Source organism: Streptomyces sp. F63, assembly GCF_018070345.1.
Taxonomy (GTDB): domain Bacteria; phylum Actinomycetota; class Actinomycetes; order Streptomycetales; family Streptomycetaceae; genus Streptomyces.
This window is the reverse complement of sequence record NZ_JAGPXX010000041.1, coordinates 1-52,944: the sequence shown is the minus strand read 5'-3', so window position 1 is coordinate 52,944 and position 52,944 is coordinate 1. Positions and strand designations below refer to the sequence as shown.

45 protein-coding genes and 1 pseudogene are annotated in these 52,944 nt (G+C 74.4%); 14 read left to right on the top strand and 32 right to left on the bottom strand.

Going from position 1 to position 52,944, the window contains the following annotated elements:
- Together KBZ10_RS26895 and KBZ10_RS26890 are read right to left on the bottom strand one after the other, a co-directional pair.
- Positions 1–1,259, bottom strand: a 1,259-nt coding sequence (locus KBZ10_RS26895) for a protein kinase (RefSeq protein WP_307847619.1), incomplete at its 3' end; no start/stop codon positions are given.
- A gap of 295 nt (positions 1,260–1,554) precedes the next feature.
- Positions 1,555–3,723, bottom strand: a complete 2,169-nt coding sequence (locus KBZ10_RS26890) for a serine/threonine-protein kinase (RefSeq protein WP_210990332.1) — start codon at positions 3,721–3,723, stop codon at positions 1,555–1,557.
- Between the two features lie 227 nt (positions 3,724–3,950).
- Here KBZ10_RS26890 and KBZ10_RS26885 point away from each other — a divergent pair, with 227 nt between their 5' ends.
- Positions 3,951–5,141, top strand: coding sequence for a serine hydrolase domain-containing protein (locus tag KBZ10_RS26885; RefSeq protein WP_307847618.1), 1,191 nt, complete (start codon positions 3,951–3,953; stop codon positions 5,139–5,141).
- 216 nt (positions 5,142–5,357) lie between these two features.
- Here KBZ10_RS26885 and KBZ10_RS26880 read toward each other — a convergent pair whose 3' ends face one another.
- Both KBZ10_RS26880 and KBZ10_RS26875 read right to left on the bottom strand, forming a co-directional pair.
- Entirely contained in the window at positions 5,358–6,809 is a 1,452-nt protein-coding gene (locus KBZ10_RS26880) for a DUF1996 domain-containing protein (RefSeq protein WP_210990331.1), read from the bottom strand.
- Positions 6,810–7,526: 717 nt separating this feature from the next.
- On the bottom strand, positions 7,527–9,236 hold the full coding sequence (locus tag KBZ10_RS26875) for a glycerol-3-phosphate dehydrogenase/oxidase (RefSeq protein WP_210990330.1): 1,710 nt from the start codon (positions 9,234–9,236) through the stop codon (positions 7,527–7,529).
- 206 nt (positions 9,237–9,442) lie between these two features.
- Here KBZ10_RS26875 and KBZ10_RS26870 point away from each other — a divergent pair, with 206 nt between their 5' ends.
- Together KBZ10_RS26870 and KBZ10_RS26865 are read left to right on the top strand one after the other, a co-directional pair.
- Positions 9,443–10,705, top strand: coding sequence for a nucleotide sugar dehydrogenase (locus KBZ10_RS26870; protein WP_210990329.1), 1,263 nt, complete (start codon positions 9,443–9,445; stop codon positions 10,703–10,705).
- 167 nt (positions 10,706–10,872) lie between these two features.
- Positions 10,873–11,490, top strand: coding sequence for a hypothetical protein (locus tag KBZ10_RS26865; protein WP_210990328.1), 618 nt, complete (start codon positions 10,873–10,875; stop codon positions 11,488–11,490).
- A gap of 128 nt (positions 11,491–11,618) precedes the next feature.
- Here KBZ10_RS26865 and KBZ10_RS26860 read toward each other — a convergent pair whose 3' ends face one another.
- From KBZ10_RS26860 to KBZ10_RS26845, 4 genes are all read right to left on the bottom strand, one after another.
- On the bottom strand, positions 11,619–12,743 hold the full coding sequence (locus KBZ10_RS26860) for a GuaB3 family IMP dehydrogenase-related protein (protein WP_210990327.1): 1,125 nt from the start codon (positions 12,741–12,743) through the stop codon (positions 11,619–11,621).
- Between the two features lie 73 nt (positions 12,744–12,816).
- Positions 12,817–14,319: an IMP dehydrogenase gene (gene guaB, locus KBZ10_RS26855; protein WP_210990326.1), complete on the bottom strand. Its 1,503-nt coding sequence runs from the start codon at positions 14,317–14,319 to the stop codon at positions 12,817–12,819.
- A gap of 168 nt (positions 14,320–14,487) precedes the next feature.
- Entirely contained in the window at positions 14,488–15,093 is a 606-nt protein-coding gene (locus KBZ10_RS26850) for a sigma-70 family RNA polymerase sigma factor (RefSeq protein ID WP_019710499.1), read from the bottom strand.
- 261 nt (positions 15,094–15,354) lie between these two features.
- Entirely contained in the window at positions 15,355–15,966 is a 612-nt protein-coding gene (locus KBZ10_RS26845; protein WP_003948568.1) for a response regulator transcription factor, read from the bottom strand.
- A 382-nt stretch (positions 15,967–16,348) separates the two neighbouring features.
- Here KBZ10_RS26845 and KBZ10_RS26840 point away from each other — a divergent pair, with 382 nt between their 5' ends.
- From KBZ10_RS26840 to KBZ10_RS26830, 3 genes are all read left to right on the top strand, one after another.
- A complete protein-coding gene (locus KBZ10_RS26840; RefSeq protein WP_210990325.1) occupies positions 16,349–16,678 on the top strand; it encodes a WhiB family transcriptional regulator in 330 nt (109 codons plus the stop codon).
- A 186-nt stretch (positions 16,679–16,864) separates the two neighbouring features.
- Positions 16,865–17,554, top strand: coding sequence for an MOSC domain-containing protein (locus KBZ10_RS26835; RefSeq protein WP_210990324.1), 690 nt, complete (start codon positions 16,865–16,867; stop codon positions 17,552–17,554).
- Positions 17,555–17,811: 257 nt separating this feature from the next.
- Positions 17,812–18,585, top strand: coding sequence for an SDR family oxidoreductase (locus KBZ10_RS26830; protein WP_210990323.1), 774 nt, complete (start codon positions 17,812–17,814; stop codon positions 18,583–18,585).
- 207 nt (positions 18,586–18,792) lie between these two features.
- Here KBZ10_RS26830 and groL read toward each other — a convergent pair whose 3' ends face one another.
- From groL to KBZ10_RS30175, 4 genes are all read right to left on the bottom strand, one after another.
- Positions 18,793–20,418: a chaperonin GroEL gene (groL, locus tag KBZ10_RS26825; protein ID WP_210990322.1), complete on the bottom strand. Its 1,626-nt coding sequence runs from the start codon at positions 20,416–20,418 to the stop codon at positions 18,793–18,795.
- A 94-nt stretch (positions 20,419–20,512) separates the two neighbouring features.
- Positions 20,513–20,821 (bottom strand): co-chaperone GroES, encoded by a 309-nt coding sequence (gene groES, locus KBZ10_RS26820; RefSeq protein WP_210990321.1) that lies wholly within the window; start codon positions 20,819–20,821, stop codon positions 20,513–20,515.
- A gap of 388 nt (positions 20,822–21,209) precedes the next feature.
- Positions 21,210–21,617 (bottom strand): VOC family protein, encoded by a 408-nt coding sequence (locus KBZ10_RS26815; protein ID WP_210990320.1) that lies wholly within the window; start codon positions 21,615–21,617, stop codon positions 21,210–21,212.
- A gap of 117 nt (positions 21,618–21,734) precedes the next feature.
- Positions 21,735–23,063: a polysaccharide deacetylase family protein gene (locus KBZ10_RS30175; protein WP_282107892.1), complete on the bottom strand. Its 1,329-nt coding sequence runs from the start codon at positions 23,061–23,063 to the stop codon at positions 21,735–21,737.
- Between the two features lie 112 nt (positions 23,064–23,175).
- On the opposite strand from KBZ10_RS30175, the gene KBZ10_RS29875 reads away from it, so the two are divergent.
- The 3 genes from KBZ10_RS29875 (at position 23,176) to KBZ10_RS26790 (ending at position 27,368) form a co-directional block, all read left to right on the top strand.
- A complete protein-coding gene (locus KBZ10_RS29875; protein ID WP_247703042.1) occupies positions 23,176–24,630 on the top strand; it encodes a class I SAM-dependent methyltransferase in 1,455 nt (484 codons plus the stop codon).
- 147 nt (positions 24,631–24,777) lie between these two features.
- Entirely contained in the window at positions 24,778–25,014 is a 237-nt protein-coding gene (locus KBZ10_RS26795; protein WP_210990319.1) for a hypothetical protein, read from the top strand.
- 713 nt (positions 25,015–25,727) lie between these two features.
- On the top strand, positions 25,728–27,368 hold the full coding sequence (locus KBZ10_RS26790) for an alpha/beta hydrolase (RefSeq protein ID WP_210990318.1): 1,641 nt from the start codon (positions 25,728–25,730) through the stop codon (positions 27,366–27,368).
- A 115-nt stretch (positions 27,369–27,483) separates the two neighbouring features.
- Here the strand turns inward: KBZ10_RS26790 and KBZ10_RS26785 are convergent, their stop codons facing one another.
- Positions 27,484–27,930: an ATP-binding protein gene (locus tag KBZ10_RS26785; RefSeq protein WP_210990317.1), complete on the bottom strand. Its 447-nt coding sequence runs from the start codon at positions 27,928–27,930 to the stop codon at positions 27,484–27,486.
- A 161-nt stretch (positions 27,931–28,091) separates the two neighbouring features.
- Here KBZ10_RS26785 and KBZ10_RS26780 point away from each other — a divergent pair, with 161 nt between their 5' ends.
- Positions 28,092–28,979 carry a helix-turn-helix transcriptional regulator gene (locus tag KBZ10_RS26780; protein WP_210990316.1) on the top strand — a complete coding sequence of 296 codons (888 nt, stop codon included), beginning with the start codon at positions 28,092–28,094 and terminating at the stop codon, positions 28,977–28,979.
- The gene (locus KBZ10_RS26775; RefSeq protein WP_210990315.1) at positions 28,976–29,221 is read left to right on the top strand and encodes a DUF397 domain-containing protein; all 246 of its coding nucleotides are present in this window, start codon (positions 28,976–28,978) and stop codon (positions 29,219–29,221) included. Before KBZ10_RS26780 ends, KBZ10_RS26775 begins: the two co-directional genes overlap by 4 nt.
- Positions 29,222–29,471: 250 nt before the next feature.
- On the opposite strand, the gene KBZ10_RS26770 is transcribed toward KBZ10_RS26775, so the two are convergent.
- From KBZ10_RS26770 to KBZ10_RS26755, 4 genes are read right to left on the bottom strand one after another with little or no spacing between them, the layout of a single operon-like run.
- The gene (locus tag KBZ10_RS26770) at positions 29,472–30,296 is read right to left on the bottom strand and encodes an LUD domain-containing protein (protein ID WP_210990314.1); all 825 of its coding nucleotides are present in this window, start codon (positions 30,294–30,296) and stop codon (positions 29,472–29,474) included.
- Positions 30,293–31,831: a lactate utilization protein B gene (locus KBZ10_RS26765; protein ID WP_210990334.1), complete on the bottom strand. Its 1,539-nt coding sequence runs from the start codon at positions 31,829–31,831 to the stop codon at positions 30,293–30,295. Before KBZ10_RS26765 ends, KBZ10_RS26770 begins: the two co-directional genes overlap by 4 nt.
- Before the next feature lie 20 nt (positions 31,832–31,851).
- Positions 31,852–32,643: a (Fe-S)-binding protein gene (locus KBZ10_RS26760; RefSeq protein ID WP_210990313.1), complete on the bottom strand. Its 792-nt coding sequence runs from the start codon at positions 32,641–32,643 to the stop codon at positions 31,852–31,854.
- Between the two features lie 21 nt (positions 32,644–32,664).
- Positions 32,665–34,326 (bottom strand): L-lactate permease, encoded by a 1,662-nt coding sequence (locus KBZ10_RS26755; protein ID WP_210990312.1) that lies wholly within the window; start codon positions 34,324–34,326, stop codon positions 32,665–32,667.
- A 201-nt stretch (positions 34,327–34,527) separates the two neighbouring features.
- On the opposite strand from KBZ10_RS26755, the gene KBZ10_RS26750 reads away from it, so the two are divergent.
- On the top strand, positions 34,528–35,310 hold the full coding sequence (locus tag KBZ10_RS26750) for a FadR/GntR family transcriptional regulator (protein WP_210990311.1): 783 nt from the start codon (positions 34,528–34,530) through the stop codon (positions 35,308–35,310).
- A 159-nt stretch (positions 35,311–35,469) separates the two neighbouring features.
- Here the strand turns inward: KBZ10_RS26750 and KBZ10_RS26745 are convergent, their stop codons facing one another.
- From KBZ10_RS26745 to tsaB, 4 genes and pseudogenes are all read right to left on the bottom strand, one after another.
- Positions 35,470–35,733, bottom strand: a complete 264-nt coding sequence (locus KBZ10_RS26745) for a hypothetical protein (protein WP_210990310.1) — start codon at positions 35,731–35,733, stop codon at positions 35,470–35,472.
- A complete protein-coding gene (tsaD, locus tag KBZ10_RS26740) occupies positions 35,730–36,902 on the bottom strand; it encodes a tRNA (adenosine(37)-N6)-threonylcarbamoyltransferase complex transferase subunit TsaD (RefSeq protein WP_210990309.1) in 1,173 nt (390 codons plus the stop codon). The genes KBZ10_RS26745 and tsaD overlap by 4 nt, the downstream gene beginning before the upstream one ends.
- Positions 36,903–37,062: 160 nt before the next feature.
- A pseudogene (gene rimI / locus KBZ10_RS26735) lies at positions 37,063–37,605 on the bottom strand (ribosomal protein S18-alanine N-acetyltransferase); the annotation flags it as partial.
- A gap of 149 nt (positions 37,606–37,754) precedes the next feature.
- Positions 37,755–38,441, bottom strand: a complete 687-nt coding sequence (gene tsaB / locus KBZ10_RS26730) for a tRNA (adenosine(37)-N6)-threonylcarbamoyltransferase complex dimerization subunit type 1 TsaB (RefSeq protein WP_210990308.1) — start codon at positions 38,439–38,441, stop codon at positions 37,755–37,757.
- Positions 38,442–39,297: 856 nt separating this feature from the next.
- Between tsaB and KBZ10_RS26725 the strand changes: the two genes are divergently transcribed.
- The gene (locus KBZ10_RS26725) at positions 39,298–39,882 is read left to right on the top strand and encodes a L,D-transpeptidase (protein ID WP_307847617.1); all 585 of its coding nucleotides are present in this window, start codon (positions 39,298–39,300) and stop codon (positions 39,880–39,882) included.
- 355 nt (positions 39,883–40,237) lie between these two features.
- On the opposite strand, the gene KBZ10_RS26720 is transcribed toward KBZ10_RS26725, so the two are convergent.
- The 10 genes from KBZ10_RS26720 to KBZ10_RS26675 all read right to left on the bottom strand — a co-directional run bounded on the left by KBZ10_RS26720 (position 40,238) and on the right by KBZ10_RS26675 (position 50,915).
- The gene (locus tag KBZ10_RS26720; RefSeq protein ID WP_210990307.1) at positions 40,238–40,453 is read right to left on the bottom strand and encodes a hypothetical protein; all 216 of its coding nucleotides are present in this window, start codon (positions 40,451–40,453) and stop codon (positions 40,238–40,240) included.
- Between the two features lie 586 nt (positions 40,454–41,039).
- Positions 41,040–41,639: a tRNA (adenosine(37)-N6)-threonylcarbamoyltransferase complex ATPase subunit type 1 TsaE gene (gene tsaE, locus KBZ10_RS26715; protein WP_210990306.1), complete on the bottom strand. Its 600-nt coding sequence runs from the start codon at positions 41,637–41,639 to the stop codon at positions 41,040–41,042.
- Positions 41,640–41,884: 245 nt separating this feature from the next.
- Entirely contained in the window at positions 41,885–43,153 is a 1,269-nt protein-coding gene (locus KBZ10_RS26710) for an alpha/beta fold hydrolase (protein WP_210990305.1), read from the bottom strand.
- 484 nt (positions 43,154–43,637) lie between these two features.
- On the bottom strand, positions 43,638–44,780 hold the full coding sequence (alr, locus tag KBZ10_RS26705; protein WP_210990304.1) for an alanine racemase: 1,143 nt from the start codon (positions 44,778–44,780) through the stop codon (positions 43,638–43,640).
- Positions 44,781–45,035: 255 nt separating this feature from the next.
- Positions 45,036–45,884, bottom strand: a complete 849-nt coding sequence (locus tag KBZ10_RS26700) for a L,D-transpeptidase (protein WP_210990303.1) — start codon at positions 45,882–45,884, stop codon at positions 45,036–45,038.
- Between the two features lie 199 nt (positions 45,885–46,083).
- Positions 46,084–47,640, bottom strand: a complete 1,557-nt coding sequence (locus KBZ10_RS26695; protein WP_210990302.1) for an NAD(P)H-hydrate dehydratase — start codon at positions 47,638–47,640, stop codon at positions 46,084–46,086.
- Positions 47,641–47,729: 89 nt separating this feature from the next.
- Positions 47,730–48,014 carry a DUF1540 domain-containing protein gene (locus KBZ10_RS26690; RefSeq protein ID WP_210990301.1) on the bottom strand — a complete coding sequence of 95 codons (285 nt, stop codon included), beginning with the start codon at positions 48,012–48,014 and terminating at the stop codon, positions 47,730–47,732.
- 275 nt (positions 48,015–48,289) lie between these two features.
- Complete coding sequence (locus KBZ10_RS26685) at positions 48,290–48,658, bottom strand: holo-ACP synthase (RefSeq protein WP_210990300.1); 369 nt, start codon at positions 48,656–48,658, stop codon at positions 48,290–48,292.
- Entirely contained in the window at positions 48,655–50,502 is a 1,848-nt protein-coding gene (gene glmS, locus KBZ10_RS26680) for a glutamine--fructose-6-phosphate transaminase (isomerizing) (protein ID WP_210990299.1), read from the bottom strand. Before glmS ends, KBZ10_RS26685 begins: the two co-directional genes overlap by 4 nt.
- Positions 50,503–50,627: 125 nt before the next feature.
- Complete coding sequence (locus KBZ10_RS26675; protein ID WP_210990337.1) at positions 50,628–50,915, bottom strand: hypothetical protein; 288 nt, start codon at positions 50,913–50,915, stop codon at positions 50,628–50,630.
- Positions 50,916–51,141: 226 nt separating this feature from the next.
- Here KBZ10_RS26675 and coaA point away from each other — a divergent pair, with 226 nt between their 5' ends.
- Positions 51,142–52,137, top strand: a complete 996-nt coding sequence (coaA, locus tag KBZ10_RS26670; protein ID WP_210990298.1) for a type I pantothenate kinase — start codon at positions 51,142–51,144, stop codon at positions 52,135–52,137.
- A 78-nt stretch (positions 52,138–52,215) separates the two neighbouring features.
- On the opposite strand, the gene KBZ10_RS26665 is transcribed toward coaA, so the two are convergent.
- The coding region (locus KBZ10_RS26665) for an IPT/TIG domain-containing protein (protein WP_210990297.1) at positions 52,216–52,944 on the bottom strand (729 nt) is incomplete at its 5' end.

Genomic DNA, 52,944 nt, shown 5'->3' with positions numbered 1-52,944 from the left:
GGGCGGGGCGGGGGGGGGGGGGCGGTCGGGGGGTGGGGGGGGGCCCCGGCCGGGGAGGGGAGACCGTCGCCGTCAGCGCCCGCCGCGCGCCCGGGGCCGGCGGGCCGGCCCGGACCGGCGCCCGGCACACCGGTGCCGGTGCCGGTGCCGCCGAGCGCGAGGGCACCGCCGGAGCCGTATGCCGGGGCCGCACCGTCCCGGACCTGCCCCGGGGCATCTCCGGTACGGCCGTCCGGGCCCCGGCCCGGGGCGAGTTCGGCGCGCCCCGCGGCCGGACCGCCGCCCGGGGGCCGGGGGCCGTACGCGGTGCGGGCGCCGTCCGGGCCCGTGCCGTCCGCTCCGGGGGCGAACGCGTTCCCCCCGGAAGGGGGCGGGCGCCGGAAGGCGCGGTGCGGATCGGGGTCCGGCCCGGGGACGGAACCGGTGTGCGGGGCACCGCCCGGGGCTCCGGCCCCCGGGCCGGCCGGGCCCGCCGTGCTCCCGGGGCCCTGCGGCCGTCCGGAGGCATCGCCGGGGTACCGGCCGGAACCGCCGTCGTCACGCGGGCCGTTGGCCTGTGTCCGTGCGGGGTCCGGCCCACCGCCGTTGGGGCCCGGACCGCCCGGACCGCCGAAACCGCCCGGACCGCCTCCGGCGTCACCGGGCCCGTCCGGCCCGCCCGGTCCGTCCGCCGGGGGCGGGGTCGGGTCGTAGCCGCAGAGCGCCTCCTCCGCGGCGCCGGAGGCGAGCCCCGTGAGCACGGCCCGGCCGTCCTCGCAGACGAGTACCGTGCGGGCGGTGATGTTGCGGTGGATCCAGCCCTGGGCGTGCAGCGCCGACAGGGCGGTCAGGACGTCGGCCGCGACCTCCGCGGCGCGGTGCGGGGAGAGCGTGTGTTCGGCGAGCAGCGCGGCCAGCGGCCGGCCCACCACCAGTTCGCTGACGATCCACAGCCCGCCGCCCTCCGCGAACACGTCGAACACCTGGTCGTACCGCGGGTGGTCGGGGACGGCCGCCGCGGCCCTCGCGGCCGCGAGGGCGCGCCGCACCGCCGGATCGCCGGCACCGTGCGCCGTGCCACCGGGCGCTCCGGGCCCGTACCGGCCGTCGGTGCCGGCGATCTCGGCCTCGACGGTCTCCGGCAGGGGTATGTGCCGGATCAGGACTTCCTGGCCGCTGTAGGTGTCAAAGGCCCGGGTCTCGATGGCGTCGAACACGTCGCCGGCGGTTCGGGGCAGGCGGTAGCGGTCGGCCAGTACCCGGCCCGCGTAGTCCTCCACGACGCCTCCCCAAGCGCGCTTTCCGCGTCCACCCGGAACAGTCAACCCTGTTCGCCCACCGACCCGTTGCGGCTGCGTAGCGTCCGCACCGTTTCACGATACGTGCCCCGGCGCGGCGGTGCGGAGCGGACGGCGCAACCGGTCTCCGCATCCGGCGCGGAACGGGCCCGGGGCTCGGCCCGGGCGGGTACGCGCGCCGCCCTCGCGCACCCCCCCGCCGCCCCTGCCGCCTCTGGCGCCCCTGCTGCCCCTGGCGTCCCTGCTGCCCCTGGCGTCCCTGGCGTCCCCGGAGCGCTCAGTCGGTGGGCTTGAACGTCCGGAAGGCCGTCTCGCGGAGCGTGCTGCACTCCTTGCCGTCCCACTCGTCCGCCGGACACGTGATCATGATCGAGTAGGCGTGGCTGCCGTCCACCTTGAAGCCGCGGCTGAGCACCCGCATCCGCTCACCGCTCCGGTCGTACTCGAACTCCCAGTCGGCGACCGTCGGATAGTCGCGGTACTCCGCGCTCTTGATGCCCCGTGACGCGTATCCGGGGAACGATCCGCGCGAGGCCCGCTCCTGGGCACGCCAGGCCGCGACCGCGTCGTCCCGCGGCTGGGAGCTGAAGTCGACCTGGATCCGCGGCACTCCGCCGGACTCGCTGTACTCGCCGCCGGAGTTCTGGCCCGCTATCCGCGTGAGCTTCCAGTCCGCGGGCATCGCCATGGAGAAGTGGAAGCGGTCGTCGGTCCTGGTCTTGTAGCCCTCGGGGATCCTGTCCGCGTCTCCGGCATCCTTGCCGCCGTCCTTGCCGCCGTCCTTGCCGCCGTCCTTGCCGCTCTCGCCGTCCTCCCCGCCGTCCTTGCCGGCGGAGCCTTCGCCGTCCGGCTTCCCCTCGCTCGCGCCGTCCTGCGCGTCTTCCGAGGGCTCGGCCGACGCCCCGGCGTTCTTGCCGGCGTCCGCGGAGTCGTCCTTGCCGCCGTCGGCGCCGCTGGTGGCCGCCCTGTCGTCCTTGGTCCCGCCGGCCGGTTCGCCGTTGTCACGGTCGAGGGTGAAGGCCAGCACCACGCCGAGCACGGCGAGGGTCACCACCCCCGCGATGAGGGCCAGCACCCGTCTCGGCACCACGTCCGTGAGCGCGGCGGTGACGGGCCGCCGGGTGCCGGTGCCCGTGGCCGCCGACGGGGAGGCGTGGCCGGCGGTGGCCGGTGAGGACGAGCCGGACGTCCCGGCCCGGGCGGCGGCGGACGGCTCCGCGGGCGTGGCCGCCCGGGAAGCGGCTCCGGCAGCGGCGGCGGCCCGGGCCGAGCGCAGCGCGGCGCGCACCCGCCCGTCCTTGGCACCGCGCCCGTTCCGGGGCCGCGCGGAGTCCGCCGGGGAGGCCGCCCCGGACTCCGCGGAGGAGTCCGCGCCGGCTCCGGGCTCGCCGCCCCGCGACGGTTCCGGCGTCCCTCCGCTCCCGTTGCCGCCTGCGCTGCCGTTGCCCTTGGTCTTGCCCTTGCCCTTGCCCGCGGCGGCGGCGCCCGCGGCCGCCGCCGCGGTACCCGCCGCGCCCGCGCCGGCGGCCTTCGCCGTCCGCGCGCCGGGGGTCTCCCCGGGCGCCGCCATCGTCCGGGTCCTCGCGACCCGCTGGGGCTCCTCCGTCTCCGCGAGCACCTTGGTGAGCAGGGCCCGGGCGCCCGCGTCGTCGAGACGCCGGTCCGGGTCCTTCTCCAGCAGCCCGTGGATGACGTCCGCCAGCGGCCCCGCGTGCTCCGGCGGGGGAACCGGCTCCGTCATCACGGCCGTCAGCGTGGCGAGTCCGTTGCCCTTGTCGTACGGCGGCACGCCCTCCACGCAGGCGTACAGCAGGCCGCCGAGCGACCAGAGGTCGGCGGGCGGGCCGGGCTTGTGGCCGCGGGCCCGCTCGGGCGAGATGTACGAGGGCGCGCCGACGAGCATGCCGGTCGACGTGACCGACGGGTCGCCCTCCACCTGGGCGATGCCGAAGTCGGTCAGCACCACCCGGCTGTCGTCGCCGGAGATGAGCACATTGGACGGCTTCACGTCGCGGTGCAGAATGCCCTCGCGGTGCGCGGCGCGCAGCACGTCGAGGACGGCGAGCCCCACCTCGGCGGCCCGGCGCGGGGAGAGCCGGCCCTTGTCGCGGATGACCTCGGCGAGGGAGGAGCCCTCGATGAGTTCCATGACGATCCAGGGCCGGTCGTCCTCGTCGACGACGTCGTAGACGGTGATGCCGCCCTGGGCGCGGATCCGCGCGATGGCCTTCGCCTCGCGCAGGGTGCGGGTGATCAGCCGGCGCTTCTCGTCCTCGTCGACGGACGACGGGAAACGCAGCTCCTTGACGGCGACCTGACGCCCCAGCGTCTCGTCGACGGCGCGCCAGACCGTGCCCATGCCGCCCCGCCCCAGCACCTCGCCCAGCCGGTAGCGGCCGGCCAGGATCCGTCCCGTGGCGCCCTGTGTCTGCTCCGGCTCCGACATGTGTCCCCTCAGCGCTGCGATGGCCAGGCGTTGGCGCCGAGTTGGCAGTGGTGCACCGCGCCGTCGTCGCAACTGCGGTGGTCCGCCCCGGCAGAGTCTCCATTCTCCCCCATGCCGCGCCATGCCCATGTCCCGGGTCCGCCCCGTCGTGCCCCGCGCTCGGGCCGCGCACCACCGCAGGCCATCATGGGCGCGTACACGCAAGGGGATCCGGAGGGAGGCCGGGGGTGCCGGTCGGCGGAATGCGCCCGCGCCTGCTGGCGGGGATGGCGGGGGCCCTGTGCGCGGCCCTCGCGGCGGGGTGCGTGGTGGTGCCCGGGCCGTACGGCGGCGCCGACGCGGTGGCGAAGCGTCAGATGGCGCGTACCGACCGGCTGACGGCGGCCGTCGAGCGGCTGGCCGACGCGGCCCGCGCCCCGGGCGCCGCCGCGTACACCCGGGAGGGCGGCCGGGCCCGGTTCGCCACGGCGGGGGTCGCCGACCGGCGCAGCGCGCGGCCGATCGGACGGGCCGACCGCTTCCGCGCGGGCAGCGTCACCAAGGTGTTCGTGGCCACCGTGGTGCTCCAGCTGCGCGCCGAGGGTGTCCTGCGCCTCTCCGACCCGGTGGAGAAGCATCTGCCCGGCCTGGTGCGCGGCCGGGGGTACGACGGCACGCGGGTCACTCTCCGTCAACTCCTCACCCACACCAGCGGGCTCTTCGACTACGTACGCGATCCGCGGCTGGCGGAGGAGTCCTTCGGCCGGGGTTTCCGGAAGCACCGCTTCGACACCCGCTCGCCCCGGGAGCTGGTGCGCGCGGCGCTGCGGCACCGGCCGTACTTCGCGCCCGGCAGCGGCTACCGCTACTCCAATACGGACTACATCCTGCTGGGGCTTGTCGTGGAGCGGGTCACCGGCCGCCCGTACGCCCGTGCGGTCGAGGACCGGATCATCCGGCCGCTGGGCCTCAGCGGCACCTCCTTCCCCGGCACCCGGCACGGGCTGCCGCGCCCGCACGGCCGGGCCTATTCGGCGGCGGCCGCGCCCGGCGGCTCCGGCTCCGGCGCGCTGGTGGACGTGACGGAGCTCAATCCGTCGACCGCCGGGGCCGCGGGCGAGATGGTCTCCACCCTCGGCGATCTGGACCGCTTCCTGCGCGCGCTGCTGCGGGGCGAACTCCTGCCCGGCCCGGAGCTGCGGCGGATGACGGACACCTCCGTGACCCACGGCCGGTACGGCTACGGGCTCTTCCCGGAGCGGCTGCCGTGCGGGGTGACGGTGTGGGGGCACAACGGCAGCATCAGCGGCTCCTACGTCCGGATCACCGCCACGGCCGGCGGACGGCGGGTGCTCGGCTACCGGGTCAACACCGACGAGGTGGGCGACCCCGGAGCCGAACGGCGGCTGCTGAGCGCGGCGTTCTGCCGCCGGGGATGACGGGAGGGGCGCGGGCGGGGCCGTCTCACATCGCCGGTCGGCAGGCCGGTGCCGTCCCGGTCCGGGGGCCCGGCCGGACGGGGGCCCCCGGACCGGGCCGTGTCGTCGGCGCGGGTCCGGCCTCGCGCGGTGGGGCGGGGACCGGCCCCGCCCGGGTGTGTGGCGCTCCGGGCAGGGCCGGTCCGCTGCGGGTGGTGGGCGTTCAACGCCCGCGGGTCACCGGCAGCCGCGGCCGGTGTTGATGCACCGGACCATCGTGTCCATCAGGCCTTCCTCGAAGACGTTGACGAAGTCTCCGTGGTCGGTGACCGGCTTGTGGAGTTGTTCCGGGAAGCCGTCCACGGCGAAGAAGGGGGTGGACCGCCCGTTGTCGTTCAGGCTGGGGGCGTCGACGTCGTAGACCAGGCGCTGCACCAGTTGCGGTATGGCCTGGAAACCGCTGGGGCAGGCACCGGTCCGGGGATCGGTGAACGCCACGTGCGAACGGTGGTTGGCGCTGTCGGTGTTCCGGCCGTCCCAGCAGCTCTGGAAGGTGGAGGTGCGGACGACGTCACTGCCTTCGGGGCAGAGCGGGTACTTGTCCGTCAGCTGCCGGTCCTCGAAGCCGGTGCAGCTCCAGGAGGCGTTGGCGTTGGCTGTTCCGTTGGTGAACGCTTTGGCGTCGCCGGTGATGATCCGCAGGAACTTCGGCATCGCCACGACCTTGCTGCGCGGGTTTCCCACGAACTCCAGGGTCGCCTCCTTCGCGGTGAGGATCCTGCCGACGTTGCCCTCGGCGCCGCCGCCCGGCTGGTCCGCGTCGAACTCGTCGGTGCCGTCCTGCAGGCGCAGGACCGGCCAGTAGTAGGAGGACTTGTCGCCCGGGTTCTCACACGTCGTCTCACCGTTGGCGAAGTCCCGGTCGTCGGCGAAGGCGTCGTTGGCCTGGTTGCCGATGTAGTCGTGGGTGTGATGGGCGCCGTTGGACACGCCGGGCGCGACGATGATGTTGTCGGTGTTGTACAGCTTGTTCTCGTTCACTCCGCACGAGCTGGTGAACGTGCCGCGGGATCCGCCCCGCACCGTGCGGGGCTTGTCCGGGGCGGGCTGGACGGTGGTGATGTCCACGAAGTCCGCCGCGACCGGGCCGTTTCCGGCCTGACCGCCGGCGCCGCCCTGTTCTCCACCGCCGTCCTGACCGCCGCCGTCCTGGTTGCCGGAGGCACGCAGGGTGCAGGCGGCGAGCGATTCGAGGCCCTGGGGGCGGTCGGCCACCCTGCCGATGGCGATCGCTATCCGGTCGATGGCCGCCGTCCGCTTCGCCGTGAGCGGGCCCACGATCGCGTTGTCGGCGAAGTCGCGCTGCTGCCGGACGGCCCGGGACTCGCTCCGCAGCCGCTGGTACGCCTCAGCGACCTGCTGGTCCAGGAGCGCGAGGTTCTTGTCGACCTCCTTCCTGACCCGGTCCGGTACGTTGCGCAGTTCAACGCCGACGTCCGGGCAGGCGATGGTGACGTCGCCGGAGGCCAGGACCTGACGGGTCCCCTCCGGCTCCGCCCCGGAGCCGCTCTCACCGGCCGAGGCGTACACGTTGGCCGCCACCAGCCCGCCTGCCCCCATGGCCAGGGCCGCCGCGGCGGCGGTCGCCCGGCGTACGGTCTTCGATCGTTTGCGGGTGTTGCGTCGCATGGGACTCCTCCGAGATCTCCGTGTGCAGCGCGTCGCGGGCCGGCACCCGATGGCAGGGGCGCCGGGGTACGGCAGGGGCACGGGGGCCGGGAACGCGGTCCCGGCGCGGCGGGCCGCTCGGGCCGTTCCCGTGACGGGCCGGCCGCATGAGGCGCCGGCCGGTCAGCCGCCGCTCAGGACACGGCGACGGCACGGGGCCCGTGGCCCCGGTCACTGCCGGAGCCCGGGCCGGTGCCCGGGCCGGCGGCGGAAGACATCACCCGGGTCCGGGGAGGCCGGCGGCCCGGCTGCCGCCCGGAGCACCGGCCGGCGGCTTCTCGCCGAGCCGGTCCCGCGCGGAGACGCCACGGTGCCCGAGATGATCGTCGTCATGTACCGCTCCTCTGGCGCTGCATCAGGGCTGATGCGTAACCGGAGTTACGGACGGGGCCGGGCGAATCGGCGGGTCGCCGGCGGCTCGTCATTCTCTCGTAAGGACTGGCCGCCCTGTCCGCTCGGGGGTGTGCGCGGCGGGGCGGACGGCGGCCGTTCCCGCGCACTGAGGGGCCCCTGTCCGGCGGCGTGGGGAGGCCCCGTCCACCGCTGGGGGAGACCGTGGACCGGCGGAGCGGGTGACCCGCGGTGCCGGGCGCCGAACTCTGCTCGGCTCGGCTCCGCTCTGCTCCGCTCTGCTCAGCTCAGCTCGGCTCGGCTCTGCTCAGCTCAGCTCAGCTCAGCTCAGCTCAGCGGCACGATGTCCGGTGCGCCCAGCCGGGCCGCGTCCGCCGTCTGGTCGTCGGGCTGCCGCTGCGACTCCCGCTCGGCCTCCACCCGCTTCTCGTAGTGCTCGACCTCCTTGGCGATCTGGCCCTCGTCCCAGCCGAGCACCGGGGCCATCAGCTCGGCGCACTCCCGGGCGCTGCGCGTGCCGCGGTCGAAGGTCTCGATGGAGATGCGGGTCCGGCGGGTCAGCACGTCGTCCAGGTGCCGGGCGCCCTCGTGGGAGGCGGCGTAGACGATCTCGGCGCGCAGGTAGTCGTCGGCGCGGGCCAGTGGTTCGCCCAGCGACGGCTGCTCCTCGACGAGCCGGAAGACCTCCTCGGCCAGAGAGCCGTAGCGGCCCAGCAGGTGTTCGACGCGGACGACGTGCAGGCCGGTGCGCGCCGCGAGCCGGTTGCGCGCGTTCCACATCGCCCGGTAGCCCTCGGCGCCCACCAGCCGGACGTCCTCGGTGACGCAGTCCGCGACGCGCTGATCCAGCCCGTGCACCGCCTCGTCCACGGCGTCCTTGGCCATCACCCGGTACGTCGTGTACTTGCCGCCGGCGACGACGACCAGCCCCGGCACCGGATGCGCGACGGTGTGCTCCCGGGACAGCTTGCTCGTCGCGTCCGACTCACCGGCCAGCAGCGGTCGCAGCCCGGCGTAGACGCCCTCCACGTCGTCCCGTGTGAGCGGCACGGCCAGCACGGAGTTGACCCGCTCCAGCAGGTAGTCGATGTCGGCGCTGGAGGCGGCCGGATGGGCTTTGTCCAGGTCCCAGTCGGTGTCGGTGGTGCCGACGATCCAGTGCCGGCCCCAGGGGATGACGAAGAGGACGCTCTTCTCGGTGCGCAGGATCAGGCCGGTGGTGGAGTGGATGCGGTCCTTCGGCACCACCAGGTGGATGCCCTTGGAGGCGCGGACCTTGAACTGGCCGCGCTCCGCGATCAGTCCCTGGGTGTCGTCCGTCCAGACGCCGGTCGCGTTGACCACCTGGCGGGCCCGGATCTCGTACTCGCCGCCGGCCTCCACGTCCCGGACCCGGGCGCCCACCACCCGTTCGCCCTCGCGCAGGAAGCCGATGACGCGGGCCCGGTTGGCCACGTCGGCGCCGTAGGCGGCGGCGGTGCGGACCAGGGTGGCCACGAAGCGGGCGTCGTCGACTTGCGCGTCGTAGTACTGCAACGCCCCGACCAGGGACTCCTTCCGGAGGGCGGGGGCCACGCGGAGCGCCCGGCCCCGGCTGAGGTGACGGTGCACCGGCAGACCGCGGCCGTGTCCGGAGGAGACGGACATGGCGTCGTACATCGCCACGCCCATCCCGGCGTACCAGCGTTCGAAGCCCTTGCGCCGCAGCGGGTAGAGGAACGGCACCGGCCTGACGAGGTGCGGGGCGAGCCGTTCCAGCAGCAGACCGCGTTCCTTCAGCGCCTCCCGGACGAGCGCGAAGTCGAGCATCTCCAGATAGCGCAGTCCGCCGTGGATGAGTTTGCTGGACCGGCTGGAGGTGCCGGAGGCCCAGTCCCGGCCCTCGACGAGGCCGGTCGACAGACCGCGGGTGGCGGCGTCCAGGGCGGTGCCCGCGCCGACCACTCCCCCGCCCACCACCAGAATGTCGAGTTCGTGTTCGGCCATCCGGGCGAGTGCCTCGGCGCGCTCGGCCGGTCCCAGTGTCGCTGTCCTCACCGCTGTCTCCCGTCGTGGTCGGGTCGCGCGTTCCCCACCCAGCGATTCTCACCGCCCGGCGGGCGCGCAACCCTGAGCGTTCTCCCACGGCAACACCGGGCCGTCACCCCACGGGCAATACTCACTATCAGCAATATGTCTGTTTAGCCTTACTTAGCCTTGCATGGATCGACTACGGATGTGCCCGGGAAGGACGGCCCGCAGCCATGCCCGCAGACCTCGCCGTCATCGGTCTCGGCCCGCTGGGGCTCCCCCTCGCCCGGGCCGCCGCGGCGGCCGGCATCGCCACCGTCGGATACGACACCGACAGCCGCCGCACCGACGGCCTCATGGCCGGCCGGCCACCCGCGGACGGCTCGCTCACCGCCGCCGGCCTGCGGCGGATGCTCTCCGCCGGCTTCCGTGCCACCACCGATCCGGCCGAACTCGACCGGGTCCGCACCGCCGTCATCTGCGCCCCCACACCGCTCGGCGAGGACTCCGCACTCGATCTGCGCGCCGTCGGCCGGGCCGCCCGCACCCTCGCCCCCCACCTCAGGCCCCGCAGCACCGTGTTGCTGGAATCGACCGTCTACCCGGGCACCACCGAGGAATACCTCCGCCCCCTGCTGGAGGAGGGGTCCGGGCTGCGCGCCGGCCGCGACTTCCACCTCGCGTACGCGCCCAGCCGCCTCGACCCGGGCAACCGGGACTTCGGCTGCGCCAACACCCCCAAGGTCATCGGCGGTCTGACCCCCGCCTGCACCGAGGCGGGCGCCGCCTTCTACGGGCGCGTCACCGACCGCGTGGTGCGCGCCCGCGGCCCGCGCGAGGCCGAGGCCGTCAAGGTCCTGGAGACCAACTACCGGCACGTCAACATCGCGCTGGCCAACGAGATGGCGGTCTTCTGCCACGACATCGGCGTCGACCTGTGGGACGTCATCCGCTGCGCCGAGACCAAGCCCTTCGGCTTCCAGCCCTTCCGGCCGGGCCCCGGGGCCGGCGGCCACGGCGTCCCGGTCGACCCCACCTACCTGACCCACCGGCGGCGCAGCCTCGGCTATCCGCTGCGGATGGTGGAGCTCGCCAAGGAGGTCAACGACCGGATGCCGCGCTATGTGGTGCAGCGCTGCGCGATGCTCCTCAACGAAAACGGCAAGTCCGCCCGCGGCGCCCGGGTGCTGCTGCTCGGCGTCACGTACAAGCCGGACCTGGGCGACCGGACCGGCTCACCCGCCGATGAGATCGCCTCCCGGCTCATGGCGCTGGGCGCCCGGCTGAGCTACCACGATCCGCATGTGCCGCAGTGGAGCGTCCTCGGCCGCCCGGTGCCCCGCGCCGACTTCCCCTACGAGGCCGCGGCCGACGCCGACCTGACGGTCCTGCTCCAGCCCCACCGCTTCTACGACCTCCAAGGGCTCGCGGTGAAGGCCCGGTTGCTGCTGGACACCCGCGGCGCGAGCCCGGCGGGCACGGCGCACCGCCTCTGACCGCACGGCCTCCCGTCCGCGTCCGGGGCGTCCCGGACAGGTCCCAGCCTTGTCACGGACATGGAAAAGGCCTGCCGGACCGTCCGCGGCGGCTGTTAGCCTCGGGGCGCTTTCCGGCCATCGGACAAGCTTTCCCATCTTTCCCAGAACGTCATCACGGGGGACCCATGAGCAGCCAGCCCTGGCAGCACCAGCAGCCCGGCCAGAACCCCTACGCCCAGCAGCCCCCGGCGGGAGCCCCGCAGCAGGGTGTGCCGCCGCAGGTGCCCCCGCAGGGCGGCTACGGCTACCCGCCCCAGCAGCCGCAGCCGGGCGGAATGCCCGGCGGGATGCCGGGCGGGATGCCCGGTGGATTCCCGCCGCCCCCGCCGCCCCCCGGACGCGGCGGCAGCGCGGCCCTCGCGATCGTCGCCGCGATCGTCCTCATGCTCGTCGGCTCCGTGATCTACGGCCTCATCCTCAAGGAGGCCGAGGTCCAGATCGGTTACCTCGCCGTCGGCGTCGGCGCGCTGATCGGCCTGGCGCTCGGCAAGCTGGGCGGCCGCAACCCGGTCCTGCCGTTCGTGGGCATCGCCCTCGGCCTGCTGGGGGTCTACCTCGGCCAGGTCTTCGGTGTCGCCATGGCCTTCGCCGACTTCCCGGGCGCCCCGGGCTTCTTCGAGATCCTCACCCAGCACTTCGGCGACATCAACCAGGGCCTGAAGGAGAACCTGGAGGCCGTCGACTACCTCTTCTACGCCCTCTCCGGCGCGGCGGGCTTCTCGCTCACCAAGAAGTTCGGCTGACCCTCCGGGGGACGGCGCGGCAGCGCGCCCGGACCCCCGCGGCACCATCCCGAAGGCCCGGACCAGCGGCTGGTCCGGGCCTTCGGGGTGTCAGCGGCGGCCGGCCCGGTGGCCCGGCCCGGCCGGTCTCAGCGGTCGTGGCGCGACGGCGCGACCGTCACCTCGACCCGCTGGAACTCCTTGAGGTCCGAGTAGCCCGTGGTGGCCATCGCCCGGCGCAGCGCGCCGAAGAAGTTCATCGAGCCGTCCGGCGTGTGCGAGGGGCCCAGCAGGATCTCCTCGGTGGAACCGACCGTGCCCAGGTTCATCACCTTGCCGCGCGGCACGTCCTCGTGGACGGCCTCCATGCCCCAGTGGTGGCCGCGGCCCGGGGCGTCCTCCGCCCGGGCCAGCGGGGAGCCCATCATGACCGCGTCCGCGCCGCAGGCCACGGCCTTCGGCAGGTCGCCGCTCCAGCCGACGCCGCCGTCCGCGATGACGTGGACGTACCGGCCGCCGGACTCGTCGAGGTAGTCCCGGCGGGCGGCGGCCACATCGGCGACCGCGGTGGCCATCGGCACCTGGATGCCGAGCGTGTTCCGGGTGGTGTGCGCGGCGCCGCCGCCGAAGCCGACCAGCACACCGGCCGCGCCGGTCCGCATCAGGTGCAGCGCGGCGGTGTACGTGGCGCAGCCGCCGACGATCACCGGCACGTCGAGCTCGTAGATGAACTGCTTGAGGTTGAGCGGCTCGGCGGCGCCCGACACGTGCTCGGCGGAGACCGTCGTGCCGCGGATGACGAAGATGTCGACGCCGGCGTCCACCACGGCCTTGGAGAACTGTGCGGTGCGCTGCGGGGACAGCGCGGCGGCGGTGATGACGCCGGAGTCGCGCACCTCCTTGATCCGCTGCCCGATCAGCTCCTCGCGGATCGGGGCCGCGTAGATCTCCTGCATCCGGCGGGTGGCGGTGCGCTCGTCCAGCTCGGCGATCTCGGCGAGCAGCGGCTCCGGGTCCTCGTAGCGGGTCCACAGCCCTTCGAGGTTGAGCACGCCCAGACCGCCCAGCTCGCCGATCCGGATGGCGGTGGCCGGGGAGACCACCGAGTCCATCGGGGCGGCGAGGAACGGCAGCTCGAACCGGTAGGCATCGATCTGCCAGGCGATCGAGACCTCCTTCGGGTCGCGGGTGCGCCGGCTCGGCACCACGGCGATGTCGTCGAACGCGTACGCCCTCCGGCCGCGCTTGCCGCGCCCGATCTCGATCTCAGTCACAGTTGGCCTTTCCCAGTTCGGTCTGCCGTCCCAGTATCGCCGACCCCGTGCGGGCGCCGGTGCGCGGCGGCGGTTACCGGCGGCTGTAGTTCGGCGCCTCGCTCACCATCTGCACGTCGTGCGGGTGGCTCTCCTTGAGACCGGCCGCCGTGATCCGCACGAAGCGGCCCTTCGCCTTGAGCTCGGGGACGTCCGCCGAGCCGACGTACCCCATGGAGGCGCGGAGCCCGCCGATGAGCTGGTGGGCCACCGAGCCGAGCGGGCCGCGGTAGGGCACCTGGCCCTCGATGCCCTCGGGGACGAGCTTGTCCTCGGAGAGCACATTGTCCTGGAAGTAGCGGTCCTTGGAGTACGAACGGGCCTGGCCGCGCGACTGCATGGCGCCCAGGGAGCCCATGCCCCGGTAGGACTTGAACTGCTTGCCGTTGATGAACACCATCTCGCCGGGCGACTCCTCGCAGCCCGCGAGCAGGCTGCCCAGCATCACGGAGTCGGCGCCGGCCGCGATGGCCTTGGCGATGTCGCCGCTGTACTGGAGACCGCCGTCACCGATCAGGGGGACGCCGGCCGGTCCGCAGGCGCGCGCGGCCTCGTGGATCGCGGTGACCTGGGGGACGCCGATGCCGGCGACCACGCGGGTGGTGCAGATGGAGCCGGGGCCGACGCCGACCTTCACCCCGTCCACGCCCGCGTCGATCAGCGCCTGGGCGCCGTCACGGGTGGCGACGTTGCCGCCGACCACGTCGATCTCGACATTCGACTTGATCTTGGCGATCATGTCGAGGATGCCGCGGCTGTGACCGTGCGCGCTGTCCACGACGAGGAAGTCGGCACCGGCCTCGACCAGGGCCTGCGCCCGGTCGTACGCCTCGTCGCCGACGCCCACCGCGGCGCCGACGATCAGCCGGCCCCCGGCGTCCTTGGCGGCGTTCGGGTACTGCTCGGCCTTGACGAAGTCCTTGACGGTGATGAGGCCCTTGAGGATGCCCGCCCCGTCCACCAGCGGCAGCTTCTCGATCTTGTGCCGGCGGAGCAGCTCCATGGCGTCCGCGCGGGAGATCCCGACCGTGCCGGTGACCAGCGGCATCGGCGTCATGACCTCGCGGACCCGGCGGCTGCGGTCCAGCTCGAAGGCCATGTCGCGGTTGGTGACGATGCCGAGCAGCTTGCCCGCCGGGTCCGTGACCGGCACTCCGCTGATCCGGAACTTGGCGCAGAGCGCGTCGGCCTCGTGGAGGGTGGCGTCCGGGCGGACGGTGATCGGGTCCGTCACCATGCCGGACTCCGAGCGCTTGACCAGGTCGACCTGGTTGGCCTGGTCCTCGATGGCGAGATTGCGGTGCAGCACGCCCACGCCGCCCTGCCGGGCCATGGCGATGGCCATCCGCGCCTCGGTGACCTTGTCCATCGCGGCGGAGACCAGCGGGATGTTGACCCGGACGTTGCGCGAGACCCGGGACGAGGTGTCGACCGCGTTCGGGAGCACCTCGGAGGCGCCCGGCAGCAGGAGCACATCGTCGTATGTCAGCCCGAGCATCGCGAATTTCTCGGGCGTTCCCTCGACGTCGTCAGTCATGACACCTTCCCAGTGCTCTTGCCCAGCGCGGACTCCCCATGCTAACGGCCTGCGGAGGATCCCCGTCCCCCGCGCCGGAACCACCCCCGCACCGTCCGCGCACCGTCCGCGCACCGCCTCGGGAGCGGGTACGGACGGCGCCGCGGCACCGTCCGCCCGGAGCCGCCCCTACTGCTCGGCCAGGGCCCGCAGCCGGCTCAGCGCGCGGTGCTGGGCGACCCGCACGGCCCCCGGCGACATACCGAGCAGATGCCCGGTCTCCTCGGCGGTCAGCCCGACGGCGACCCGCAGCAGCACCAGTTCGCGCTGGTGGTGCGGGAGGTTGGCGAGGAGCTTCTTGGCCCATTCGGCGTCACTGCTCAGCAGCGCGCGCTCCTCCGGGCCCAGGGAGTCGTCCGGCTGCTCCGGCATCTGGTCCGAGGGGACGGCCGTGGAGCCGGGGCCGCGCATCGCGGCCCGCTGCAGATCCGCGACCTTGTGCGCGGCGATGGCGAAGACGAACGCCTCGAAGGGCCTGCCGGTGTCGCGGTACCGGGGCAGTGCGCACAGCACCGCCAGGCAGACCTCCTGCGCCAGGTCGTCGACGAAGTGCCGGGCGTCGCCGGGCAGTCGCGAGAGCCGGGTGCGGCAGTAGCGCAGGGCGAGCGGGTGCACCTGGGCGAGGAGGTCTCCGGTGGCCCGTTCGTCACCATCGGCCGCGCGCCGGACGAGTGCACCGATCCCCCCCGGGCCGCCTCCGGCCACGGGGGAACCCGGCTTCTCGGTGTCACGCATCGGTCCATGGTGCCTTGGCCCCGGACCGTGCGGCGCACCGCCTCCGCACTTGTGCACCGAAGCGTTATGAGCAGGTGCGCCGGCTGTCATGTCGCGCGCCCTCCCCCCGACCGAGCCGTCCCCGAGGAAGTCCATGTCTCCAAGGATGCGGCAGCCCGCGCGAAACGGGGATGTGACTCCCCTCGCCGGGCGTTCCGGCGGTGCGCCGCCTCGCCCGCCCGGGACGGGCGAGGACCGTCGCGTTCCCCCGCTGTCGCGGCACTAGCGGACCAGGCCCCAGCGGAAGCCGAGGGCGACGGCGTGGGCGCGGTCGGAGGCTCCGAGCTTCTTGAACAGCCGGCGGGCATGGGTCTTGACCGTGTCCTCGGAGAGGAACAGTTCGCGGCCGATCTCGGCGTTGGAGCGGCCGTGGCTCATGCCTTCCAGCACCTGGATCTCACGGGCGGTGAGGGTGGGGGCGGCGCCCATCTCGGCCGAGCGCAGCCGGCGGGGGGCCAGCCGCCAGGTGGGGTCGGCGAGCGCCTGGGTGACGGTGGCCCGCAGTTCGGCGCGGGAGGCGTCCTTGTGCAGATAGCCGCGGGCGCCCGCGGCCACCGCGAGGGCGACGCCGTCGAGGTCCTCGGCCACCGTGAGCATGATGATCCGGGCGCCGGGGTCGGCCGAGAGCAGCCGGCGCACGGTCTCGACACCGCCGAGGCCGGGCATCCGCACGTCCATCAGGATCAGGTCCGAACGGTCGGCGCCCCAGCGGCGGAGCACTTCCTCGCCGTTGGCGGCCGTCGTCACGCGCTCGACGCCGGGCACGGTCGCTACCGCCCGGCGCAGCGCCTCTCGGGCAAGCGGGGAATCGTCGCAGACGAGGACGGATGTCATGGCCGTCCTCCGCAGCTGATGCGCGTCACCTTGAGCCTCCAGGCTGGTACGTAGTCGTCACCTGGGCGGCGGCCGCGGACCGGGCCGTGCCCGGTCGTTCACGGCGTCAACCGCCTCCGCACTTTCAACGATGGTCACCCGAAAGGGTTACGGGCCCCGGCCCCCGGCTCCGACCAGGGGCTCCGGACGGACTATGCCCTATTTGGTGGCATTAATGCTGCTTTGCTGACGAGTGTGGCTAGATTTTCCATGAGTAATATTTTCAGGTGGTTACACATCGAACGTGCGGTTGCGGGCACTCCCCTACGCGCGGTCGCGGGCACCTCCGGCCGTGGCCACCCGGCCTCCGAAGCCTTACCGGTACCTCCCGAGGAGACGAGCCATGGCAGATTTCTCCCGCCTTCCCGGACCCAACGCCGATCTCTGGGACTGGCAGCTGCTGGCTGCCTGCCGCGGGGTCGACAGCTCGCTCTTCTTCCACCCGGAGGGCGAACGCGGGGCGGCCCGGAGCGCGCGGGAGAACTCGGCCAAGGAGGTCTGCATGCGCTGCCCCGTCCGCTCCGAGTGCGCGTCGCACGCCCTGACGGTGCGGGAGCCCTACGGCGTGTGGGGCGGGCTGACCGAGGACGAACGGGAGGAACTGATGGGCAGGGCCCGCAACCGGCTCGTCCCCACCGGGCAGGCGCCGGGGCACCAGGAGCCGGCCCGGTGAACCGCGTCCGGCTGCCGGGCCGGGACGGCCGCCGAGGGGGACGAAGCGCCGGCCGCCGTGGTTGACCGGGGCCGGCCGGGGCAGCCGACGGTCATGACGACGGGTACGACAGACGAGCGGGCGGTGCGGCCTGACCCCGCCCGACGGCACGGGCGCGGGCACGGGCGGCTTCTCCCCTCCGTCCCCATGCGTCTCCTCTCCGTGAACACCGGCCGCGCGCGCCGCTCCGGCCACACCGACCAGACCCAGGGGCTCACCGGGATCGGCAAGAGGCCCGCGGCGGGGCCGGTGGCCGTGGCGGCGCCCGGCCCCCGGGGCTCCGGCGGCAGCGGCGTCGCCGGGGACACGGTGTGCGATCTGCGCTTCCACGGCGGCGAGCACCAGGCGGTGTACGCCTACGCCCGCGAGGACCTGGACCGCTGGGAGGCCGAACTCGGCGGCGCCCTCCCCAACGGGATCTTCGGCGAGAACCTGACCACCGCCGGTGGGGACGTGAACGGCGCCCTGATCGGCGAGCGCTGGCGGATCGGCCCCGACCTCCTGCTGGAGGTCAGCGGCACGCGCATCCCCTGCCGCACCTTCGCCGGGCATCTGGGCGGAGCCGGGCTGCTGCCGACGGCGGACGGCCGGGGCTGGATCAAGACCTTCATGCGGGCCGCCGTCCCGGGCGCGTACTTCCGGGTCCTCCGGCCCGGCTCCATCCGGGCCGGCGACGCGGTGACCGTCGAACACCGTCCGGACCACGAGGTCACGGTGTCCTTCCTGTTCCGGGCCCTGACCCTGGAACCGGCGCTGCTGCCGCGCGTCCTCGCCGCGGGCGACGCCCTGCACCCGGAGTCCCGCGAGACCGCCCTGCGGCGGACCGCCGTCGGCTGACCGGGCCGGCACCGGCCGCCGGGGACCGCCCCGGTGCGGCGGGCGGCGGGCCGGTGGGGCGGGCGGCGGGCCGGTGGGGGGACGAGACCTTGCCCTGACGGCCCGTACGGCCCGGGCTCCGGGAGAATTTTACTGACTTACCGTCAGATGGTTTGCGGCCGCGGGGTGTCCTGCCCGGAGCGGCCGACGCGGGGCAGGGACCGGGAAGATGAGGAGCGGCACGGCGGCCGTCGACGGCTTGCGGATACCGTGCGCGTATGACGACTGCGTTGATTACGGGAGCCACGGCGGGCATCGGTGCGGCCTTCGCCCGGCGGCTCGCCGCCGACGGACACCATCTGGTGCTGGTGGCGCGCGACGAGAAGCGGCTCCGCGAACAGGCCGCCGAACTGCACGACCGGCACGGCATCGAGGTGGAGGTGCTGTCCGCCGATCTCTCCACCGAGCAGGGGATCGCGGCCGTGGGAGCCCGGCTGGAGGACCGGAAACACCCGGTCGACCTGCTGGTCAACAACGCCGGATTCGGCAACCGCGGCTCCTTCCTCGACGTACCCGTGGAGGACGAGCTGACCATGCTCAAGGTCCACTGCGAGGCGGTGCTGCGGCTGACGTACACGGCCGTCGCCGGGATGCGGAACCGGGGCCGGGGCGGGGTGATCAACGTGGCCTCCGTGGCGGCCTTCGTCCCGCGCGGGACGTACGGCGCCAGCAAGGCCTGGGTCGTGCAGTTCACCCAGGGCGTGGCCCATGACCTCGCCGGGTCGGGGGTGCGCCTGATGGCCCTGTGCCCCGGCTTCGTGCGGACGGAGTTCCACGAGCGGGCCGGCATGGGGACGGACAACATCCCCGGCTGGATGTGGCTGGACGCGGACCGGCTGGTCGAGGCCGCGATGAAGGATCTGGACCGCGGCAAGTCGCTGAGCGTGCCGGATCCCCGCTACAAGACCCTCACGGGACTGGTGAAGCTCGCGCCGCGCAACATGCTGGGCGGGCTCTCCACCCGTACGGGACGCAAGTTCGGCCCGCGGTGACGGCTGCGCCGGACCCGGAACCCCGGGACGGAGCGAGGGCGTTACGCGACCGGGGCCGGGAGCCCGCGGCCGTGCCGCCGGAACCGCCGAAGCCGGCGCCCCCAGCGGGGCGCCGGCTTCCTGCGTTCCCTGCGCTGGGTACGCTCCCTGCGCGCGGCCGGAGCCGGTCCGGACCGCCCGGCGCGGGCGGCCCGGTGTCCGGTCGCGTCAGTGGGAGTGGCCGTGGCCGTGGCCGGCGGCCTCCGGCTCCTCCTCGGCGGGCTTCTCGACGACCAGGGTCTCGGTCGTCAGCAGCAGCGAGGCGATGGAGGCGGCGTTCTCCAGGGCGGAGCGGGTGACCTTGACCGGGTCGATGACGCCGGCCTTGACCAGGTCGCCGTACTCGCCGGTCGAGGCGTTGAAGCCGTTGCCCTTCTCCAGGTCGGCGACCTTGGAGGTGATGACGTAGCCCTCCAGGCCGGCGTTCTCCGCGATCCAGCGCAGCGGCTCGACGGCGGCACGGCGGACGACGGCGACACCGGTGGCCTCGTCGTGCTCCTTGCCGAGCGAGCCCTCCAGCACCTTGGCGGCGTGGACCAGCGCGGAACCGCCACCGGAGACGATGCCCTCCTCGACCGCGGCGCGGGTCGCGGAGATGGCGTCCTCCAGACGGTGCTTCTTCTCCTTGAGCTCCACCTCGGTCGCGGCGCCGACCTTGATCACGCACACGCCGCCGGCCAGCTTGGCGAGGCGCTCCTGGAGCTTCTCGCGGTCCCAGTCGGAGTCGGTGGTCTCGATCTCGGCCTTGATCTGCGCGACCCGGGCCTGCACGTCCTCGCTCTTGCCGGCACCGTCGACGATGGTGGTGTCGTCCTTGGTGACGGTCACGCGGCGGGCGGAGCCGAGCACGTCCAGACCGGCCTGGTCGAGCTTGAGGCCGACCTCCTCGGCGATGACGGTGGCACCGGTGAGGGTGGCCATGTCGCCGAGCATCGCCTTGCGGCGGTCGCCGAAGCCGGGCGCCTTGACGGCGACGGCGTTGAAGGTGCCGCGGATCTTGTTGACGACGAGGGTGGAGAGGGCCTCGCCCTCCACGTCCTCCGCGATGATCAGCAGCGGCTTGGAGGAGCCGGCCTGGATGACCTTCTCCAGCAGCGGCAGCATGTCCTGGATGGAGCTGATCTTGCCCTGGTGGATCAGGATGTACGGGTCGTCGAGGACGGCCTCCATGCGCTCCTGGTCGGTCACCATGTACGGCGAGAGGTAGCCCTTGTCGAAGGCCATGCCCTCGGTGAAGTCGAGCTCCAGACCGAAGGTGTTGGACTCCTCGACGGTGATGACACCGTCCTTGCCGACCTTGTCCATCGCCTCGGCGATCAGCTCGCCGACCTGCTTGTCCTGGGCGGACAGGCCGGCGACCGCGGCGATGTCCGACTTGGAGTCGATCGGGCTGGCGGTGGCCAGCAGTTCGTCCGACATCGCCTTGACGGCGGCGTCGATGCCCTTCTTCAGGGCGGCCGGGGAGGCACCGGCGGCGACGTTGCGCAGGCCCTCGCGGATCAGCGCCTGGGCCAGCACGGTGGCGGTGGTGGTGCCGTCACCCGCGACGTCGTTGGTCTTGGTCGCCACCTCCTTGACGAGCTGGGCGCCGAGGTTCTCGTACGGGTCCTCGACCTCGACCTCGCGGGCGATGGTGACACCGTCGTTGGTGATGGTCGGAGCGCCGAACTTCTTGTCGATGACGACGTTGCGGCCCTTGGGGCCGATCGTCACCTTCACGGTGTCGGCGAGCTTGTTGACGCCGCGCTCGAGGGCGCGACGGGCGTCCTCGTCGAACTTAAGGATCTTCGCCATGGGTTGCCTGAGTCCTCTCAACGAGCCGCGCCCCGGCGCCCGGTGGTTCAGTACACGGGATGGCCGGGGCGCAGATCAGAATTGCTGGGGTGAATTACTTCTCGACGATCGCGAGCACGTCGCGAGCCGAGAGGACGAGGTACTCCTCGCCGCTGTACTTCACCTCGGTGCCGCCGTACTTGCTGTAGAGCACGACATCGCCGACGGAAACGTCGAGCGGAAGACGGTTGCCTTCCTCGAAGCGGCCCGGGCCGACGGCAAGGACGACGCCCTCCTGGGGCTTCTCCTTGGCGGTGTCCGGGATGACCAGGCCGGAAGCCGTGGTCTGTTCGGCGTCGAGCGGCTGGACCACGATGCGGTCCTCGAGCGGCTTGATGGCAACCTTGGAGCTGGCGGTCGTCACGATCCGACCTCCCCCTTCGGAGATCTCACGGGGTTAACTGTCTGAGGTGGCGACCGGGTAAATCCGTCGTCGCGGGTGCCGGACCTGCCCGTCGCTGTGTTGGCACTCGCCGGTGGTGAGTGCCAGCGCCGAGCCTATGACGGCGTTAGCACTCGGTCAAGCTGAGTGCCAACGAGTCGCGGCGCCGGCGGTCCGGTCCGGGGGCGGCCGGAGGACCGCCGGGGCGCGTGGGACTCCCGGGGGCGCGCGGACGGCCGCACGCACGGGTGCCGGGCGGGCGCCCGGCCCGGGGACGTGCGGGCCGGAACCTGCGGGCCGGGGACGTGCGGGCCGGAACCTGCGGGCCGGAGCGTGCGGCCCGGGGACGTGCGGGCCGGTTCGCCGGCGGTCATCCCATCGCGGACATGTCCATGTACACGGCCTCCCAGTGGTGCCCGTCCGGGTCCTGGAAGGAACGGACGTACATCGGGCCCTCCTCCATGGTGTCGCCCGCCGGTGAACCGCCGGACGCCAGCGCGGTGTCCACCAGCCGGTCGACCTCCTCGCGGCTCTCGGCACCGAGGGCGGTGATCACCTGGGCGCTGCCGGAGGTGTCCGGGATCTCCTTCTTGGTGAATCCCTTGAAGAACGGCTCGGCGAGCAGCATGGCGTAGATGCTGTCCTCCTTGAGCACCAGGCAGGCGGCCTTCTCGTCGGAGAACCGCTCGTCGAAGGAGTAGCCGAGGGCGCCGAAGAAGGCGCGGGAGCGCTGGACGTCCTTGACGGGGAGGTTGACGAAGATGCTGGTGGTGGCCATGGGGTCGCCTCTTCTCTCTGGTCCGCGCCGTCGCCGGTGCGGAGCCGTGCTGTGCGGCCGGCGCGGTCTGCGCCGTCTGCGCCGTCTGCAGGGGTGGACGAGCGGGCCGGGCGGAACTCATCGGTGCCGGCGAGCCGTTCCCCGGGCTTTGCCTGCGCCGGGTGCCGGGGGTGGGGGGCTCTCGATGTAGTCCTCCAGCAGGGCCACCGCGAATCCCTCCTCGGTGGCCTGGTCCAGCAGCCGGCGCAGAACGTCCCGCATGTCGCCCTTCCAGTGGGACGGTCCGCGGAAGTGCGTCAGGACGATGTCACCCGGGTGGAAGCGCCCGTCCAGCCTCCCCCGGCGGTACTCCGTCCGCCCCGGGAAGACCTCCTCGCTCCACAGCGGCACGACCTTGATCCCGCACGACGCGGCGGCGCGCAGGGTGCCGCGGTCGTAGCCGCCGAAGGGCGGGCGGAACATCGTGGGGCGTACGCCGGTCTCGCGCTCCAGGTTGTCCTGCTGGGCGCAGATCTCCCGCCGCTGCCGCTCGTACGGGAGGGCGGGGAGGTAGGGGTGGGTGAGGGTGTGGTTCTGGATTCCGGCGCCCAGGTCGCGCAGTCTCCGGAAGTAGCCGTAGTCCTCGCGGGCGAGATCGTGCGTGAGGAAGGCGCTGACCGGGACGTTCAACTCCCGGACCATGCGGAGCAGACGGGGGTCCTTGTCGGCGCCGTCGTCGATGGTCAGGAAGATGACGCGGTCGTCGGTGGGGACCCGGGTGATCACATGCGGCAGTCCGTCCTCCGGGCGGTGCGGCCCGCGGCGCAGCCCTTCCGGGGTGGTCAGCGCCGGTTTGACGGCGGGCGGGGGCGGCGGGGCGAGCGGCGCCGAGCGCAGGCCCCACCGGCGGGCGACCGCCAGACGCACGGCCGGGGCACGCCGCAGCCGCTCGGCGCGGGCGGCGAGCGCGCGGGCGGGGGCGGAGAGCAGATCACCCGCGCCGAGAACCTCGTCGGGGGCGGCGTTCCGGGCGTCGTGGGACGGGCCGGGGTCCGGCCGGCGCTCCTCGGAGGGGGCGCAGGCGGCGGCGATGAGCCCGGTGAGGACGAGCGCGGCGGCGGTACGGCCGGTACGGGGCCGGGCCGCCCTGCGGGGCCGGCCGGGGTGGCCGGGGCGGGGGTCCGGGGCGCCGGGCGGATGCGGGGCGCCCGGGGGAGGCGAGGGGTCCGGAGGAGGCGAGGGGTCCGGAGGAGGCGAGGGGTCCGGAGGAGGCGAGGGGTCCGGAGGAGGCGAGGGGTCCGGAGGACGGGCGGCACGGCCGGGGTGGGCCTCGGTGCCGCCGCAGTCGCGGGCGGGGCCGGGGGCACGGGAGTGGCCGGTGCCGTGGGGCCGGCCGGAGCGGAGCCGGGCCGACGGGGCGGAGGTCCGGGGGGCGCGGGGCCGTGACCGCCGGGTCTGCGCCGTCATCAGCCTCATCGTTTTGTGAGTTTTTCGTACAACTCCCATGAAATCGGATGCTGCCAGTGCCTCCACCCGGCGCAACTCCGGTGCCCCGTCCGCCGGTCGCCACCCCCCCCGTATGGCCCACAATGAGCAGGTGAACGACCCCGCCGCCGACTCCGCCGCCGACCTCGCCGCCCCACCCGGTTCCGCCGATCCGGCCGATCCGGTCGATCCGGCCGTCGCGGCCTTCTCCGCGCTGCTCACCGACGAGGGGCGGGCGCTCCTCGGCGCACTGCGCGACCACGACCCGGCGCGTGAACTGGCGACCGCCACCCGGCTGCGCCGTGACCACCCGGCCGAGCTGGTGTCGGCCGCGCTGGGCCAGGCGCGGCTGCGGCAGCGCGCGGTGGCCAAGTTCGGCCCCGGGGACGCGTACCGGATGTACTTCACCCCGAACGGCGTCGAGCAGGCGACCCGCACATCCGTCGCCGCGCACCGTGCGCGCCGTCTCTCCGCCCTCGGCGTGCGGCGGGTGGCGGACCTGTGCTGCGGCATCGGCGGGGACGCGATCGCGCTGGCGCGGGCCGGGATGTCGGTGCTCGCGGTCGACCGCGATCCGCTGACGTGCGCGGTCGCCCGGGCCAATGCCGAGGCGCTGGGCCTGGGCGGGCTGATCGAGGTGCGGCGGGCGGAGGTGACGGAGGTGGACACGGCGCCGTACGACGCGGTGTTCGTGGACCCCGCGCGGCGCGGCGGACGCGGCCGGGTCTTCGATCCGGAGGCGTACTCGCCACCGCTCTCCTGGGCCATCGGGGCGGCGCGCCGCGCACCGTACGCGGCGCTGAAGATCGCCCCCGGGGTGCCGCACGAGGCGGTGCCGAAGGACGCCGAGGCGGAGTGGATCTCGGACGGCGGGGACGTGAAGGAGGCGGTTCTCTGGTTCGGCACGGGCACGGGAACCGGCGCCTCCGGCGGGCGCCCCGGTGCCGGTACCGGCAGCCCCGTCACCGCCGGCTCCGGTGCCGGCTCCGGTGCCGGCTCCGGTGCTGGCTCCGGTGCCGGCTCCGGCAGTGAGACCGGTATCAACACCCGTACCACCAGCGGCACTCGCGCGGGCACCGGCCCCCCCGTCGAGCCGGGGGCCTGCCGCGCGACGCTGCTGCCGTCCGGCGCGTCCCTGCTGGGCGCCGCGCTGCCCGACCCGGAGGCCGGGCCGGTGGGCCGCTACCTCTACGAGCCGGACGGCGCCGTGATCCGGGCCCATCTGGTGGCGGACGTGGCGGCGGAGCTGGACGGCGGCCGCCTGATCGACCCGACCATCGCCTACATCACGGCGGACACACTGACGCCGACCCCGTACGCGACGGCCTACGAGATCACCGACAGCCTCCCCTTCAACCTCAAGCGGCTCAAGGCGCTGCTGCGCGAACGCGAGGTCGGCACGCTGACGGTCAAGAAGCGCGGATCGGCGGTCGAGCCCGAGGAACTGCGCAAGCGGATCAAGCCCAGGGGCCCGAACGCGGCCACGGTCTTCCTCACCCGCGCGGCCGGAGCGCCGGTGATGCTGATCGGCCGGCCGGTGCCCCGCTGAGACGGTCCGGCCGGGCTCCCGCCCCTGGTGAGGCGCCGTTCTGTCCAATGGGCGAGACAGATGGAATGGGATGCCCCCCTCCCGTGTTGAGTCCCGACACCGTACGGATGTGCGGATGTGCGGATGTGCGGATACACGGATGCATGCATGAGCGGGGACGGAGAACCGGGAATGGGCCGCAGGGACGAGCGGGACGGCCAGATCGCCGACATCACGATCGTGGCCCTGGTCTGCGTCGTGTGCACCGGTGCGTTCGGCATGGCCGGGCAGGCGGTGTCCGAAGGGCTGCTGGAACGGTCGGTCGCGGGCCGGGCCGTCGAGATGGCCGCGTGGTTCACCGGGGTGGTGGTGTCCGCCTTCTGGGCGGTCGGCCGCCTCCGCTGAGCGGGCGGGCGAGCCGGCCCGGTGGCCGCACCGGCGTCCGCACGTCCGGACGCCCGGACGCCCGGACGCCGGGGATCGCCCCACCACACGGGACACGGCCGGACCGACGGCCCCTCGGCCCCCGCCCGCCCGGCAGTCACTCGGGGCCCCCGGCCGCCCGGCGCACCGCTCGCCCGGCGGCATCCGGCGGCGGTCCGGCCCACCCGGCACGGCGTATGGCGGCACCCCCGCCGGAGACCCCGAATCGCCCGTGGAATCCCGGGACTTGGGGCTGACGGCACGGCTGCCGCACCGGGTCTCCCCCGCCGGAGCGGCCGGCCGGTGACCACACCGCCGGCCCACGCCCCGGGGGTCCACCCGTACGGCCGCACCGGCCCCCCGTACGGGTCGCCCGCCGGGCGCGGCGGGCGGGGGGAATGCAGGCTGCGGTCTGGAAGACATCGCCCCCGGGCGGGCGGACCCCCGTCGCCCGCGCCGGAATCCGCGGCCGGGCGGCCACCGGGCCGCGCACTCCGCGAAGTCCGGCCGTACAACGCCCGGCATCCGGCTCCGGCATCCGGCTGCGGCGTCCGGTCCCTGTCCCCGGGCGCCCGGCTTCCCGGCCGCGCAGTCCTGTGACCGGGGTTCCGGCGCACCGGTGACCCGGCCGTGCCGCGGGGCGGTGAGACGGCCTCGGTGGCGCAGCCGCGCCACCGGTCAGAAAGGACCTCCCCGTGCCACCTGCCACCCCTCCCCGCCGCTGGCGAAGATTCGCCGCGGCGACCGCCCTGGCCTGCACCGTCGGCGCCTTCGCCCCGCCCGCCGCGGCCGGCACCGCCGCGGCGGCCCAGGCCTCCGCACCGGCACCCGTACCCGCGGGTGCGGGACCGGGCGGGGGCGCGGGCGCCGGCTCGTCACCCGTGCCGCACCTGGACTGGGCGCCCTGCACGCACGCGCCGCGGTACGACTGCGCCACCGCCCGGGTCCCGCTGGACCACCGGCGTCCCTGGGGGCGCACCATCGAGCTGGCCGTCATCAAGCGGCCCGCGGTGGAGCCCCACCGCCGCGTCGGCTCGTTGTTCTACCACCCCGGTCTGAGAGCTGACGGCACGGAGGCGCTCCGGGAGACCTACGACGATTTCCCGCTCGCGGTGCGGAAGCGGTTCGACATCGTGAGCTGGGACCTGCGCGGCACGGGGAAGTCCACGCCGCTGAGGTGCTTCCGCTCCACCGCCCGGGCGCTGCGCTGGGCCGAGAGGCTGCCGGAGGGCTTCCCCGTCGGCGCGCGGGAACGCCGGGTCTGGATCAAGGGCTGGGCCGAGCTGGGACGGCGCTGCGCGAAGCGGGCCCCGGCCCTCATCCGGTACATGTCCGCCGCCGACACGGCCCGTGACCTGGACCTGCTGCGGGCGGCCGTGGGCGACCGCCGGCTGAACTACCTCGGCACCTCCTACGGAACGTTCGCCGGGGCCACCTACGCCAACCTGTTCCCGCGGCGGGTCCGGGCCATGACCCTGGACAGCAACGTCAACCCGCGGGAGTGGGTGCGCCGGGGCTCCTGGCTGCCGACCTTCCTGCGGCAGGACTTCGACCTCGCCTCGGCCCAGGGCCTGTCCCGCTTCCTGGACCTCTGCGGCCGCAGCACCCCGGACGACTGCGCCTTCTCCGCGGGCAACCCGCAGGCCACCCGCAGCAAGTTCGAGCGGCTGCTGCACCGTCTGCGGCACGACCCCCAGGGGTACTGGACCTACGCCGCGACCGTGTCCTTCGCCGTCGAACAGCTCCGCGACGTCGACCCGGGCTGGACCGAACTGGCCGACAAGCTGCAGGAACTGTGGGAGGACAGCGCCCCCGCCGGGCCGGGCTCCGGGATCCGCGCCCGGACGCTGCCCGCACCGGCGCACGCCTCCTGGCACGAGGACGACAACTACCCCGGCTTCGAGTGGCAGTACGCGATGATGTGCGGGGAGAGCCCCAACCCGCGCGATCCCCGGCGGTACCGGGCCATCGAACGGTTCAGCCGGGCCCGCGCCGGTGACCCCGGTGCGTACTGGACCTGGCGCAACGAGCCCTGCGCCACCTGGCCCGCCCGCGCGGCGAACCCCTACACCGGCCCGTGGGACCACTACACGGCCCCGATCCTGACGGTCGGCATCACCAACGACCCGACGACGCCCTACGAGAACTCCCGGGCCATGACGCGGCAGCTGGCCAACGCCCGCCTCCTCACCGTCAAGGGCGACGGGCACATGGCCCTGATGAACCCGAGCGACTGCGTGAAGCGCCACGAGAGCCGCTACTTCATCAAGGGCGCGCTCCCGCCGCGCGGCACGGTCTGCCGCCAGGACACCCGCCCCTTCGGCCCGCTCGGCTGATCCGGCCGGCCCTCGCCACGGGCGCCCCGCTCCGGTCCACTCCGGGGCGGGGCGCCTCGCGTTCCACCCGCGGCGAGCGGGCGCAGATCACCGGCACACCGACCGCCGCACCCGGTCACCCGGGCAGGTCCAGTTCGACGCGGACGGTCTTGCCCACACCCAGGCGGTGCAGGACGCGCCAGCGGTCCGCCAGCGCCTCGACCAGCAGCAGGCCCCGGCCGCTCTCGGCCAGCGGGCCGGGGGCGGCCACGGCGCCCGGTCCGGGCGGGAACCGTTCGGTGCGCGCGTCCGCGACCTCGATCATCAGCGTGACCGGGCAGAGCCTCGCCCGGACCTCGAACTGCCGCCCGGGGACCCGGCCGTGGGTCGCCGCGTTCGCCGCCAGTTCCGCGACGAGGAGCGCGGCGGCGTCGGAGAGTTCCGAGCCGGGTGGGAGGCCCCAGCCGTCGAGCTGGTACACGGTGTGACGGCGGGCGAGCTGCGCGCCGAGCGGCGTCGAGGCGAACCGCCGGGTGAACATACGTACGGTGACGGGCGCGCGGGGGTGCAGTGGTGCGGTCATGCCGCCCACCGTCCTGCTCTGAGCAGGCACTTCTCCAGCCCGGACGGTCGTACTCCCGGTCAGCGTACGACTACGTTCAGTAGACGCTGCACACAACTGTGCGTGAGCATGAAGGAGTTCGGGAGCACCACGGGGAGCGGCAGTACGCGGAGGGGACGGCCATGACGACGGTCGCATCGGAGGGCACCGGCGGCGAGGGCGGCAACGGCGCGGTGGGCTGTACGGGCGGCGGCAAGGGCAGCGAACCCGAACCCACCGAGAGCCTCAAGACGTTCGGGGCGGTCGTCAAGGCGTTCCGCGCCCGGGCCCGGCTGACGCAGGAACAGTTCGCACCGCAGGTGCGGTACTCCGTCCAGACCGTCGCCTCGATCGAGCAGGGCCGCCGCTTCCCACCGGACGACTTCGTGGAACGGGCGGAGGAAGTCCTGGACGCGTTCGGAGCGCTACGGGGCGCGGCCAAGCATCTGACCCGGCGACCGGGGCTGGCGTCCTGGTTCCGCCAGTGGGCCTCCCTGGAGGAGGATGCGGTGAGCCTGTGCACGTACGAATGCCGGGTGGTGCCCGGCCTGTTGCAGACAGAGGCGTATGCGCGGGCGGTGACATTGAGCGTGCCACCACCCCCGTCCGACGAGCAGGTGGAGCAGCGTGTGGCGGCGCGGCTGGAACGGCAGCGACTGCTGAAACGAGTGCCGCTCATCGCCATCAGCTTCATCATCGACCAAGCAGTGATCGAGCGGCGGACGGGTGGGCGCGAAGTCACCGGCGAACTCATCGATCACCTGCTCACCTGTGCTTCGCTGACAAACGTTGAGCTCCAAGTCATGCCGCTGCAGCAGCGCGATCACGCGGGGCTCGACGGGCCGATCCTCCTCCTTGAGACAGAGGGCGCCCGGTGGTTGGGCTACTCCGAAGGCCAGCAGTCCGGCGGACTGATTTCTGACCCGAAGCACGTGAGCATCTTGCTCCAGCGCTATGCCAAGATGCGCTCACAGGCTCTTACCCCTGTGGATTCCGTGAGCCTGCTGAAGCGAATCCAAGGAGCGCTATGAGTTCCACTGAACTGGCTTGGTTCAAGAGCAGCTACAGCGGGTCACAGGGTGACGCATGCATTGAAGTCGCCCTCTCCTGGCGTAAGTCGAGCCACAGCGGGTCGGACGGCGATCACTGCGTCGAGGTCGCCTCCTGTCCCGGCACGGTCCATGTCCGCGACTCCAAGGACAAGGCCGGTCCTCAGCTCGCCCTGTCCCCCGCCGCCTGGGCCGCCTTCGTCTCCTACGCGGCCCGGGGCTGATCGGCGGCACTGAACCGGACGAACACGGCGGCGCCCCACACCGGATGCGACATGGTGCGGGGCGCCCCCGTCTCCGTACGGGAAAAAGACGGACCGGCCCGGCTTCCGTGCGGCAGAAGGCGGGCCGGTCCCGGTGGGCGCGGGTATCGGGACGCTGTGCGCGCGGGGTCCCCGATGCCCTGCCCGGTCGGGAGAGGCGGTGGATGGTGAGCGGTGAGCGGTGGGCGATAAGCGGTCGGCGCCCGGGCTGTCAGCCGGTCACCAGCAGGACCTCCAGGGTGCGGGGGCCGTGGACGCCCTCGACGCGCTGGAGTTCGATGTCGCTGGTGGCCGAGGGGCCCGAGATGAAGGTGAGCGGACGGGCCGGGTCGAGCCGCGCCATCGCCTCGGGGACGGACGCCACGACCTGGTCCGCGCGGACCACGCACAGGTGGTGGTCGGGCACGAGCGTCAGCGCGCGCCGGCCCTGGCCCGGGCCGCCGTCGAGGACGAGGGTGCCGGTGGCGGCGATCGCCGTGACCGCCGTGGTCACCACGCCGTCCACCGCGTCGAGTTCGGTCACGGTCAGCGGCGGGTCGCCGTCCGGAAGCAGCCGGGGCACGAGGCCCGGGACCGCACCCGGGGGCGGCTCCGGGCGCCAGTGTTCCGGGAAGCCGTCCGGCAGGACGACCCGGGCGGCGGCGCGCGCGGCCAGGGATTCGGCGATGGCGCCCGCGACCGCCTCGTCCGGGACCGTCCGCACCGTCGCCTTGTAGTCGACGAGCCGGTCTTCGAGCAGCCGCAGCGCCTCGGGCGATCCGGGGGCCTCGGGGCCGGCGTGGGAGTAGGGGCGCTCCACCGGGACGGTCGCGGGCACCGGGCCCTGTCCGGACGCACCGGGTACGTCGGACAGGGCGCGGCGGATGCGGCCGAGGATCGCCTCGCGGGCCTCGTCGTTGCGCCGGTCCGCCGGTGTGCCGGAGACCGGTGTGCCGGAAGCCGCTGAGCCGGAGGCCGTTCCGGGGACGGGCGCGGGTTCGGGGGCAGGTTCGGGCGCGGGTTCGGGCGCGGGTTCGGGGGTGTTCTGCGGGGTCATCCGTGGGTCCTCTTCCACCAGGCGCGGAACGATTCCTGCGGCGGGGCCGGGGTGTCGCGGGCGTCGCTCCAGGCCGACAGCGGTCCGGGCAGCCGCCCGATCCTCCCCGGTGGGGTGTGACCCCGCCCGGCGAGCAGCCGGCCGCCGAGGGAGCCGAGCCGCTGGGCGGCGGCGAGCCGGCGGGCATCGGAGAGCACCCAGCGGGCGGCCTTCATCACCATCCGTTCGGAGAACGCGCCGCGGCGGCCGCCCTTGTCTCCCGTGCCGCCCGCGCTCGCGCCCCGTCCGCCGTCCGCGTCGCCGCCCGGGCCGCCGCCGCTCCCGGCGGCCCGGCGGGGCGCGTCGCCGTCCGGTGGCCCGTCGGCGACCCTGGCCCGCAGATGGACCAGCACCTCCGGGATGTTGATCTTCACCGGGCAGACGTCGTAGCAGGCGCCGCAGAGCGTGGAGGCGTAGGGCAGGGACTTGTCCACGTCCGACTGGACGCCGCGGAGCTGCGGACCGAGGATCGCGCCGATGGGGCCCGGGTAGACCGAGCCGTAGGCGTGGCCGCCGACCCGCTCGTAGACCGGGCAGACGTTCAGGCAGGCCGAGCAGCGGATGCAGTTGAGGGCCTGGCGGCCGATCTCGTCGGTGAGGACGTCGGTGCGCCCGCCGTCGAGGAGCACCAGGTGGAAGGTCTCCGGGCCGTCGCCGTCGGCGGTGCCGGTCCAGGTGGAGGTGTAGGGGTTCATCCGCTCACCGGTGGAGGAGCGGGGCAGGAGCTGGAAGAAGACCTCCAGGTCCTGCCAGGTCGGCACCAGCTTCTCGATGCCGACGACGGAGATGAGGGTCTCGGGGAGGGTGAGGCACATGCGGCCGTTGCCCTCCGACTCGACGACCACGGCGGTGCCGGTCTCGGCGACGAGGAAGTTGGCGCCGGAGATGCCGACCTTGGCGCGCAGGAATTTCTCCCGCAGATGGCGGCGGGCGGCGCCCGCCAGGTCGCGGGGCTCGTCGGTGAGGCCGTCCGGGGCCGGGGTGCCGTAGTCGCCCATGGAGCGGAGGAAGGTCTCGCGGATCTCCGAGCGGTTGCGGTGGATGGCGGGGACGAGGATGTGCGAGGGGAGGTCGTCGCCGAGCTGGACGATCAGCTCGGCGAGGTCCGTCTCGTACGCGGCGATGCCGGCTTCGGCCAGTGCCTCGTTGAGTCCGATCTCCTGGGTGGCCATCGACTTGACCTTGACGACTTCGGTCTCGCCGGTGGCCTTGACCAGTTCGGTGACGATGCGGTTGGCCTCGTCGCCGTCCCGCGCCCAGTGGACCTGCCCGCCCGCCGCCGTGACCTTCTCCTCCAACTGGAGCAGGTAACGGTCGAGATGGCGCAGAGTGTGCTCCTTGACGGCCCGTCCGGCCTCGCGCAGCTCCTCCCAGTCGCCGAGTTCGCCGACGACCGCCGCCCGCTTGCCGCGGATGGTGCCGGTGGCGTGTGCGAGGTTGCGGCGCAGCTGGGTGTCGCCCAGTGCCGTCGCGGCCCCCTCGGGGAAGGCCGGCATGCCGACGAACGTCCCGCCGCTCACCGCTTCGCCCCCTTCGTCTTCCCGGACGTGACCGGGGCGGCCGGCATCCCGGGTGCCGGGTCCGCCTCCGTACTGGCCAGGATCTCCGCCAGGTGCAGGGTGCGCACGCCGGTGCGCTGCCGGGACAGCGCGCCGCCGATGTGCATCAGGCAGGAGTTGTCGCCCGCGCAGAGCACCTCGGCGCCGGTGCTCCGCACATGGCGGACCTTGTCGGAGCACATGGCGACCGAGGTGTCCGCGTTCTTCAGCGCGAACGTTCCGCCGAAGCCACAGCACTGGTCGGCCTCGGGCAGTTCCACCAGGTCGATCCCGCGGACCGCGCGCAGCAGCCGGAGCGGCTTGTCGCCGACCCGCAGCATGCGCAGGGAGTGGCAGGTGGGGTGGTAGGTGACCCGGTGGGGGAAGTACGCCCCGACATCGGTGACCTTCAGTACGTCCACCAGGAACTCGGACAGCTCATACACCGTCGGTGCCGCCTTCACGGAGGCGGCCAGGCCGGAGTCGCCGGAGATCTCGGCGACCCGGCCGTGGTTCTCACGCACCATGCCGGCGCAGGAGCCGGACGGGGTCACGACAGCGTCGTAACCGGCGAAGACCTCGGCGAAGGAGCGGACGAGCGGCACGCAGTCCCGCTGGTAGCCGGTGTTGAAGTGCATCTGGCCGCAGCAGGTCTGCTCCGGTGGGAACTCCACCGTGCAGCCGAGCCGCTCCAGCAGCGTCACCATCGCCCGGCCGGTGGCCGGAAAGAGGGTGTCGTTGAAGCAGGTGATGAACAGGGCGATGCGCATGAAGGGATTCTCCGTCCGCCGTTACGGCAGCATCCAGGCCAGCACGGTGGACTGGAGGTAGACCAGGACGCACATGGCCAGCAGCAGTCCGAGGCTCCACTTGATCGCGCCGCGGAAGAGCTGGGACTCCTTGCCGACCAGGCCGACCGCCGTGGCGGCGATGGTGAGGTTCTGCGGACTGATCATCTTGCCGACGACGCCGCCGGAGGTGTTGGCGGCGACCAGCAGGGTCGGGTCGAGGCCGGCCTTGGCGGCGGCCGCCTGCTGGAGGGTGGCGAAGAGGGCGTTGGCGGAGGTGTCGGAGCCAGTGACGGCGACGCCCAGCCAGCCCAGGATCGGGGAGAGGAAGGCGAAGGCCGCGCCGGTGCCGGCGATCCAGGTGCCCATGGTGATGGTCTGGCCGGACAGGTTGAGGACGTAGGCGAGGGCGAGCACGGTGGCGACGGTGAGCAGCGCCCAGCGCAGACTGACGACGGTGGAGCCGAACTCGCGCACCGAGGTGGCCGGGTTGACCTTGTAGACGAGCGCGACGAGCACACCGGAGATCAGCAGCAGGGTGCCCGGGGAGGACAGCCACGGCAGGGTGTAGACGGTGCTGGTCACCACGTCGCCCGCGGCGTTGAGGACGTTCCCGTCCAGACCGGGCCAGGGGATCTTCACATCCGTCGAGGCCAGGAACTCCTTGAACGGTGTCCACAGCTTCGCCAGCGAGAAGATCGCGATGATGATCAGGTACGGCAGGAAGGCCATGAGGTAGGAGCCCTCGCGGCGGTCCGAGGTGGCGTTCGCGGCCTCCTGCGCCTCGGCGGCCTCCTTGCCGAGCTCCTTCTCGGCGGCGGTCTTCAGCGCCGCCTTGGCGTCCTGGCCGCCCTGCGGCTTCCACACGCGGAGGAAGAGCACCAGCGCGGCGAGGCCGACGAGCGAGGCGACGATGTCGGTGAGCTCGACGGAGATGTAGTTGGCGCTGACGAACTGGGCGAGGCCGAAGGCGGCACCGGTGACGAGGGCGGCGGGCCAGGTCTGCCGGATGCCCCGCTTGCCGTCGACGAGCGCCACCAGCAGCAGCGGCACGAAGAGGGCGAGCAGCGGCGTCTGGCGGCCGACGTAGGCACCGATCTCGGTGTAGGGGATCTTGGTGAGGTTGCCGGCGGTGATGATCGGGATGGCGATCGCGCCGAAGGCGACGGGCGCGGTGTTGGCCACCAGGACGGTGATCGCCGCGCGGACCGGGGAGAAGCCCAGGGCCATCAGCATCACACCGGTGATCGCGACGGGCGCGCCGAAGCCGGCGAGCGCCTCCAGCAGACCGCCGAAGCAGAAGGCGATGATGACCGCCTGTATCCGGGGGTCGTCGCTGATCAGGCCGAAGGCGCGGCGGAGGTCCTCGAAGCGGCCGCTGACCACGGTGAGCTGGTAGACCCAGATCGCGGTCAGCACGATCCACATGATGGGGAAGAGGCCGAAGGCCGCGCCCTGGGTCGCCGAGAGGACGGCGAGTCCGGGGGACATGCCGTAGCCGGCGACGGCGACGAGGAGGGCCACGCCGAGCGAGGCCAGGCCCGCCCAGTGCGCCTTCATCTTCAGGCCGCCGAGCAGGACGAAGAGGGTGAGCAGGGGAAGGGCGGCGACGAGGGCGGACAGGCCGAGACTGTCCGCGATGGGTGAGAGGTCAGGCTGGTACATACGGTCCTCTTGAGGGTTTGGTCAGACCATACGGATGGGGCGCGCACACGCTATTCAGCCAATCGCGGGGTGTCCATAGGTTCGACCAACCCGATTTTTATGGTCAGACCTTTTGCTTCCTTGACCTCACGTATGCTCGCCGGTGGGGCGACGGGACCCGCCCCGTCCCACGACAGCCCTTCGAAAGGGAAGAAGCGTTCTATGGCTGACGCCGCGGCCTGGGAGCCGGTGCCGCGTTCCCGCACCTTCGAGCTGGTGCTGGCCCGCATCGAGGAGCAGATCCTCGCGGGCAATCTGCGGGTCGGGGACCGGCTGCCCCCGGAGCGCGAACTCGTCGACCTGCTGGGCGTCAGCCGTGCGGCCGTCCGGGAGGCCCTGCGCGTCCTGGAGGCCCACGGTGTGCTGCGCGCCCGGGTCGGCACCGGACCGTCCTCCGGCAGCGTGATCGCGGCCATGCCCAGCGAAGGGCTCACCCAGCTCCTCCGGCTGCACATGGCCCTGGCGAACTTCCCGCTCGACGACGTCGTCGAATCGCGCGCCACGCTGGAACGGGCCAGCGCCCGCCTCGCCGCCCGGCGCGCCACCGTCGAGCACCTCGCGCGGATGCGGGCCGAACTGGACGCGATGGACGAGCCCGGGCTGCCCCGGGAACGCTTCAACGACCACGACACGGCCTTCCACGTCGCCATCGCCGAGGCCGGCGGCAACCGGCTGATGACGGACATGACCGTCGCCGTGCGCAACGCCTTCCGGCACGTGCTGCTCAGGGCCTTCAACAAGATCGAGGACTGGGAGGCGGTGGCGCGGCGGCTGCGCGGCGAGCACCGCGCCATCTACGACGCGATCGCCGCCGGGGACCAGGAGCGCGCCGGTGATCTGGTGGAGGCCCACATCCGCGGCTTCCACGGGGACATCATGCGGGGCAAGCTGGACGACACCGACCTCAGCGGCGGCGGCGTGCCGAGCGGATCCGGGCGGCGCTGAGGCGCGGCACGGACGGGCCGGGCGTACGGCGCGTACGGCGCGTACGGGAGCGTCGTACGGCGCGTACGGGCGCAGGAGCCTGCGGGCGCAGGGGCCTGCGGCGCGTACGGCCCGGCCCGGTACCGGACGCCTCCGCGAGGCGCGCGGCCGGCGTCCGCGTCAGCTCACGCCGAGCGAGGCGAAGCGCCAGCGGTGCACCGGCCGGGCGGCCAACTCCGTCGGCGGATCGGGGAGTTCGGGGACGCCGGCGTCCAGCGGGGCGTCCCACCAGGTGATCACCAGTACCCGGTCGCCGGACGCGGCGAAGGTCTCGCGGCGCAGCGGCGCCCGCTCGCCGTCGAGCCGCTGCTCCCGCACCCAGGCCAGCAGCTCCGCGGCGCGCCCCTCGGCGGCACGGGCCTCCCACATCAGGGCCGCGGTCATGAGTACAGATTCCCCTTGCTCAGCTCGTGCACGTGATCGTGGGAGTGGGTGTGGGAGTGGGAGTGGGAGGCCGCGTGGGAGTGGGACGGGGCGCCGCCGTGGCCGGGCTCCGCCTCCGCGAGGGCCTCGCCCGGGACGTGCGGTTCCGTGACCGGGAGAGAGGAGTCCGCGGAGAGGTCCCAGGCCGAGGCCGCCCGGCCCCGGGCGACCATCTCCGCCCCCAGCGCGGCGACCATCGCGCCGTTGTCGGTGCAGAGCTTCGGCCGCGGGACGCGCAAGGTGATGCCCGCGTCCTCACAGCGGCGCGCGGCCAGGGCGCGCAGCCGGGAGTTGGCCGCGACACCGCCGCCGATCATGAGATGGTCCACACCGTTGTCCCGGCAGGCACGGACGGCCTTACGGGTGAGGACGTCGGCCACCGCCTCCTGGAAGGACGCCGACACATCCGCCACGGGCACCTCCTCGCCCGCGTTCCGCTTGGCCTCGATCCAGCGGGCGACGGCCGTCTTCAGTCCGGAGAAGGAGAAGTCGTAGACGGCGTCACGGGGACCGGTCAGACCGCGCGGGAAGGCGATGGCGTCCGGGTCGCCGTCGCGCGCCACGCGATCGATGACGGGGCCGCCGGGGAAGCCGAGGTTCAGCACCCGGGCGACCTTGTCGAACGCCTCGCCCGCCGCGTCGTCGATGGTCGAGCCCAGCGGCCGGACGTCACTGGTGATGTCCGGGGCGAGCAGCAGGGAGGAGTGGCCGCCGGAGACGAGCAGGGCCATCGTCGGCTCGGGCAGCGCCCCGTGCTCCAGCTGGTCCACCGCGATGTGCGAGGCGAGGTGGTTGACGCCGTACAGCGGCTTGCCGAGGGCGTACGCGTACGCCTTGGCCGCCGAGACGCCGACCAGCAGGGCGCCCGCCAGGCCGGGACCGGCCGTGACGGCGATGCCGTCGAGGTCGCCGGGCGCCACCCCGGCCTCTTTCAGCGCGCGTTCGATCGTCGGGACCATCGCCTCCAGATGGGCGCGGCTGGCCACCTCCGGCACGACCCCGCCGAATCGGGCGTGCTCGTCGACGCTGGAGGCGACCGCGTCGGCGAGGAGGGTGTGGCCACGGACGATGCCGACGCCGGTCTCGTCGCAGGAGGTCTCGATGCCGAGGACAAGGGGCTCGTCAGCCATGGATGGTCGTTCCCTGTTCGTCTGGGTCCGCTGCCGGGGGATGGGGGGTGTCCGGGGGATGGGGGGTGTCCGGGGAGGTGGCTCGGCCTGCCGCGGGTGCGGCACCGGGCCCGGCCGCCGGTACGCCACCGGTGGCCGGGTCCCCGGGGGATGCCGGGTCCGCGGCGGCGGAGTCCCCGGTGTCCGTGGGGGGCAGGTCGTGGGCGGCGTCGGCGGCCGGGCCCGGCTCCGTGCGGCGCATCACGAGGGCGTCCACGTGACCCGGCTGGTAGTAGCCGCGGCGGACGCCGATCGGCTGGAAGCCGAAGCGTGTGTAGAGGCGCTGGGCGCGGGTGTTGTCCACGCGGACTTCCAGCAGCACCTCGTCGCACTCGAACGCCGAGGCGGCCGACAGCAGTTCCGCCAGCAGGCGGGCGCCGAGGCCGGTGCCCCAGTGGCTGCGGGTGACGGCGATGGTCTGCACGTCTCCGGTGCCGCCGGAGGCCGCGAGACCGCCGTAGCCGACGATCCGGCCGGTGGTGGCCGCGCCGGGCCGCGCGTTCTTCCCGCCGCTACCGGTCTCCTCGGCGACGACGTAGCGGCGGGAGGCGTCCCTGCCGCGGGCGTGCGCGAGTTCCGACCAGAACATGCCCTCCGTCCAGGCGTCCTCCGGGAACATCTCGCGCTCCAGACCGAGCACGGCCGGAATGTCCCACCAGCGCATCTCGCGCAGGACGACGGCGGGCGGCGCGCCGGCCGCCGCCCCGCCGCCGGCTCCGGCTCCGGTGGCTCCCGTGGCTCCCGAGGCTCCCGTGGCTCCCGAGGCTCCCGTGGCTCCCGTGGCTCCCGAGGCTCCGGGGGTCGCCGCGTCGGTCACCGCGGTGTGACCACCTTGTAGTGGGCCGGCACCTGCGCGTCCGGGCGGCGCAGGTACAGCGGCCGGACCGGCTCCCCGGCGCTCGCCAGGAACTCCGCGTCCCCGGCGGCGAGCCGCTCGGCGGCGAGAGCGGCCAGCGCGGCGGCCGACTGGTGCTCCGGCATGCCGTCCGGCACGTCGCGGAAGACGTCCGGGTAGAGCAGCGCGCCCGCGCCGACGGCCGGCCCGTCCGCGACCTGCTCCGCGATCTCGGCGGGGCGGTCCACGGCGGGCGCGGTGAGGCGGGTGCGGGAGTCGGCGTAGCGGGCCCAGTAGACCTCCTTGCGGCGCGCGTCGGTCGCCACGGTGAACGGGCCCCCGATCCCGGCCCGCCCGGCGGCGTAGGCGATGCCGTCGAGGGTGCACAGTCCGTACACCGGGGCGCCGGTCGCGGCACCGAAGACGGCGGCCGTGACCAGGCCGACGCGCAACCCGGTGTACGGGCCCGGGCCGGCCCCGACGACGATGCCGGTCACCGAGGGCAGCTTCACCCCGGCCTCGGCGAGCACCCGGTCGACGGCGGGGAGGAGCAGCTCCCCGTGCCGCCGGGCGTCCACGCGGGACGCCTCGGCGAGAACGCGCTCACCGTCGTGGAGGGCGACGGTGACGGCGGGGGTCGCGGTGTCAAGAGCGAGCAGCAGCACGGGTACAGCCTACGGCGCTCCGCGCGGGCCCCGGCCCGGACCGGTTCGCCGCCCCGTCCGGCGACGCGGGCCGCCGCTCTCCGTGGGAGCGGGGGAACGGACGCACCCGGGCGCGCGACGGGCGGCCTCCCGGCCCCGGCCACGCGACCCCGGCCCCAACCGGACGGCCCCGAAGCGGACGCGGGCCCGGGCCGAACGCGGGCCCACTCTCCGGCAGGCGCTGAACGGGCCCGGGGGCGCGGCGCGGGACGCGGGCCCGAGACACAAGCCCAGGCGCGGGACGCAAGCCCAGGCGCGGGACGCGGGGCGCGGGCCCAGGCCGCAGGCCGCAGGCCGCAGGGGCGGGAACGCAGGCCCAGCGGGGCGCAGGCCCAGGCGCGGGACGCGGGGCGCAGGGCGCGGGACGCGGGGCGCAGGGCGCAGGCCGCAGGCCGCAGGCCCAAGCGTGGGACGCACGACGCGGGCGCGGGACGCGGGCGCGGGACGCGGGCCCAGGCCGCGGGCCCAGGCCGCGGGCCCAGGCCGCGGGCCCAGGCCGCGGGCCCAGGCCGCGGGCCCAGGCCGCGGGCCCAGGCCGCGGGCCCAGGCCGCGGGCCCAGGCCGCGGGCGCTGGAGACCCTGGACGGGCCCAGGCCGCGGGCGCTGGACGCGGCCCCGGGCAGCCCCCGGGGCAGACGCCTGGGAAGGGTCGGGGGAGGACGGGTTCCGGAGGCGGGCCGGAGGGTGGGCTCCGGGGCAGGTACGGGGGTGAGTTCCGGGACGGGCGCCAGGGACGGGCGCGGGCGCGGGGCGGGGTTCCTGCGGTGCTAACGTCGGGCACACGCACGTACGACGGTACGAAAAGGTGGTCGCAGGGGTGGCAGTGAGCAGCTCGGGAAAGACCGTGGCCGCGCTGACCGCGGCGGCCCTCGGCGCGGTCGGATTCCTGACCTACCAGGCTGCCGCCAGCGCCTCCGACCGGCCGGCCGGCCCCGCGGACCGCGCCTCCGCCTCCGCCTCACCCGAGCCCGGCGCCGGCCGGGAGACCGGTCCGGAGAGCAACGAGACGGCGAACGAGCAGCCGCCCGTGCCCGCCGGCTCCGGCACCGGCCTGCGCGTCGTCTACTCGCTCGGCGCCAAGCGCGTGTGGCTGGTGGGCGAGGACGAGCGGCCCGTCCGGACGTACGAGGTCTGGCCCAGCGCCGTGAGCCCGGCGCCGGGCGAGTACGCGGTGGTGTCGCGCGCGGAGAGCGTCGCCGGTTCGGACGGGGTGCCGATCGAGCACTCGGTGGTGTTCACGACCGCCGAGGGCGTGGTCGTCGGCTTCAGCGCCGCGGTGGACGGGTCCAGGCCGGACCCGGACGCGGGGCCGAGGACCGGCGGGATACGGGCCCCGCGGAAGGACGGCGCGGCGATGTGGAAGTTCGCGCCCGTCGGTACGAAGGTCGTCGTGGTCCGCTGATCTGTTTGGTCCCGGCCGGCCTGCGGGTCTGCCTCTGCCCAGATCCGCAGGCCGGCCGGTGTTCCGCCGGACCGGGCTCCGGCTTCCGGCTTCCGGCTTCCGGCTTCCGGCTTCCGGCTTCCGGCTTCCGGCTTCCGGCTTCCGGCTTCCGGCTTCCGGCTTCCGGCGGGAGCCTCCGCTCCCGTCCGTCCGCCCTCCCCGTCCGTCCGCCCGGCACACCGTTCGGGCGCGCGGGGAGCCGGTCGGCGCGCGAATCCACCGGCCGTCGTTCCGGCGGGGACGCCCCGCCCCGGGCAGTGGCTTCCTGCCCGCCGGCTACGGGAATGCGAAGAGAAGAACGAAGGCGGAATCGGCGTCAGGCGGCTTGACGCGCGGTGGCCGCGCCCGTGGTCCCCGCGCCGTCCTGTGCGTGTCCGGCGCCCCCGGCGCGGCGCTCCTCCACGTCCGGCGGCGGGGTCGAGACAGCCGTGGCCGCCGCGCAGGCGGCGAGCACCCGGCTCACCGACGGCTGCTGCTCCCCGGGACGGATCCCGGGTTCCGCCGCGTCGGCGGCGGGCTCATGGCGCTGCATGGTGCCTCCCGAGGGGCTTCCGGTGCGAAGGTCACGGGCGGGAGTTAGGTTTACCTAACCCATCACTGCCCTCCCATGTCACCATGCCCGGCGCCGCCCGCGCAACATCTTGCCGACACGATGTCGGAACGTTTTCCCGGGGTGCCCGGAGCCGTTCCCCCCTGCTCCCGCCCCCTGCCCGTGCCCCTGGACCACGGCCCCTGGGCCCCCAGTCCCACCGGGACTCGCACCCCGCACCCACCGGGCCCCTCCGGCCCGGCGGCGGGAACGGACGGACACGACCGGCGATGGCGGCGGACCGGACACCGCACCGGGGCCCGTGCCGCGGGGACCGAGCCGGACATGCGGCCCCGCCCCCGGCCCCGGTCACCGCGCCCCGGTCCCGGTCCCGGTCCCGGCCCTGGCCCCGGTCCCGGCCCTGGCCCTGGTCCCGGCCCTTGTCCCGCGCCCCGGCCCCGGTCCCGGTCCCGTTCTCAGGTGTGCACGGCGGCCCTGGCGCCCCCGGGCCGCCCGCACCGTTCGCCCCGCGCCGTGCCGCCCGTGCCGCCCGTACCGCCCGTACCGCCCGCTCAGCCGGGCAGGCCGCTCAGCCGGGCAGGCCGGTGAGGGCCGAGAGGTCCGCGGCCGCCCAGCGGGGACCGACGCCCGTCACGGACACCTCCCGTACGTCGTCCCCGGTCACGGCCTCGGCCGGGCCCGGCCCGCCGGCCCCCTCCGCGCGCGCGATGACCACGTGCAGCCGGTCCTCCGACAGCTCCTCCATCCGGCCCTCGCCCCACTCCACGACGACCACGGACTCGGGCAGCGAGACGTCCAGGTCGAGGTCCTCCATCTCGTCCAGGCCACCGCTCAGCCGGTACGCGTCCACGTGGACGAGGGCCGGGCCGCCGTCGAGCGGCGGGTGCACCCGGGCGATGACGAACGTCGGGGAGGTGACCGCGCCGCGTACGTTCAGGCCCTCGCCCAGGCCACGGGTCAGCGTCGTCTTGCCGGCGCCCAACTGCCCGGTGAGCAGGACGAGATCGCCGGGGCGCAGCAGCCGGGCGAGGCGGCGGCCGAGCTCGCGCATCGCATCGGGGGTGCGGACGGTGAGCCGTACCGCGGCGGCGGCCGGATCCGCGGGGGTGACGGTGTCCGCGCCGGTACCCGTGCCCGGGGCGCGGCTCGTGTCGTACGGGGCTTCCATCTCTCTCCTCGCGTGGTCCGTTCCGTCCCGCTTGCACACGGAAAGGGGGCGTCCTGCCCCTCCGGTGCCCGAGGCGGCGGGGAGCCGGGCGGGGTCCGCCCCTTCGGGCCGGGAGGGCACTGCGGCCGATGGTACGAGCCGCGCCGCCGGGGCGCCGCCGGGCGGCACCGGACGGACACCTGGCCGGCCGGTTCCCGGCGGCGGGCCCGGGTCAGCTCGTGCACACCGCTTCGGCCGTCACGGCCCTAGCCGCGGACCGGGCGGTGGGGCCGCCGCCTCCGCGGCGTCCCGTGCACCGCGCCGGCGCGGGTGATCAGTTCGGCCAGCCGGTCGTTGACGGTGTCCGGATGCTCCAGCATCACCAGATGGCCCGCGTCCGGGACGAGCACCAGTTCGGCGTCCGGCAGGGCGTCGGCGATCGCCTGGCCGTGGGAGGCGGGCGTGACCAGATCCCGGTCGCCGCTCAGCACCAGCGCGGGCAGGCCCGCGAACACCGCCAGCGCATCGGTCTTGTCGTGCTCCTGGAACGCCGGATAGAACTCCGCGACCACATCGATCGGGGTCGACTCGATCATCCGTTCGGCGAACCGGGCCACTGCCGGATCCACGTTCCGTGAACCGAAGGAGTACCGCTTGACGATCCCCGTGAACAGGTCGGCGGCCGCCCGGCGGCTCCGCTCCACCAAGTCCACCCGCGAGCCGAGCGCCCGCAGCACCCCGGGCAGCACCCGCCGCACCGCGTTCACCCCGGCCACCGGCAGGCCGTAGTTGACCTCGCCGAGCCCGCCCGCCGACGTACCGATGAACGCGACGCCGGCGACACGCTCCCGCACGTACTCCGGGTAGTGGGCGGCCAGCGCCATCAGCGTCATACCGCCCATCGAGTGGCCGACGAGCACCACGGGACCCTGCGGTACGGCGGCATCGAGCACGGTCCGCAGGTCGCGCCCGAGCTGGTCGATGGTGACCGGGACGCCGTCCGCCTGCGCCATGCCGCGCTGCGAGCGGCCGTGGCTGCGCTGGTCCCAGTGGACCATGCGGACGACACCGTTCAGCGCCGCGCGCTGGAAGTGGAAGGAGTCCTGGTTCAGGCAGTAGCCGTGGCAGAACACCACGGTGAGCGGGCCGGGCCCGCGGCGTCCGAAGAGCCTGCGGCGGCGGTGGGCCGCCGGCTCGGCCTCCGCCTCGTGGACCTCGTAGTGGAGCACCGTGCCGTCGTCGGCCACGGCCTCGCCGGGGGTGCCGCGCAGCGTGCCGTACGGGCCGGCGGTGTCGAGGGCGAGCCGGGCCTTGCGGCGCATTCCGCGGTGCACGGTCAGCCGTTCGATCGCGACACCGGCCGCGGCGGTGGCGGCGACGACGCCGAGCGCCGTGCCCGCCAGGCCGACGCGGCGCCGGTGACCGCCGTGCCCGGCGTGCCCGGCGTGCCCGGCGGGACCGCTCGCGGCCACGGCGGACGCCGCGGCGTCCAGTACCGCGCCGGCCGCCGGCTCACCGGCAGGGATCTCAGCCATCGTCGTGCCGCTCCTCGTCGTCCGTCCCTCGCCCGGCGGCCGGCCGGCTCCTCGCCAACCGTCCTCCGCCGTCCACCTCTTCACCGGTTCGGCCGTCACAGCGGCCGTATGCCCCCGATACGGGCCGGTCCGATGTCCGGCGCCGCTCCGGCCCCTGCCTCCCCCCCGGCCCCCGCCTCCGCCCGGCCCCGGCCCCCGCCTCCGCCCGGCCCCGGGTCCCGGCCCCGGACGGTTCCGCGGCCGCGGCCCGCCGTACGGGACGACGCGGCCGGTGCACCGGTGCCGGCAGCGACGTCACGGGCCCGGCCACCGGCGGGGGCGCCTCCGCCTGTCCCGCGAGTCCCCAGGTCTCCTGGGTTCCCGGGGTCCCGGTTCCGCGGGCCCCGGCGCTCCCGGGTCCCGTACGGAACAACACCGCCGGGCCCCTTCCCGGTTCCCGGTCCGGCCGGCGCCCCCTTCCGGGCCGGCAACGGCGTCCGGAGGGCTATCCGCCGTCGGCGTTCACATACACCCGGGGGACCCTCGCGCCGATCCTGGTGACGATCTCGTACGCGATCGTCCCGGCCGCCTGCGCCCAGTCCTGGGCCGTCGGCTCCCCCGCGTCGCCCGGGCCGAACAGCACGGCCTCGTCGCCCGCCTCGGCGGTGTCGCCGCCCAGGTCGACCACGAACTGGTCCATCGCGACCCGCCCCGCGACGGTCCGCCACTTGCCGCCGACCAGGACCGGGCCGGTGCCCGACGCGTGCCGCGGAACGCCGTCCGCGTAGCCGACGGGCACCAGGGCCAGGGTCGTCTCACCGGCGGTCACGTAGTGGTGCCCGTAGCTCACGCCGTGCCCGCCCGGGACCCGCTTGACGTTCGCCAGCCGCGCGGAGAGCGTCATGGCCGGGCGGAGCCCGAAGTCCCCCGGCTGGCCGACCTCCGGGCTCGGCGAGATCCCGTAGACGGAGATTCCCGGCCGCACCAGGTCGAAGTGCGCCTCGGGGAGCGTCAGCGTCGCCGGGGAGTTGGCCATATGGCGCACCTCCGGCCGCAGCCCGGCGCGCTCCGCGGCGGCCAGCGCCGCCCGGAAGGACTCCAGCTGCGCGGCGATCGACGGGTGTCCCGGCTCGTCGGCGCAGGCGAAGTGCGACCAGACGCCGGTCACCTTCAGCACGCCCTCGGCTTCGGCGGCCCGCGCGGCGGCGGTGAGCGCGTCCCAGTCGTGCGGCTGGCAGCCGCCCCGCCCCAGGCCGGTGTCCGCCTTGAGATGAACCCGGGCGGTGCGGCCGCAGGCACGGGCGGCGTCCGCGGCCTCGTGGAGCGCCCACAGGTCGCTTGCCGAGACGTCGACATCCGCCTCGATCGCCTGGCGCCAGGGCCCGCCGGGGGTCCACAGCCAGCACAGCAGACGGCCTGTGTCGCCCGCCGCGCGCAGCGCCAGCGCCTCCTGCGGCGTGGCGGTGGCCAGCCAGCTCGCGCCGGCCTGCCGTGCGGCGCGGGCACAGGGCAGCGCGCCGTGGCCGTACGCGTCGGACTTGACGACGGCCATCAGTTCGGAGTGGGGTGCGCGGGCCCGCAACGCCCGGACGTTGGCCCGGAGGGCGCCGAGATCGATCTCGGCGCGGGCCCGCATCTCTTCGTTCATCGGGTTCAGCCTATTCGAACCCCGGGCGTTCGTGCCCGGGAGGAACCGCATCGTCCGGCCCCGGGCCGCGCAGCGGACCGGCAGCCTCTTCGCATCCGTCCGCGAGCCTGCGAGGCACGAACCGGCTTGCCGGGGAAACGGCTCAGATGGCGCTGACCGAGCGGATGCCGCCGGGCCTGTCCGGCCGGGCGGGACGTACCCGCCGAGGGAGCGGCTGGTGCGGGCCCGGGCCGCGGGCTCCGGGGGCCGCCGGGCTCAGGTCCCGGCGCGGCGGCCCCAGATGAAGACCCGGTCCCCGACCCGCAGTGTCTTCCAGAGCCGTTCCGCGTCGGACCGGGTGAGGTTCACACAGCCGTGCGAGCCGCCGTCCGGGTCGTAGATGTCGTCGCGCACCCCGTGGAACGCCTGCCCGCCGTTGAAGAACTGGGCGTACGGCATCGGCGTCTTGTAGATCGTCGACACATGCTTCTCGTTCCGCCAGGAGATCCGGTTCCAGCCGGTACGGGTCGGCCGGCCGTCCTTGCCGCTGCGGATCGGCACCGGCCCCAGCAGGACCTTCGGTCCCCGCTGCACCCACATCAGCTGGCGCGGCAGATCGACGCAGGCGATACGGTCCCGGGTCTCGGGACACCGGCCCGCGGCATTCGGGTCGCGGCGTGCCTCGACGACGCGGATGTGGCTCCGGGTCTTCACGTCCGCGTAGCCGGGGATGGCCGGTGTCAGCTTCTCGCGGCGCTGCCAGGCGCGGATGGCCCGGCAGTCCGCCTCCGACTGCCGGCCGTCCACGCGCAGGTCCAGGAACTGCTCCACCAGGCGCTGGTACGGGCCGGCGGGAGCGGTGCAGGGGCCCGAGCCGGGACCGGGCGGGACGGTCCCGGACGGACCGGCGGAGCGGTCCGGGACCGCCGGTGCGGACGAGGGGCTCCCGGGGCTCCGGGGCACGCTGTCGTCGGCGCGCGCGTGCTGCTGTCCGTGCCGGGGGCCGCCGTCGTCGTCGGGTGACGGCCGCCCCTGCACCGCCACCGCGACGACGCCGCCCGCCACCGGCAGCAGCACCGCGGCCGCGGCCGCCCAGCGCGCGTATCTTCTCGCCGCAGGCCCCATACCGGCTCCCCGTACCTCTCCAGGCGGCCGCCACGGCCCGGCGGATCACCGGCGCGCGGCCGATACATCAGATGATCGGAACGGAGGGACCATCCCGCCGGCGCCCCGGCCTCACACCGCCGCCCCCCGGTCTCCCACCCGGTTGTCCCAGGGCTTTCACCCGGACCGGGCACCGGGCAGGCAGTCGCTCCCGGCCGCGTCAGCCGGAAGCCGGGGCCGAGGCGGAAGCCGGGGCCGAGCCGGAAGCCGGGGCCGAGGCGACGTCACGCCACGCCGCCATCAGGGCCGCCGCCACATCGGACGCCCCCACGGGGGCCCCCGTCCGCCCCGCCGCCAGGCGTCCCGCCAGACCGTGCAGATACGCGCCCGCCGACGCCGCGTCACGGGGCTCCAGACCCGCCGCCAGCAGCGAGCCCGTCAGGCCGGACAGCACGTCGCCGGTGCCCGCCGTGGCCAGCCATCCGGTGCCCGTCGGGTTGACCCGGGCCGGCCCCTCGGCCGCGGCCACCAGCGTCGTCGAACCCTTGAGCAGCACGGTGGCGCCGAACTCGGCCGCCAGCCTCCGCACCGAGGGCAGCCGCGCCGCCTCCACCTCCTCGCGGGCCGTGCCCAGCAGCGCGGCCGCCTCGCCCGCGTGCGGGGTCAGCAGGGTCGGCGCGGTCCTGCGCCGCAACAGCCTGCGGTCGAGCAGGCGCAGCCCGTCCGCGTCCACCAGCACCGGCACGTCCGAGGCGAGGACGTCCTTCACCGCCCGGCGCGCCTCCTGGCCGTCCCCCAGGCCCGGGCCGACGGCCCACGCCTGGACCCGGCCCGCCTTCGCGGGCGGTCCCGCGTGCACGAGCGTCTCGGGGAAGCGGGCGATCACCGCGTCCGCGGCCGGGCCGACGTACCGCACGGCCCCCGCCCCGCCGCGCAGGGCGCCCGCCACGGCGAGCACCGCGGCGCCCGGGTAGCGTGCCGAGCCCGCCACCACGCCGACGACGCCGCGCCGGTACTTGTCGCTCTCGCCCGTCGGTACGGGCAGCAGCGCGGCCACGTCCGCGTGCTGCAGGGCCTCCAGTTCGGGTGTGTCCGGCAGGTACGGCTCCAGGCCGATGCCGACGAGGCGCAGGGCCCCCGCGTGCTCCGCCCCGGGGTCGATCAGCAGGCCCGGCTTGTGGGTGCCGAAGGTGACCGTCGCGTCGGCCCGCACGGCCGTTCCCGTGATCTCGCCGGTGTCGGCCTCCATCCCGCTGGGGAGGTCCACCGCCACGATCACCGCCCCGGACTCCCGGGCGGCGAGCACCAGTTCGGCCGCGGCGGGGCGGAGACCGCCGTGCCCGCCGATGCCGACGATCCCGTCGAGGACGAGATCGGCCCGGCGCACGGCGGCCCGCGCGGCTCCGCTCACCGCGGACGTTCCGGAGCCGGGTTCCCCGGGCCCGGGTTCCCCGGTTGCCGGCAGCGCCCGGCCGCCCGCGGCGCGCAGGGCGGCGAGGCCGCCGCCATGGGTGCGGTCCGGGGAGAGCAGAACGGCGGTGACCCCGGCTCCGCGCCGGGCCAGCCGGGCCCCGGCGTAGAGGGCGTCCCCGCCGTTGTCGCCGCTCCCCACCAGCAGCGCGATCCGCGCTCCGTACACCCGTCCGGTGCCCAGCAGTCCGGCGCTCGCGGCCGCGAGCCCGGCGGCCGCGCGCTGCATGAGCGCCCCGTCCGGAAGACGCGCCATCAGCGCGTGCTCGGCTGCCCGTACGGTCTCCACGCTGTACGCAGTTCTCATGCCCCCAGTGTCCAGGTCCGCCGGCCGGTTCGGGGCCGTGCGATGCGGCCGGCCGCGCACCACAGCCGTCCGTCCCGGGACCGTCCGGCCTACGCGGGCGCGTAGGTCAGGCAGTCGGCCGCGTGCTGCTGGAAGCCGACGGTGATGCCGGGCGCCCGGCACTCCAGCTGGTCGTTGTGCCGGCAGTCGGACATCTTGCAGGCGCCGACCCGGCCGGTGGCCGCCATGTCGCCGCCCCGCGCGCCCGAGTCGACGAACGTGTCGCAGTGCGCGTGGCCGGGGTCGCCCACGGTGATGGCCAGCGCGTGGCAGGCGCTCTCCCGGTTGTACGCACAGCTGGTGGCCGCGCAGTCGTTGACGATCGGCATGTCCATCGGGGTCCCTCCGGGGAGTCGGGTGGGGTCGGGTGGGTCCGGACGGCGGGCCCGGACGAACCGGTCACGCGGGCCCACCGGACCGAGCCTCGCAAGAGGACCCCGCGCCGACCAGCGGAAGCCCGCCGAACGGGGGGCGCAGCCCTGCCGTTCCCCCCGCCGCCGCGGCGGGGCCGCGGGCGGGTGCCGCCGCGGCAGAGGCCGTCCGGCCCGCGCCGCCGGGGCTCGCGCCCCCGGAGCTCGCGCCCCCGGGGCCCGCGCCCCCGGGCGGCGGCTCAGCCCTCCGCGATGACCACCGCCGAGGCGACCCCCGCGTCATGGCTGAGCGAGACATGCCAGCCGGTCACCCCGAGCCGGGCCGCGCAGGCCGCCACCGTGCCCTTCACCCGCAGCGTCGGCCGTCCGTTCGACTCGGTGACGACCTCGGCATCCGTCCAGGAGAGCCCGCGCGGCGCGCCCAGCGCCTTGGCCAGGGCCTCCTTGGCGGCGAAGCGGGCGGCGAGCGAGGCGACACCGCGCCGCTCGCCGCTCGGCAGCGTCAGCTCGTGGCCGACGAAGAGCCGGTCGGCCAGCGCGGGCGTCCGCTCCAGCGCCTCGGCGAAGCGGTCGATCTCGGCGACGTCGATACCGACGCCGAGGATCACTCGACCGTCACCGACTTCGCGAGGTTCCGCGGCTGGTCCACCTCGTTGCCGCGCGCGGTGGCCAGTTCACAGGCGAAGACCTGCAGCGGGACCGTCGCCACCAGCGGCTGGAGCAGCGTCGGGGTGGCCGGGATGCGGATCAGGTGGTCGGCGTACGGCACGACCGTCTCGTCGCCGTCCTCGGCGATGACGATGGTGCGCGCGCCCCGGGCCCGGATCTCCTGGATATTGGAGACGATCTTGTCGTGCAGCACGGACCGCCCGCGCGGCGAGGGCACGACCACGACCACCGGCAGGTCCTCCTCGATCAGCGCGATCGGGCCGTGCTTGAGCTCGCCGGCGGCGAAGCCCTCGGCGTGCATGTAGGCCAGCTCCTTGAGCTTGAGCGCGCCCTCCAGGGCGACGGGAAAGCCGACATGCCGGCCGAGGAACAGCACGGTGTTCTTGTCCGCGAGGCTCCGGGCCAGCTCGCGTACCGGCTCCATCGTGCCGAGCACCTGCTCGACCTGGACGGAGATCGCCGACAGCTCCTGGATGACGGAGTGGATCTCGTCGCCCCATTTGGTGCCGCGCACCTGACCGAGGTAGAGCGCGACGAGGTAGCAGGCGACGAGCTGGGTGAGGAACGCCTTGGTGGAGGCGACCGCGACCTCCGGCCCGGCGTGGGTGTAGAGCACGGCGTCGGACTCGCGGGGGATCGTGGAGCCGTTGGTGTTGCAGATGGCGAGGACGCGGGCGCCCTGCTCGCGGGCGTGCCGCAGCGCCATCAGGGTGTCCATGGTCTCGCCGGACTGGCTGATGGCGATGACGAGGGTGCGGTGGTCGAGGATCGGGTCGCGGTAGCGGAACTCGCTGGCGAGCTCGGTCTCGCAGGGGACGCGCGTCCAGTGCTCGATGGCGTACTTGGCGATCATCCCGGCGTGGTAGGCGGTGCCGCAGGCCACGATGACGATCTTGTTGACCTCGCGCAGCTCGGACGGCGGGATGCGCACCTCGTCGAGCAGCAGGGTGCCCGAGCCGTCGATCCGGCCGAGGAGGGTGTCGGCGACGGCCTTCGGCTGCTCGGCGATCTCCTTGAGCATGAAGTAGTCGTAGCCGCCCTTCTCGGCGGCCGAGGCGTCCCAGTCGACGTGGTACTCGCGGATGTCGGCCGGGCTGCCGTCGAAGTTCGTGACCGTCACACCGTCCCGGCGGAGTTCGACCACCTGGTCCTGGCCCAGCTCGATCGCCTCACGGGTGTGCGCGATGAACGCGGCGACGTCGGAGGCGAGGAAGGACTCGCCGTCGCCGACCCCCACCACCAGCGGCGAGTTGCGGCGCGCGCCGACCACCACGTCCGGCTCGTCGGCGTGCACGGCGACCAGCGTGAAGGCGCCCTCCAGCCGGCCGCACACCTGGCGCATCGCCTCGGCGAGGTCGCCGCAGGAGGAGAACTCCTCGGCCAGCAGATGGGAGACGACCTCGGTGTCCGTCTCGGAGAGGAGGTCGTGGCCGCGGTCGGACAGCTCGGCCCGCAGCGCGGCGAAGTTCTCGATGATCCCGTTGTGGACGACGGAGACCCGGCCCGCGTTGTCCAGGTGCGGGTGGGCGTTGGCGTCGGTGGGGGCGCCGTGGGTGGCCCAGCGGGTGTGGCCGATGCCGGTGGAGCCGGACGGCAGCGGGCGGCCCGCCAGCTCCTTCTCCAGGTTGGCCAGCTTGCCGGCCTTCTTCGCGGCGGCCAGCCCCCCGTCGGCGAGCACGGCGACCCCGGCCGAGTCATAGCCCCGGTACTCCAGGCGCTTCAGACCGGCGATGACAACGTCGAGGGCGGACTGCCCTCCCACATACCCAACGATTCCGCACATGCCCGCAGCCTACGGCCCCGCACGGGCGGCCGGCCGCCTCGGGGGCCCGGCGGCACCGGCGACGGGCACCGGTGGCGCGCCGACGGGCAGCCGGGGCGGCGGGCAGCCGGGGCGGCGGCGCGCGGTCAGCCGCCCCGCTCCATCCGGTCCCGGGCGTCGCGCAGCAGCCACAGGTACTCGGACTCCTCGCAACTGGGCTTGGTGCCCGCGCGGTAGAGGTCTATGGAGTCGTCGAGGTCCTCCATCAGGTCCTCGTCGGGCAGCTCGTCGGCCAGCTCGCCGGCGATCCGCGCCGCCGCCGCCCGCCGCTCCGCGCGGGCGTCCGGGCGCCGGGGCCGCGGGACTCCGCCCTCCCGCCGTCCGCCGAAGGTGTGACCGAAGATCCGGACCGGGCCGTGTACGGATACGGACATGGGTTCCCCCCTGGTCGCGGGTGCGGCCGGCCGGGCGGCCCCGCGGGGCACACGGGTGCCCCGCTGCCCGGAAGAGCACTCCCGCCGGTGTTCCGTTGCCCGAACGTTATGCCGTGGCGAACGTTCTGTGTAGGCCCCGGGGAGAACGCCTGCACACCGTGCGGGGGCGCGGCCGGGAGCGCTCCCCCACCCCCGCGCCCGGCCCCGCACCGGGCGCACCCGCACAATGGGGCTCGTGTCCCTCACCCAGCCGCAGCAGCGACGCCGTTCCGACGTCACCCCCTACATGGACCTGACCCGGGCGGAGTGGAGTGCGCTGCGCGAGCGGACCCCCCTGCCGCTGACCGCCGAGGAGGTCGAACGGCTGCGCGGTCTCGGCGACGTCATCGACCTCGACGAGGTGCGCGAGGTCTATCTGCCGCTCTCCCGGCTGCTCAACCTCTACGTGGCCGCGGCCGGCAATCTGCGCGGCGCGCTGAACACCTTCCTCGGCGACACGGCGAGCGGGCACGGCGTCCAGCCCGGCACCCCGTTCGTCATCGGCGTCGCGGGCAGCGTCGCCGTCGGCAAGTCCACCGTGGCCCGGCTGCTCCGGGCCCTGCTGGCCCGCTGGCCGGAGCATCCGCGGGTCGAACTCGTCACCACCGACGGCTTTCTGCTGCCCAACGCCGAGCTGCACCGGCGCGGCCTGATGTCCCGCAAGGGCTTCCCCGAGTCGTACGACCGGCGGGCCCTGACCCGGTTCGTCGCCGAGGTGAAGGCCGGGCGGGACGTGGTCACCGCCCCCGTCTACTCCCACCTCGTCTACGACATCGTGCCGGGCGAGCGGCTGACCGTCCGCCGCCCCGACATCCTCATCGTCGAAGGGCTCAACGTCCTGCAGCCCGCGCTGCCGGGCCACGACGGGCGCACCCGGGTGGGCCTCGCCGACTACTTCGACTTCAGCGTCTACGTGGACGCGCGGACCGAGGACATCGAGCAGTGGTACCTCGGCAGGTTCCGCAAGCTGCGCGAGACCGCCTTCCAGAACCCGTTCTCGTACTTCCGCACGTACACCCGGGTCTCCGAGGAGGAGGCCCTGGACTACGCCCGCCGGATGTGGAGCACGATCAACCGGCCCAATCTGGAGCAGAACATCATCCCGACCCGGGGCCGCGCCGACCTCGTGCTCCGCAAGGGCTCCGACCACAAGGTGCGGCGGCTGAGCCTGCGCAAGCTGTGACCAGCCGGCGGGACCCGCCGGAGCCGGCCCGTCCGGGCCACCTGCCGGACCGTTCACCCACGGTGTACGGGCGGCTCGTCAGATGTCCGGTGGCGGGACATAGGTGTAGGGCAGACCGTTGCTGGTGCCCCCCGGAGTGGTCACGGTCACCGCGACGGTACCGGCCGCTCCGGGCGGGGAGACCGCGGTGGCCAGGGTGTCGGAGATCACCGTGAAGGAGGCGGAGTCGCCGCCGAAGGCGACGGCCCCGGTCAGCGTGAGCCCACTGCCGGCCAGCGTGACAGTGGTGCCTCCCGAGGTGGGTCCGGCATCGGGGACCGCGTCGCTGAGGACGGGGACGGAGACCCAGGTGTACGTCAGAGAGTTGCTGGTGCCGCCGGGCGTGATGACCGTGACGGCCACCGGACCGGGGCTCCCGGCAGGAGCCACGGCGTCGATCCGCGTCGCCGACACCACGGTGAACGAGGCCGCCGGCGCCGTACCGAACCGCACCGCCGTCGCACCGCCGAAACCACTGCCGGTCAAGGTGACCGGAGTACCGCCCGCCGCCGGCCCCCGGTCGGGGACCACACTCGTCACGGACGGAAGGGACGCCGTGACATAGGTGAAGATCACGGGCTGGGCGAGGTAGTAGAAATACGACTGAGGCGCCTGGGGAACGGACGTGCCGCCGGGCGTGGTGACCGTGACGGCCACCGGACCGGGGCTCCCGGCAGGAGCCACGGCGTCGATCCGCGTCGCCGACACCACGGTGAACGAAGCCGCCGGCGCCGTACCGAACCGCACCGCCGTCGCACCGCCGAGACC

Excerpts from the sequence above, each read along its gene's own strand:
- KBZ10_RS26850 (WP_019710499.1), bottom strand. The coding sequence starts at position 15,093 with ATGCGTGACACCGAGAAGCCGGGTTCCCCCGTGGCCGGAGGCGGCCCG.
- tsaE (WP_210990306.1), bottom strand. The coding sequence starts at position 41,639 with ATGGAAGCCCCGTACGACACGAGCCGCGCCCCGGGCACGGGTACCGGC.
- coaA (WP_210990298.1), top strand. The coding sequence starts at position 51,142 with ATGGGGCTCGTGTCCCTCACCCAGCCGCAGCAGCGACGCCGTTCCGAC.
- KBZ10_RS26750 (WP_210990311.1), top strand. The coding sequence starts at position 34,528 with ATGGCTGACGCCGCGGCCTGGGAGCCGGTGCCGCGTTCCCGCACCTTC.
- KBZ10_RS26770 (WP_210990314.1), bottom strand. The coding sequence starts at position 30,296 with ATGACCCCGCAGAACACCCCCGAACCCGCGCCCGAACCCGCGCCCGAA.
- KBZ10_RS26870 (WP_210990329.1), top strand. The coding sequence starts at position 9,443 with ATGCCCGCAGACCTCGCCGTCATCGGTCTCGGCCCGCTGGGGCTCCCC.
- alr (WP_210990304.1), bottom strand. The coding sequence starts at position 44,780 with ATGAACGAAGAGATGCGGGCCCGCGCCGAGATCGATCTCGGCGCCCTC.
- KBZ10_RS26830 (WP_210990323.1), top strand. The coding sequence starts at position 17,812 with ATGACGACTGCGTTGATTACGGGAGCCACGGCGGGCATCGGTGCGGCC.
- KBZ10_RS26845 (WP_003948568.1), bottom strand. The coding sequence starts at position 15,966 with ATGACATCCGTCCTCGTCTGCGACGATTCCCCGCTTGCCCGAGAGGCG.
- KBZ10_RS26675 (WP_210990337.1), bottom strand. The coding sequence starts at position 50,915 with ATGTCCGTATCCGTACACGGCCCGGTCCGGATCTTCGGTCACACCTTC.
- KBZ10_RS29875 (WP_247703042.1), top strand. The coding sequence starts at position 23,176 with ATGGCCCACAATGAGCAGGTGAACGACCCCGCCGCCGACTCCGCCGCC.
- KBZ10_RS26775 (WP_210990315.1), top strand. The coding sequence starts at position 28,976 with ATGAGTTCCACTGAACTGGCTTGGTTCAAGAGCAGCTACAGCGGGTCA.
- tsaD (WP_210990309.1), bottom strand. The coding sequence starts at position 36,902 with ATGGCTGACGAGCCCCTTGTCCTCGGCATCGAGACCTCCTGCGACGAG.
- guaB (WP_210990326.1), bottom strand. The coding sequence starts at position 14,319 with ATGACTGACGACGTCGAGGGAACGCCCGAGAAATTCGCGATGCTCGGG.
- KBZ10_RS26700 (WP_210990303.1), bottom strand. The coding sequence starts at position 45,884 with ATGGGGCCTGCGGCGAGAAGATACGCGCGCTGGGCGGCCGCGGCCGCG.
- KBZ10_RS26785 (WP_210990317.1), bottom strand. The coding sequence starts at position 27,930 with ATGACCGCACCACTGCACCCCCGCGCGCCCGTCACCGTACGTATGTTC.
- KBZ10_RS26755 (WP_210990312.1), bottom strand. The coding sequence starts at position 34,326 with ATGTACCAGCCTGACCTCTCACCCATCGCGGACAGTCTCGGCCTGTCC.
- KBZ10_RS26880 (WP_210990331.1), bottom strand. The coding sequence starts at position 6,809 with ATGCGACGCAACACCCGCAAACGATCGAAGACCGTACGCCGGGCGACC.
- KBZ10_RS30175 (WP_282107892.1), bottom strand. The coding sequence starts at position 23,063 with ATGACGGCGCAGACCCGGCGGTCACGGCCCCGCGCCCCCCGGACCTCC.
- KBZ10_RS26840 (WP_210990325.1), top strand. The coding sequence starts at position 16,349 with ATGGCAGATTTCTCCCGCCTTCCCGGACCCAACGCCGATCTCTGGGAC.
- KBZ10_RS26890 (WP_210990332.1), bottom strand. The coding sequence starts at position 3,723 with ATGTCGGAGCCGGAGCAGACACAGGGCGCCACGGGACGGATCCTGGCC.
- KBZ10_RS26745 (WP_210990310.1), bottom strand. The coding sequence starts at position 35,733 with ATGACCGCGGCCCTGATGTGGGAGGCCCGTGCCGCCGAGGGGCGCGCC.
- KBZ10_RS26720 (WP_210990307.1), bottom strand. The coding sequence starts at position 40,453 with ATGCAGCGCCATGAGCCCGCCGCCGACGCGGCGGAACCCGGGATCCGT.
- KBZ10_RS26815 (WP_210990320.1), bottom strand. The coding sequence starts at position 21,617 with ATGGCCACCACCAGCATCTTCGTCAACCTCCCCGTCAAGGACGTCCAG.
- KBZ10_RS26865 (WP_210990328.1), top strand. The coding sequence starts at position 10,873 with ATGAGCAGCCAGCCCTGGCAGCACCAGCAGCCCGGCCAGAACCCCTAC.
- KBZ10_RS26710 (WP_210990305.1), bottom strand. The coding sequence starts at position 43,153 with ATGGCTGAGATCCCTGCCGGTGAGCCGGCGGCCGGCGCGGTACTGGAC.
- KBZ10_RS26780 (WP_210990316.1), top strand. The coding sequence starts at position 28,092 with ATGACGACGGTCGCATCGGAGGGCACCGGCGGCGAGGGCGGCAACGGC.
- groL (WP_210990322.1), bottom strand. The coding sequence starts at position 20,418 with ATGGCGAAGATCCTTAAGTTCGACGAGGACGCCCGTCGCGCCCTCGAG.
- glmS (WP_210990299.1), bottom strand. The coding sequence starts at position 50,502 with ATGTGCGGAATCGTTGGGTATGTGGGAGGGCAGTCCGCCCTCGACGTT.
- KBZ10_RS26690 (WP_210990301.1), bottom strand. The coding sequence starts at position 48,014 with ATGGACATGCCGATCGTCAACGACTGCGCGGCCACCAGCTGTGCGTAC.
- KBZ10_RS26835 (WP_210990324.1), top strand. The coding sequence starts at position 16,865 with ATGCGTCTCCTCTCCGTGAACACCGGCCGCGCGCGCCGCTCCGGCCAC.
- KBZ10_RS26795 (WP_210990319.1), top strand. The coding sequence starts at position 24,778 with ATGAGCGGGGACGGAGAACCGGGAATGGGCCGCAGGGACGAGCGGGAC.
- KBZ10_RS26695 (WP_210990302.1), bottom strand. The coding sequence starts at position 47,640 with ATGAGAACTGCGTACAGCGTGGAGACCGTACGGGCAGCCGAGCACGCG.
- KBZ10_RS26765 (WP_210990334.1), bottom strand. The coding sequence starts at position 31,831 with ATGCCGGCCTTCCCCGAGGGGGCCGCGACGGCACTGGGCGACACCCAG.
- KBZ10_RS26760 (WP_210990313.1), bottom strand. The coding sequence starts at position 32,643 with ATGCGCATCGCCCTGTTCATCACCTGCTTCAACGACACCCTCTTTCCG.